The 50397-nt window shown below is 67.9% G+C and carries 47 protein-coding genes and 3 tRNA genes; 33 read left to right on the top strand and 17 right to left on the bottom strand.

Annotated elements, in window-relative coordinates; all coding sequences use genetic code 11:
* From ABIE65_RS25750 to ABIE65_RS25760, 3 genes are all read right to left on the bottom strand, one after another.
* Nucleotides 1–179, bottom strand: a 179-nt coding sequence (locus tag ABIE65_RS25750) for a GTP-binding protein (RefSeq protein ID WP_354081678.1), incomplete at its 3' end; no start/stop codon positions are given.
* Nucleotides 180–284: 105 nt separating this feature from the next.
* Nucleotides 285–358 (bottom strand) — tRNA-Gly (locus ABIE65_RS25755).
* A gap of 17 nt (nucleotides 359–375) precedes the next feature.
* Nucleotides 376–461, bottom strand: a tRNA-Tyr gene (locus ABIE65_RS25760).
* 156 nt (nucleotides 462–617) lie between these two features.
* Here ABIE65_RS25760 and rlmB point away from each other — a divergent pair.
* Nucleotides 618–1400 carry a 23S rRNA (guanosine(2251)-2'-O)-methyltransferase RlmB gene (gene rlmB / locus ABIE65_RS25765; RefSeq protein WP_354081633.1) on the top strand — a complete coding sequence of 261 codons (783 nt, stop codon included), beginning with the start codon at nucleotides 618–620 and terminating at the stop codon, nucleotides 1398–1400.
* Between the two features lie 95 nt (nucleotides 1401–1495).
* Here rlmB and ABIE65_RS25770 read toward each other — a convergent pair whose 3' ends face one another.
* From ABIE65_RS25770 to ABIE65_RS25800, 7 genes are all read right to left on the bottom strand, one after another.
* Nucleotides 1496–1951, bottom strand: a complete 456-nt coding sequence (locus ABIE65_RS25770) for a Dps family protein (RefSeq protein WP_354081634.1) — start codon at nucleotides 1949–1951, stop codon at nucleotides 1496–1498.
* Nucleotides 1952–2069: 118 nt separating this feature from the next.
* On the bottom strand, nucleotides 2070–3266 hold the full coding sequence (locus ABIE65_RS25775; protein ID WP_354081635.1) for an acyl-CoA dehydrogenase family protein: 1197 nt from the start codon (nucleotides 3264–3266) through the stop codon (nucleotides 2070–2072).
* Nucleotides 3267–3371: 105 nt separating this feature from the next.
* Entirely contained in the window at nucleotides 3372–3794 is a 423-nt protein-coding gene (locus ABIE65_RS25780; protein ID WP_354081636.1) for a MaoC family dehydratase, read from the bottom strand.
* 11 nt (nucleotides 3795–3805) lie between these two features.
* Nucleotides 3806–4288 (bottom strand): FAS1-like dehydratase domain-containing protein, encoded by a 483-nt coding sequence (locus tag ABIE65_RS25785; protein WP_354081637.1) that lies wholly within the window; start codon nucleotides 4286–4288, stop codon nucleotides 3806–3808.
* Nucleotides 4289–4407: 119 nt separating this feature from the next.
* Complete coding sequence (gene proC / locus ABIE65_RS25790) at nucleotides 4408–5226, bottom strand: pyrroline-5-carboxylate reductase (protein WP_354081638.1); 819 nt, start codon at nucleotides 5224–5226, stop codon at nucleotides 4408–4410.
* A gap of 2 nt (nucleotides 5227–5228) precedes the next feature.
* Nucleotides 5229–5732, bottom strand: a complete 504-nt coding sequence (locus ABIE65_RS25795) for a type III secretion system chaperone family protein (protein ID WP_354081639.1) — start codon at nucleotides 5730–5732, stop codon at nucleotides 5229–5231.
* Between the two features lie 202 nt (nucleotides 5733–5934).
* Nucleotides 5935–6222 (bottom strand): accessory factor UbiK family protein, encoded by a 288-nt coding sequence (locus ABIE65_RS25800; RefSeq protein WP_354081640.1) that lies wholly within the window; start codon nucleotides 6220–6222, stop codon nucleotides 5935–5937.
* Nucleotides 6223–6355: 133 nt separating this feature from the next.
* Here ABIE65_RS25800 and rfaD point away from each other — a divergent pair, with 133 nt between their 5' ends.
* The 9 genes from rfaD to ychF all read left to right on the top strand — a co-directional run bounded on the left by rfaD (nucleotide 6356) and on the right by ychF (nucleotide 14608).
* On the top strand, nucleotides 6356–7342 hold the full coding sequence (gene rfaD, locus ABIE65_RS25805; protein WP_354081641.1) for an ADP-glyceromanno-heptose 6-epimerase: 987 nt from the start codon (nucleotides 6356–6358) through the stop codon (nucleotides 7340–7342).
* A gap of 15 nt (nucleotides 7343–7357) precedes the next feature.
* The gene (lgt, locus tag ABIE65_RS25810) at nucleotides 7358–8167 is read left to right on the top strand and encodes a prolipoprotein diacylglyceryl transferase (protein ID WP_354081642.1); all 810 of its coding nucleotides are present in this window, start codon (nucleotides 7358–7360) and stop codon (nucleotides 8165–8167) included.
* On the top strand, nucleotides 8164–9294 hold the full coding sequence (locus ABIE65_RS25815) for a class I SAM-dependent methyltransferase (RefSeq protein WP_354081643.1): 1131 nt from the start codon (nucleotides 8164–8166) through the stop codon (nucleotides 9292–9294). The genes lgt and ABIE65_RS25815 overlap by 4 nt, the downstream gene beginning before the upstream one ends.
* Nucleotides 9291–10058: a peptidoglycan editing factor PgeF gene (gene pgeF / locus ABIE65_RS25820; RefSeq protein WP_354081644.1), complete on the top strand. Its 768-nt coding sequence runs from the start codon at nucleotides 9291–9293 to the stop codon at nucleotides 10056–10058. The genes ABIE65_RS25815 and pgeF overlap by 4 nt, the downstream gene beginning before the upstream one ends.
* A gap of 81 nt (nucleotides 10059–10139) precedes the next feature.
* A complete protein-coding gene (locus tag ABIE65_RS25825; RefSeq protein WP_354081645.1) occupies nucleotides 10140–11024 on the top strand; it encodes a hypothetical protein in 885 nt (294 codons plus the stop codon).
* A gap of 158 nt (nucleotides 11025–11182) precedes the next feature.
* The gene (locus ABIE65_RS25830; protein ID WP_354081646.1) at nucleotides 11183–12115 is read left to right on the top strand and encodes a ribose-phosphate pyrophosphokinase; all 933 of its coding nucleotides are present in this window, start codon (nucleotides 11183–11185) and stop codon (nucleotides 12113–12115) included.
* Nucleotides 12116–12231: 116 nt separating this feature from the next.
* Entirely contained in the window at nucleotides 12232–12873 is a 642-nt protein-coding gene (locus ABIE65_RS25835; protein ID WP_354081647.1) for a 50S ribosomal protein L25/general stress protein Ctc, read from the top strand.
* A gap of 12 nt (nucleotides 12874–12885) precedes the next feature.
* Nucleotides 12886–13461, top strand: a complete 576-nt coding sequence (gene pth, locus ABIE65_RS25840) for an aminoacyl-tRNA hydrolase (protein WP_354081648.1) — start codon at nucleotides 12886–12888, stop codon at nucleotides 13459–13461.
* Nucleotides 13462–13492: 31 nt separating this feature from the next.
* On the top strand, nucleotides 13493–14608 hold the full coding sequence (gene ychF / locus ABIE65_RS25845; protein ID WP_354081649.1) for a redox-regulated ATPase YchF: 1116 nt from the start codon (nucleotides 13493–13495) through the stop codon (nucleotides 14606–14608).
* A gap of 87 nt (nucleotides 14609–14695) precedes the next feature.
* Here the strand turns inward: ychF and ABIE65_RS25850 are convergent, their stop codons facing one another.
* Nucleotides 14696–14890 carry a (2Fe-2S)-binding protein gene (locus tag ABIE65_RS25850; protein WP_354081650.1) on the bottom strand — a complete coding sequence of 65 codons (195 nt, stop codon included), beginning with the start codon at nucleotides 14888–14890 and terminating at the stop codon, nucleotides 14696–14698.
* Between the two features lie 298 nt (nucleotides 14891–15188).
* Here ABIE65_RS25850 and ABIE65_RS25855 point away from each other — a divergent pair, with 298 nt between their 5' ends.
* From ABIE65_RS25855 to ABIE65_RS25880, 6 genes are all read left to right on the top strand, one after another.
* Nucleotides 15189–16004, top strand: a complete 816-nt coding sequence (locus ABIE65_RS25855; protein WP_354081651.1) for an ABC transporter ATP-binding protein — start codon at nucleotides 15189–15191, stop codon at nucleotides 16002–16004.
* Entirely contained in the window at nucleotides 16001–16714 is a 714-nt protein-coding gene (locus ABIE65_RS25860; protein WP_354081652.1) for an ABC transporter ATP-binding protein, read from the top strand. Before ABIE65_RS25855 ends, ABIE65_RS25860 begins: the two co-directional genes overlap by 4 nt.
* 4 nt (nucleotides 16715–16718) lie before the next feature.
* The gene (locus tag ABIE65_RS25865) at nucleotides 16719–17594 is read left to right on the top strand and encodes a branched-chain amino acid ABC transporter permease (RefSeq protein WP_354081653.1); all 876 of its coding nucleotides are present in this window, start codon (nucleotides 16719–16721) and stop codon (nucleotides 17592–17594) included.
* On the top strand, nucleotides 17591–18643 hold the full coding sequence (locus ABIE65_RS25870) for a branched-chain amino acid ABC transporter permease (protein WP_354081654.1): 1053 nt from the start codon (nucleotides 17591–17593) through the stop codon (nucleotides 18641–18643). Before ABIE65_RS25865 ends, ABIE65_RS25870 begins: the two co-directional genes overlap by 4 nt.
* Before the next feature lie 60 nt (nucleotides 18644–18703).
* On the top strand, nucleotides 18704–19945 hold the full coding sequence (locus ABIE65_RS25875) for an ABC transporter substrate-binding protein (protein ID WP_354081655.1): 1242 nt from the start codon (nucleotides 18704–18706) through the stop codon (nucleotides 19943–19945).
* 320 nt (nucleotides 19946–20265) lie between these two features.
* Nucleotides 20266–21312, top strand: coding sequence for a DUF2336 domain-containing protein (locus ABIE65_RS25880; protein WP_354081656.1), 1047 nt, complete (start codon nucleotides 20266–20268; stop codon nucleotides 21310–21312).
* 6 nt (nucleotides 21313–21318) lie between these two features.
* Here ABIE65_RS25880 and ABIE65_RS25885 read toward each other — a convergent pair whose 3' ends face one another.
* Entirely contained in the window at nucleotides 21319–22236 is a 918-nt protein-coding gene (locus ABIE65_RS25885) for an LOG family protein (RefSeq protein ID WP_354081657.1), read from the bottom strand.
* A gap of 154 nt (nucleotides 22237–22390) precedes the next feature.
* Between ABIE65_RS25885 and ettA the strand changes: the two genes are divergently transcribed.
* Nucleotides 22391–24070 carry an energy-dependent translational throttle protein EttA gene (gene ettA, locus ABIE65_RS25890; RefSeq protein ID WP_354081658.1) on the top strand — a complete coding sequence of 560 codons (1680 nt, stop codon included), beginning with the start codon at nucleotides 22391–22393 and terminating at the stop codon, nucleotides 24068–24070.
* Between the two features lie 101 nt (nucleotides 24071–24171).
* On the opposite strand, the gene ABIE65_RS25895 is transcribed toward ettA, so the two are convergent.
* A complete protein-coding gene (locus tag ABIE65_RS25895; protein WP_354081659.1) occupies nucleotides 24172–24774 on the bottom strand; it encodes an MlaC/ttg2D family ABC transporter substrate-binding protein in 603 nt (200 codons plus the stop codon).
* Complete coding sequence (locus ABIE65_RS25900) at nucleotides 24771–26306, bottom strand: MlaA family lipoprotein (RefSeq protein WP_354081660.1); 1536 nt, start codon at nucleotides 26304–26306, stop codon at nucleotides 24771–24773. Before ABIE65_RS25900 ends, ABIE65_RS25895 begins: the two co-directional genes overlap by 4 nt.
* A gap of 362 nt (nucleotides 26307–26668) precedes the next feature.
* Between ABIE65_RS25900 and ABIE65_RS25905 the strand changes: the two genes are divergently transcribed.
* Together ABIE65_RS25905 and metF are read left to right on the top strand one after the other, a co-directional pair.
* Complete coding sequence (locus ABIE65_RS25905; protein ID WP_354081661.1) at nucleotides 26669–27658, top strand: ArsR/SmtB family transcription factor; 990 nt, start codon at nucleotides 26669–26671, stop codon at nucleotides 27656–27658.
* A gap of 11 nt (nucleotides 27659–27669) precedes the next feature.
* The gene (gene metF, locus ABIE65_RS25910) at nucleotides 27670–28572 is read left to right on the top strand and encodes a methylenetetrahydrofolate reductase [NAD(P)H] (RefSeq protein ID WP_354081662.1); all 903 of its coding nucleotides are present in this window, start codon (nucleotides 27670–27672) and stop codon (nucleotides 28570–28572) included.
* Here metF and ABIE65_RS25915 read toward each other — a convergent pair.
* On the bottom strand, nucleotides 28531–29184 hold the full coding sequence (locus ABIE65_RS25915; protein WP_354081663.1) for an outer membrane protein: 654 nt from the start codon (nucleotides 29182–29184) through the stop codon (nucleotides 28531–28533). The genes metF and ABIE65_RS25915 overlap by 42 nt on opposite strands.
* A 114-nt stretch (nucleotides 29185–29298) precedes the next feature.
* On the opposite strand from ABIE65_RS25915, the gene ABIE65_RS25920 reads away from it, so the two are divergent.
* Nucleotides 29299–29769 carry a c-type cytochrome gene (locus ABIE65_RS25920; protein ID WP_354081664.1) on the top strand — a complete coding sequence of 157 codons (471 nt, stop codon included), beginning with the start codon at nucleotides 29299–29301 and terminating at the stop codon, nucleotides 29767–29769.
* Nucleotides 29770–29775: 6 nt separating this feature from the next.
* Nucleotides 29776–30675, top strand: a complete 900-nt coding sequence (locus ABIE65_RS25925; protein WP_354081665.1) for a c-type cytochrome — start codon at nucleotides 29776–29778, stop codon at nucleotides 30673–30675.
* A gap of 32 nt (nucleotides 30676–30707) precedes the next feature.
* Here the strand turns inward: ABIE65_RS25925 and ABIE65_RS25930 are convergent, their stop codons facing one another.
* Nucleotides 30708–32351: a thiamine pyrophosphate-dependent enzyme gene (locus tag ABIE65_RS25930; RefSeq protein WP_354081666.1), complete on the bottom strand. Its 1644-nt coding sequence runs from the start codon at nucleotides 32349–32351 to the stop codon at nucleotides 30708–30710.
* A gap of 148 nt (nucleotides 32352–32499) precedes the next feature.
* Here ABIE65_RS25930 and ABIE65_RS25935 point away from each other — a divergent pair.
* Nucleotides 32500–32589, top strand: a tRNA-Ser gene (locus tag ABIE65_RS25935).
* A 352-nt stretch (nucleotides 32590–32941) separates the two neighbouring features.
* On the opposite strand, the gene ABIE65_RS25940 is transcribed toward ABIE65_RS25935, so the two are convergent.
* Entirely contained in the window at nucleotides 32942–33544 is a 603-nt protein-coding gene (locus tag ABIE65_RS25940; protein ID WP_354081667.1) for a hypothetical protein, read from the bottom strand.
* A gap of 206 nt (nucleotides 33545–33750) precedes the next feature.
* Here ABIE65_RS25940 and ABIE65_RS25945 point away from each other — a divergent pair, with 206 nt between their 5' ends.
* The 11 genes from ABIE65_RS25945 to ABIE65_RS25995 all read left to right on the top strand — a co-directional run bounded on the left by ABIE65_RS25945 (nucleotide 33751) and on the right by ABIE65_RS25995 (nucleotide 50113).
* On the top strand, nucleotides 33751–34053 hold the full coding sequence (locus tag ABIE65_RS25945) for a DUF6441 family protein (RefSeq protein WP_354081668.1): 303 nt from the start codon (nucleotides 33751–33753) through the stop codon (nucleotides 34051–34053).
* A 1-nt stretch (nucleotide 34054) separates the two neighbouring features.
* On the top strand, nucleotides 34055–38134 hold the full coding sequence (locus tag ABIE65_RS25950) for a tape measure protein (protein ID WP_354081669.1): 4080 nt from the start codon (nucleotides 34055–34057) through the stop codon (nucleotides 38132–38134).
* Nucleotides 38134–39060 (top strand): gp53-like domain-containing protein, encoded by a 927-nt coding sequence (locus ABIE65_RS25955; protein WP_354081670.1) that lies wholly within the window; start codon nucleotides 38134–38136, stop codon nucleotides 39058–39060. Before ABIE65_RS25950 ends, ABIE65_RS25955 begins: the two co-directional genes overlap by 1 nt.
* A gap of 1 nt (nucleotide 39061) precedes the next feature.
* Entirely contained in the window at nucleotides 39062–40771 is a 1710-nt protein-coding gene (locus ABIE65_RS25960) for a hypothetical protein (protein WP_354081671.1), read from the top strand.
* Nucleotide 40772: 1 nt separating this feature from the next.
* Complete coding sequence (locus ABIE65_RS25965; RefSeq protein ID WP_354081672.1) at nucleotides 40773–41573, top strand: hypothetical protein; 801 nt, start codon at nucleotides 40773–40775, stop codon at nucleotides 41571–41573.
* The gene (locus ABIE65_RS25970; RefSeq protein WP_354081673.1) at nucleotides 41573–44293 is read left to right on the top strand and encodes a hypothetical protein; all 2721 of its coding nucleotides are present in this window, start codon (nucleotides 41573–41575) and stop codon (nucleotides 44291–44293) included. The genes ABIE65_RS25965 and ABIE65_RS25970 overlap by 1 nt, the downstream gene beginning before the upstream one ends.
* Nucleotides 44294–44664: 371 nt before the next feature.
* A complete protein-coding gene (locus ABIE65_RS25975) occupies nucleotides 44665–44949 on the top strand; it encodes a hypothetical protein (RefSeq protein WP_354081674.1) in 285 nt (94 codons plus the stop codon).
* Nucleotides 44950–45154: 205 nt separating this feature from the next.
* Nucleotides 45155–45580: an NADH dehydrogenase ubiquinone Fe-S protein 4 gene (locus ABIE65_RS25980; RefSeq protein WP_354081679.1), complete on the top strand. Its 426-nt coding sequence runs from the start codon at nucleotides 45155–45157 to the stop codon at nucleotides 45578–45580.
* Between the two features lie 616 nt (nucleotides 45581–46196).
* Complete coding sequence (locus ABIE65_RS25985) at nucleotides 46197–47333, top strand: glycosyltransferase family 4 protein (RefSeq protein WP_354081675.1); 1137 nt, start codon at nucleotides 46197–46199, stop codon at nucleotides 47331–47333.
* 98 nt (nucleotides 47334–47431) lie between these two features.
* A complete protein-coding gene (locus ABIE65_RS25990; RefSeq protein ID WP_354081676.1) occupies nucleotides 47432–49624 on the top strand; it encodes an amylo-alpha-1,6-glucosidase in 2193 nt (730 codons plus the stop codon).
* 54 nt (nucleotides 49625–49678) lie between these two features.
* Complete coding sequence (locus ABIE65_RS25995; protein ID WP_354081677.1) at nucleotides 49679–50113, top strand: CBS domain-containing protein; 435 nt, start codon at nucleotides 49679–49681, stop codon at nucleotides 50111–50113.
* Nucleotides 50114–50397: the final 284 nt, after the last annotated feature.

The raw sequence follows: 50397 nt of genomic DNA on the forward strand, positions 1-50397 counted from the left end.
CCGCGCGCCTTCTCTTCAGGCGCCTTGTCGATCTGGTCGTACGCCGTGAACTTCGCACCGCCCGTCTCGGCCAGGATCTTCGTGATCGCGGCCGTTAGCGACGTCTTGCCATGGTCGACATGGCCGATCGTTCCGATGTTGCAGTGCGGCTTGTTCCGCTCGAACTTTGCCTTCGCCATGGCTCGTACTCTTCTCGACGCGTCTACGGACACAGATCCCGCGGCGAACGGCCGCCGCTACCATTCAACTCGACACTCACCCCGCCGACCGCTACGGCCGGCGCCTGGAGCGGGTGACGGGAATCGAACCCGCACAACCAGCTTGGAAGGCTGGGGCTCTACCATTGAGCTACACCCGCACGCCAGGCGCGAGATTTGGTGGAGGGGGTTGGATTCGAACCAACGTAGGCGTACGCCAGCGGATTTACAGTCCGCCCCCTTTAGCCACTCGGGCACCCCTCCGCCGTCCCTGTGCCCTTACGCCACAAGGGCGGAAAGGTCTAAAAGACGATGTCTCAACAGGCAATGCGAAAATGCCGAGAGCGGCCATCTTCCCGTCCCTTTTGAGGATGGGCCGACGGACCGCCCCGGCAAAGCGAGCGGAACATAGAGAAGCGGATGGCGAAGCGCAAGACCGAGGACCACACCCGAAACAAGCCGAGAGCGCAGGAGAGGGGGCTGCTCTGGCTGTACGGTACCCACGCCGTTGCGGCCGCGCTGCGAAACCCGCGACGGCGCGTGCGGCGTATTCTCGCCCTGCCCGAAGCGGCGGCCGAGGCACGCGCCGCCGGTGCGGCCGGCGTCACGATCACGGAGTCGGACAAGGCGGGGATCGAACGGCATCTCCCGCGGGGCGCGGTCCATCAGGGCATAGCGGCGGAGGTCGAGGCGCTGCCGGCACTCGGCATCGAGGATGCGGTCGACATGGCGCAGGACCGGCCGCACACGCTGGTCGTCGTCCTGGACCAGGTCACGGATCCACAGAATGTCGGCGCCGTGCTGCGGAGCGCGACGGCGTTCGGCGCCACGGCGGTCGTCGTGCCGGAGAACGGCTCTCCCGAGGCGGGCGGCGCACTGGCGAAGGCGGCGGCAGGCGCACTGGAGACCATGCCGCTGATCCGTGTGGTCAACCTGAAGCGGGCGCTGGAAACGCTCAAGGCGGGGGGCTTCTGGTGTCTCGGGCTCGCGGGCGAGGCGACCGGCGACATTGCTGCGCACGACATGCGCGGCCGCACCGCGCTGGTCCTGGGCGCGGAAGGCGAAGGCATGCGTCGCCTGACGCGCGAGACCTGCGACCTGCTGGTCCGCATCCCCATCCTGCCGGAGATGGAGAGCCTGAACGTCTCCGCGGCGGCGGCCGTGTCGCTCTACGAGTGGCGCCGGCAGACCGGTGCGGGCTGAGCGGCGCAGGGCCGGCCGCACGGGCCGACGGCCAGTCCCAACGAAAACGCCCTCCCGCGAGGGAGGGCGTCGTCGAGCCAAGAAGGGCCGGAGCCTTACTTCAGCAGGGATTCCATCATCCAGATGGCTTCCTGATGCTTGCCGATGCGCTCGGCCATCAGGTCGGCGGTGGTCTGGTCGTCCACCTCGTCGGCCGCGTCCATGACGCTGCGCTCCTGTTCGATGATCGCCTTCCGGCTGGCGATCAGGTCGGCCACCATCTCCTTCCAATCGGTGCCACCCGGCTTCGGCTCCGACAGGTCGGTGAGCTTCTTGAAGCTGTCGAGCCCGCCGGGCGCGTAGCTGCCGAGGGCCCGCATCCGCTCGGCGATCTCGTCGATGGCCGGGAAGAGTTCCTCGTACTGCTCCTGCAGCATCTTGTGCAGGCCGTAGAAGTTCGGGCCCTGCACGTTCCAGTGATAGGCGTGCGTCTTGATCGTCAGTGCGTACGCGTTGGCCACGGCCCGTTCGAGGCCCTTCACGACATCCGCGGTGTTCTTGCCCTTAGCCATCTGGCTCTCCTAGTTTAGAACGGCTCTAAACATCAAACTCGGACTCAATCAACGTCGCTACGCCATTGTGGTTCACGCGCCGGTTACCGCGACATCCGGTCACAGCCCCGACCGTTCGTCAGAGACCGAGAACCGCCTTCGCCAGAATGCTCTTCTGAACCTCGTTCGACCCGCCGGCGATCGAGCGCGCGCGCGATTCGAAATATTCCGGCGCCATCCTGAAGAGATAGTCCGGCCCCACCGGCTCGCCGTTCCAGCCGCCGCGGATAGCGCTCGGCTCGAACGGCTGCGCGTAGTAGGCCCCGGCCTCCATCATCAGTTCGTTGATCTGCTTCAGCGTGTCGGCCGTCCGGGTCTTCAGTACGGAAGCCTCCGGCCCCACGGGGCGATCGGCGGATGCGCTGGCGAGCGTCCGCCACGACGTGAACTCCAGCACGCCGAGTTCCTGTTCCGACTCGGCGACCTTGCGGCGGAACGCCGGATCGTCGATCAGCCGCGCGCCGTCACGGCGCTCGGCGGCGGCGATCGCCTTCAGCTTTGCCAGCAGTCGCTTGCCGATCGATACGAACGAGCCGTTGGACCGCTCGTGCCCGAGCAGGTACTTGGCGACCCGCCACCCCTGCCCCTCCTCACCGACGCGATCGGCCACGGGCACCCGTACGTCGTCGAAGAATTCCTGGTTGAAGATGTGCCGACCGTCGAGGGTGATGATCGGCCGGACGGTGACGCCTGGCGCCTTCAGGTCGATCAGCAGGCAGGTGATGCCGTCCTGCTTCTTGGGCTCCGTCGAGGTGCGCACCAGAGCGAACATGCGGTCGGCGCAATGGGCCTGGGTGGTCCAGATCTTGGTGCCGCTGACCACATAATGATCGCCGTCCCGCACCGCCTTCATCTGCAGCGAGGCCAGGTCCGAGCCCGAGCCGGGCTCGGAATAGCCCTGGCACCAGATCTCTTCGCTCGACAGGATCTTCGGCAGGTAGCGCCGCTTCTGGTCCTCCGTGCCGAAGGCCAGGAGCACGGGACCGACCATGCGCGTGCCGTAGTGGATGATGCGCGGCGCACCGGCGAGGAAAAGTTCCTCCTCGAAGACGTATTTCTGCTCGGTGGTGAAACCGGGACCGCCGTCGGCCTTGTCCCAGTTCGTCGCGACCCACCCCTTCTCGGAGAGGATGCGCATCCAGCGAACATTGTCGTCGCGCGTGAGTTCGATGCCGCGGTCGACCTTCTCCCAGATGTCGCGCGGCAGGTTGTCGCGCACCCAGGCGCGCACCTCGGCGCGAAACGCTTCGACCTCGGGCGAAAGGCTGATGTCCATATCGTCCCCCTTGCCGCAGAAGGCCCGGCGAGAGCGGGCGGAACGCCCCGGTGCGACGCATCGGCTTCCGGGGCGCGGCCGTCCTACCCGGCTTCGGCGGAGGTGTCAGGCGTCGATGAGCGCCGTCGCCGTGCCGCTGACGACTTCCTTGCCGTCCTGATTGGTGGTCGAGATCGTCAGGTCGGCATAATGCTTGCCGCCCTCCTCACGGATCTCCGCCACGGTCGCCTTCGCGTCGAGGGTGTCGCCCGGCCAGACCTGATTGGTGAAGCGGACGCCGTACTTGATTACCCGGCCGGCGCCGACATAGTTGGTCAGCATCTTGCCGGTCAGGCCCATGGTGAGCATCCCGTGCGCAAAGACGCTGGGATATCCTGCCGCCTGGACCGTATAGATCTCGTCGGTGTGCAGCGGGTTGTAGTCGCCCGACGCACCGGCGTACTGGACGATCTGGGTGCGCGACAGGTTCTCCACGACGCGCTCTTCGTGCGTATCGCCGACCTTAAGCTTGCTCGCCTTGAGTGCCATCGTCCGTCCCCTCAGCCCTGGTCCACCGGACGCTCGGTCGTCACGCCGACGCCCCGCGCGGTGACGACGAGTTCGCCGTTCTGATCGCGATACTCGGTGATCCGCTCGCGGAAGGTGAGCTTGCCGGCGCGCTTGCTCTCCTTCTCCCAGGTCTTGCCGGGCTTCGTCTCGACGGTCAGCACGTCGCCCGGACGGACCTGGCGGTGGAACTCGAAATGCTGCTCGGCATGCAGGCCGCCGCTGGACGCCGGCTTGCCCTCGATGCCGCTCGGCGTCTTGCCGGACCCGAACCAGGGCTGCCCCGGCTTCGGCCGCAGATGATAGTCGGGGTCGAACTGGGCGACAGCCTGGGGAAAAGTCGGCGGTACGACGATGCCGCCGGCATCGGTCTGCTTCGCCTTCTCGGCGTCGTGGTAGGCCGGGTTCTCGTCGCCGATCGCACGCGCGAACATCATGATGTGCGAGGCTTCCACCGGGAAGGTTATCTTGGCCAACGGGGCTCCTCCTCCTTATGAACGGCCGCCGGAAGGCGGCCCGCGGAGGCAGCATACCCTCGCACCCCGAGGACCGAAACAGGGGGACTCGGGACCCACGACGCCGAGACGGCCGTCGCTCAGCCGGCCAGTTCGCGCGAGCGGCGCGTCGCGGCTTCCACGGCCGCATCGAGGAGCGGCTGGAGCCCATCAGGGGCCATCAAGACCTCTAGGGCGGCGGCCGTCGTCCCGCCGGGACTGGTCACGTTCCTGCGCAGCACGTCGGCCGGCTCGGGCGACAGGCGCGCCAGTTCGCCCGAGCCCGATACGGTGGCCCGCGCGAGCTTGGCCGCCAGGTCCGGCGACAGGCCCGCCTTGACGCCGGCGGCGGCGAGCCCCTCGATCAGCAGAAACACGTAAGCGGGGCCGCTACCGGACACGGCCGTGACGGCGTCCATCAGCGCTTCGTCGCCGATCCAGGCGACCTCGCCGACGGCTTCGAGCAACTGCTGGCTGAGCGCCATCTGCTCGGGCGAAACGTTTCGGTTGGCGAAGAGGACCGTGATCCCCCGCCCCACCGCCGCCGGCGTATTGGGCATCGCGCGGATGATGGCGGCGCGGCTGCCGAGATGGGCTGCGAACGACCCGACGGGCTTGCCCGCGGCAATGCTGAGGAAGACGGTCTGCGGCCGGACGAAGCGCCCATAGTCCGGCACCACCTCGTCCATCGACTGCGGCTTCACCGCAAACACCACGATGTCCGGCTGGAAGTGCGGCGCCACCCCCTCGATTCCCTTGGACAGGAAGACACCCGGCTTGTCGCGGAAGCCCGCGACCGAAGCGGCGGCAGGCTCCACGACCACGACCTGCTCGACGATCCGCCGTTCGAGCCAGCCTGTCAGCATGGCCCCGCCCATCTTGCCGCAGCCGACGAGCAGCATCTTCGCACCGACCGCCATGATCACGCTTCTCCCACAGGCTGCAGCATCGCCGCCGTGATCGCATCGCGCGGCGATTTTCCGCCCCAGATGCAGAACTGGAAGGCAGGGTAGAAGCGATCGCTCTCGGCGATGGCGAGGTCGACCAGATCCTCCAGCTGCTCGACGCTGGCGCCGCGCGCGCCGCGGAGCAGGATCGCATGGCGGAAGGTCAGGAGATTGTCCTCGGGCACGACGGCGAAATGGCCGAGCCAAAGCTTGTCGTTGGCGATCGAGAGGAGTTCGTTGACGGGCGCCCGGCGCGGCGCGGCCACCGCCATCTCGCAGGCACAGCAGAACTGCAGGAGACTCATCTCCTCGCGCCACGCGAAGAAGAGGTCGTATTCGGTCCAGCGGCCGCGAATCCCGGCAACCAATTCGTTGTCGCTGGTCCGGTCGAACGCCCAGTCGTTGGACGTCACGATCTCCTCGATCAGGTCCAGCGGATTGGCCGGGACACCTGTCGACTCGGCGAGGAGTTCCCTCATGCCATTGCCCCCCTGGGCACATGTTCGGACGGTTTCGGCGCCGGCGGCGCCCCTGTCACGCTGCGGCTGAGCCCGATTCGGGACCTCATACGCGATCCCGGCCGAAACACCACGGCAGTAGCGTGCCAAAAGCCCGAATCACACGCAAGCGCGATCCGATATATTGTGTTCCTGCGCAGCCGCCACCCCAGGGGCTGCGGTTTCACCTGGTGGGCGCACGATCCTCGGATGCGGCAGCCGCCTTCTGCGCCAGGGCCTCCTCAAGCGCGGCGACACGCGCCGCGAGGTCTTCCTGCTCGCTGCGCGCCTTCGCCGCCATCGCCTTGACGACTTCGAACTCCTCGCGCCGCACCAGGTCCATGTCGGCGAGCAGGCGCTGCATGCGATCGCGCACCAGAGCTTCGACCTCGGTGCGCAGCCCTGCCGCGGCACCCATCGCGCCGTTGGCGACCCGCGCGATGTCGTCGAAGAACCGGTTGTTGGTTTGCATCGTCGAAGCCCTCGCTCTAGCCTTCGGCTGGATTTGGGTATCCGCGGCTACGGGCGCAACGCGGCACAGCCACTCTATCGTCGGTCGGCGGCCGCGGTCCCGGCCCTGTTTCCTTGATCAAGGTGCTCCGCGCATGATCGTCGTCACCGGAGGTGCCGGCTTCATCGGGTCCAACCTGCTGGCGGCGCTGGAAGCGCGCGGCGAACGCGATCTCGTCGTCTGCGACCGGCTGGGGAGCGGCGGCAAGTGGCGGAACATCGCCAAGCGCGAGATCGCCGACATCCTCCCGCCGGAACGGCTCTTCGACTTCCTCGCCGCGCATGCGGAGGAAGTGAGGCTGGTCTTCCATCTGGGTGCGATCAGCGACACGCGCGAGACCGACGCCGACCGCCTCGTCGACTGCAACCTCGCCCCGACCCTCGCCCTCTGGCAGTGGTGTGCCGAGCACGGCGTGCGCTTCGTCTATGCCTCGTCGGCGGCCACCTACGGCGACGGCACCCAGGGCTTCGACGACGATCCGTCGCCGGAAGCGCTGGGCCGGCTGCGTCCGCTGAACGGCTATGCGTGGAGCAAGCTGGCGGCCGATCGCCGCTTCGTTCGGCTGACCGGGCGCGGCGACGCCAAGCCCGCGCAGTGGGCCGGCCTGAAGTTCTTCAACGTCTACGGTCCGAACGAGTACCACAAGGAGGGGATGCGCTCCGTCGTGGTCCAGGCCTATGAACAGATCGCCGCTGGCGAACCGGTCCGGCTGTTCCGTTCGGACAGGCCCGACGTCGCAGACGGCGGGCAGTTACGCGACTTCATCTGGGTCGAGGACTGCGTCGACGTGATGCTCTGGCTGCTCGACGATCCCGCCGTGAGTGGCCTGTTCAACGTGGGCACCGGCACCGCCCGCAGCTTCGCCGACCTCGCGGGTGCCGTCTTCGCCGCGCTCGACCGTCCGCCGAACATAGAGTATGTCGACATGCCGCAGGCGCTGCGCGGCCGGTACCAGTATTTCACGCAGGCACGCACGGAGCGCCTGCGCGCGGCCGGATTCGATCGGCCGTTCACCAGCCTGGAAGACGGCGTGGGGCGGTATGTCCGCGACTTCCTCTCCGCTCCGGACACCTACCGCTGACCAGAACCGGAACTCATGGCCCTCGCCCTCCCCTTTCCGATGATCGATCCGGTCCTGGTCGAGATCGGACCGTTCGCCATCCGCTGGTACGCACTCGCCTATATCTGCGGGCTGATGATCGGCTGGCGTTACGTGCGCCATCTCTCCGCCCTGCCGCCGACGATCATGTCGCGCGAGCAGGTGGACGACCTGCTCGTCTGGGTGACGCTGGGGGTAATCCTGGGCGGCCGCCTCGGCTACGTGCTGTTCTACCAGCCGGGCTATTATCTCGGGCATCCGCTTGAGGCGCTCGCGGTCTGGCACGGCGGCATGTCCTTCCATGGCGGCCTGCTCGGCGTGCTGATCGCAGGCTGGTTGTTCTCGCGCCGCAACGCCCTGCATCCGCTGCGCGTCGGCGATGCGATCGCCTGCGCTGCACCGATCGGCATCTTTCTCGGCCGCGTGGCGAATTTCGTGAACAGCGAACTCTGGGGCCGGCCCGCGGACGTGCCATGGGCGTTCGTCTTCCCGAATGATCCGCAGCAGGTGCCCCGCCATCCGAGCCAGCTCTACGAGGCCGCACTGGAGGGTATCGTGCTCTTCGTGCTGCTCTTCGCCCTGTCGCGCAATCGCGCGATCCGCGAACGGCCCGGCTGCCTCGGCGGTGTCTTTCTCGCCGGCTACGCGCTCGCGCGGATGACGGCTGAGTTCTTCCGCCAGCCGGACGCCTTCATCGGCTTCCTGGCCGGCGGCGTCACGATGGGGCAGATCCTGTCCGTGCCGCTGCTGCTCGCCGGCCTGTTCCTGATCGTGCGCGCGCGGCGGCACAACCCCGTGCCGGGGTGACCACGCCGCTGGCAGACCTGCTGCGCCGGCGGATCGCGCAGCAGGGACCGATCACGGTCGCCGCGTTCATGGCCGAGGCGCTCGGCCATCCGCGCCACGGCTACTACATGCGTCGCGACCCGTTCGGCACCGCCGGTGACTTCGTCACTGCACCCGAGATCAGCCAGATGTTCGGGGAACTGCTCGGCCTGTGGTGCGCCGAGCGGTGGCTCGCGATGGGTCGGCCCGCGAAGGTGGCGTTGGTCGAACTGGGGCCGGGGCGCGGGACGCTGATGAGCGATGCGCTGCGCGCGGCACGCGGCGTGCCCGGCTTCCTGGCCGCGCTTTCGGTACATCTGGTCGAGACGAGCCCGCCCCTCCGCGCGGCGCAGCGCGCCACCCTCGCCACGGTTGAAGTTCCCGTCGCCTGGCATGACGGGGTCGAGAGCGTGCCGCCGGCCCCGATGCTGCTGCTCGCCAACGAGTTCCTCGACGCCTTGCCGATTCGGCAGTTCGTGCGGATGCCGGCGGGCTGGCACGAGCGGATGATCGGCTGGCACGACGGCGCGTTCCATTTCACGGTAGCCCCCGGCCGCTCCCCACTGGCCGACGCGCTGTCGCCGGCGGCCTCGGGAGCCCCCCTGGGCGCAGTCGCGGAACTCTGCCCACCGGCGATCGCACTGGCCGGGACGGTGGCGGCCCGCATTCGAGCAGCCGGCGGTGCTGCGCTGTTCGTCGACTACGGCCATGCCCGCAGCGCCGCGGGCGACACGCTCCAGGCGGTGCGCAATCACCGTCACGTGCCCGTGCTGGAGGCCGCCGGGGAGGCCGACATAACCGCCCATGTCGATTTCGAAGCCGTCGCACGCGCCGCCGGCGAGGCGGGCGCGACCGTCCTGGGTCCCGTCGATCAGGGCACGCTCTTGCGCCGTCTCGGCATAGAGACACGCGCGGCGACGCTGGCACGGGCGGCACCGGCCAAGGCTGCACAGGTCGAAGCCGCGTGCCGCCGCTTGATCGCACCGGGCGAGATGGGCACCTTGTTCAAGGCGCTGGCGGTCATCGCCCCCGGTCAGACGACGCCCGCCGGGTTCGAGCTGACGGCACCGACGGGCGCAGGTCCATCCCAGGGAGGCGAAGCAAGGTGATCGCGGTCGATCTGCTCTCCGAGAGTCCCCGCGTACGCCACGGGTTCTTCACCCGCCAGGGCGGCGTGAGCGAAGGACTCTATGGTTCGTTGAACTGTGGCCTGGGCTCCGCCGACGACCGTGACGCGGTAGTCGAGAACCGGCGGCGCGTCGCCGCCAGCCTGGGAGCACCGCGCGATTCGCTCACGACGGCCTATCAGATACACAGTGACAAGGTCCTGGTCGTCGACCGGCCATGGGAAGCGGATAGCCCGCCGAGCGCCGACGGCCTGGTGACCTCGACCCCCGGGGTCGTCGTGGGTGCACTGGCCGCCGACTGCGCCCCGGTGCTGTTCGCCGAGCCGGATGCCGGCGTCGTCGCAGCCGCCCACGCCGGATGGAAGGGCGCACTGGGCGGCATCGTCGAGGCGACCGTTGCCGCCATGTGCGGCCTGGGCGCCCGGCGCGACCGCATTCGTGCCGTCGTCGGCCCGGCGATCGGGCCGGCGTCCTACGAGGTTGGGCCCGAGTTCCGCGCCCGGTTCGTCGAGGCCGATCCTTCCAATGCGCGGTTCTTCACGACCTCGGCGAAACCGGGGCATCACATGTTCGACCTGCCGCGCTATGTCGGCGAGCGCCTGGATCGCCTCGCTCTGGCGGGCGTCGACGTGGTCACGGCCGACACCTGCGCCGACGAGAACCGCTTCTTCAGCTATCGGCGCTCCTGCCTGCGCGGCGAGCCGGATTACGGCCGAGGCGTGTCGGCGATCGTGCTGGACGGTTAGGCAGGACCCGCATGCCGCATCTCATCCTGTTCTTCGCGATGCTGACGCTGGGTGCGCTCGCCAGCTGTGTCCTGATCTGACATGCGGATCTGCGGTCGCGTCCTCGCCCTCCTCTGCCTGCTCGCGCTCGGGGCCTGCGATCCGACGCCTCGCGTCTTCGCGTCGATGGACGACGAGGCCCTCGCCGCCGTGCCGGCGGCGACCGGGGTTATGGTGGCACCCATCCAGGGACTGCCGCAGGCGATCGACGCGGAACTGCGCAAGGCCATCACGGGCGCACTCCAGGCCCAGGGCATACCCGCGACGACGGCGAGCGCCGGCCGTGCCCAGGCGACGCTGGTCGGCCAAGCGGACCTGGCGACAGGCAATACCGGTACCCCCACCTTCATCGCCTGGACGCTGGCGGATCCGGAAGGGCGGCCGCTCGCGAGCTTCACGGGTACGGCGGCGCTCGCCCCCGGCCGTATCGTCCAGGAGAATCCCGGCGCCCTGTCGAACATCGTGCGGCAGGTGAACGAAGCGCTCGCGGGGGCCGGGCGCCGTCCGCTGACCCGGCCTGCGGCAGCGTCGAGGACGGCGATCCCGGTCGTGTCCGTTCTGCCGGTGGAGGGCGCGCCCAGCGACGGCCGCGAGGTCCTCGCCGACGCGTTGCGCAGCGCCCTGCGCGGCCATGGACTGCGCGTCGCCGACGGCATCGACGCCGAGGGCCTGATCGTCTTCGGCGACGTCCTGGTCGAGCCGGTGGGCGATACACAGGAGAAGGTATCGATCAGTTGGCAGGTGCGGTGGCCGGACGGGCGCGAACTGGGCGTCGTGTCGCAGTCCAACACCGTGCCGCGCGGCGCGACCGCCAGCAGCTGGACGCCCGTGGCACCGGTCGTCGCCAGCAACGCCGCCGATGGCATCGCGCGGCTGGTGCGCCAGGATCTGCCGGCAACGAGGGCCGGCGGAACACCAGCGCGCTAAGCCGGTTTACACGTCAAGGCCGCGTTGCTATTTTGCGCGCGCTCGGTTCGGGGGCCGCCCGCACCGCGACATCCCATGAGCTGCAGGTCGCAGAAGCCCCTAGGTCCGCCTCGCGCGGCGACATCCTTTCGGGCCGGCGGCGTCGATTAGGGACCGCGATGAAGATCCTAGCCGGAAACAGCAATCGCCCGCTCGCCGCGGCGATCAGCGCCTATTTGAACCTCCCGCTCACAGCGGCCACGATCAAGCGGTTCTCCGACCTGGAGGTCTTCGTCGAGATCGAGGAGAACGTGCGCGGCGAGGACGTGTTCATCGTCCAGTCGACGTCCTTCCCGGCCAACGACAATCTGATGGAGCTCCTGGTCACCCTCGACGCGCTGCGTCGCGGGTCGGCACGCCGGGTGACGGCGGTCCTCCCCTATTTCGGTTATGCGCGCCAGGATCGTAAGACGGGGCCGCGCACGCCGATTTCGGCGAAGCTGGTGGCGAACCTGATCACCGTCGCCGGCGCCGACCGCGTGCTGACGATGGACCTGCATGCCGGCCAGATCCAGGGCTTCTTCGACATCCCGACGGACAACCTCTATTCCGCGCCGGTCTTCGTGCGCGACATCCAGGAACGGTACAACGGCGACGATCTCGTCATCGTCTCGCCGGACGTCGGCGGCGTCGTGCGCGCCCGGGCGGTGGCGAAGCGGCTGGAGTGCGACCTGGCCATCATCGACAAGCGCCGCGAGCGCGCCGGCGTCTCCGAAGTCATGCACATCATCGGCGACGTCGAGGGTCGACGCTGCATCCTGATCGACGACATCGTCGATTCCGCCGGCACGCTCTGCAACGCGGCGGTCGCCCTGCGCAAGTCGGGGGCCACCGCGGTTTCCGCCTATGTGACGCATGGGGTGCTCTCGGGCGGTGCGGTCGCGCGGGTCGCCTCCTCGCCGATCGAGTTGCTCGTCACGACCGACAGTATCCAGGCGACGGAAGCCGTGCGGGTCGCCAGCAACCTGCGGCAGCTGACGATCGCACCGCTGCTGGGCGAGGCCATGCGCCGGATCTCCGAGGAGCGGTCGGTTTCCAGCCTGTTCGACTGACGCATGCAGCGGCCGGCGCCGTCCGAACGCCTTCGATGGCTTGGGGCTGGCGAAATCCGACGCTTTGGACCATATGAGCGCCGCGCGAAGGCGCGGTGCCTGAGGAGTAGTGAAGAATGAGCGAAGTCGTCACCATCGAAGCCGCGGTCAAGGGGACCGCCGGCACCAGCACGGCGCGGGTCGCCCGGCGCGAAGGCCGCGTCCCCGGCATCGTCTATGGCGGCGACGGCCAGCCGATGATGATCACGGTCGAGGAGCGCGCGCTGATCCGGCTGATGAACAAGGGCGGCTTCTTCAGCCACCTTTGGGACCTGAAGGTCGACGGCAAGTCGATGCGCGTGGTCGCGCAGGACCTCCAGGTGCACCCGGTTTCCGACAAGCCGCTGCACATCGACTTCAAGCGCGTTCGCGCCGGCGAAAAGATCACCGTCGAGGTGCCGGTCCACTTCCTCAACGAAGAGCAGTCCCCCGGCCTGAAGCGCGGCGGCATGCTGAACATCGTCCGGCATGAGGTCGAACTGGTCTGCGATCCCGACAAGATCCCGGACTCGGTCGACTTCGACCTGTCGGGCCTGCAGATCGGCGACAGCATCCACATCAGCGCGACGACGTTGCCGTCGGGCGTCACCCCGGCGATCACCGACCGCGACTTCACCGTCGCCACGATCGCGGCGCCGACCGTCGTCAACGAGGAAGCGGAAGCGGAGGCCGACGCGGCCGAAGCCAGGGCAGCAGAGGCCGAGAGCGAGCAGGAATAGCAGTCGGCTGCGATGCGGCTTCTCGTCGGACTGGGCAATCCCGGCCCGAAATACGCCCGTCACCGCCACAATGTCGGGTTCCTGGCCATGGATGCGATCGCCTCGCGCCATGGCTTCCCGCCGTTCCGGCAGCGCTTCCAGGGCGAGGTCAGCGAGGGCCGTCTCGGCAACGAGCGGGTCGCGCTGCTGAAGCCGCTGACCTATATGAACGAGTCGGGTCGGTCCGTGGGCGCCGCAGCGCGCTTCTACAAGCTGGCGCCGCCGGACGTGGTGGTCATGCATGACGAGCTTGACCTGGCGCCCGGCAAGGTGCGGGTGAAGCAGGGTGGCGGTGCGGCCGGTCACAACGGCCTGCGCAGCATCGACGCCCATCTCGGCAACGACTACTGGCGGGTCCGCATCGGCATCGGGCATCCGGGCCATCCCGATCGCGTGACGGGCTGGGTGCTCAACGACTTCGCCAAGGCCGACGCGGAGTGGCTGGAAGCGATGCTGGATGCCGTCGCCGACGCCGCACCGCTGATCGCGGCGGGCGACGCGGCCAACTTCATGAATCGCGTGGCGCTGCTCACGCAGCCGCCGCGCTAGTGCGGCGCACCAGCCGGGGACTTCGGACGTCATGGGCTTCAACTGCGGCATCGTCGGGCTGCCGAACGTCGGCAAGTCGACTCTCTTCAACGCGCTGACGGCGACCGCGGCCGCGGAGGCGGCGAACTATCCGTTCTGCACCATCGAGCCGAACGTCGGCCGGGTGTCCGTTCCCGACCCGCGCCTCGACACGCTGGCGGCGATCGCCAAGTCGGCGAAGATCATCCCGACCCAGCTCGAGTTCGTCGACATCGCCGGCCTCGTCCGCGGCGCCAGCCGCGGCGAAGGCCTGGGCAACCAGTTCCTCGCGAACATCCGCGAGGTCGACGCCATCGCGCACGTGCTGCGCTGCTTCGACGGCGGCGAAGTCACCCACGTCGAGGGCTCGATCGACCCGATCCGCGACGCCGAGACGGTCGAGACCGAACTGATGCTCGCCGACCTGGACAGCATCGAGCGGCGCTACGACCAAGCGGTCAAGCGGGCGCGCGGAACCGATCGCGAGGCCAAGGAGCAGGTCGCGGTGATGGAGCCGATCCTGGCCGCGCTGCGCGACGGCCGCCCGGCCCGCACCGTGAAGGTGGACCCGCTGCTGCAGCCCCGCGTCGACCAGCTGCAGCTGATGACGGCGAAGCCGGTGCTCTACGTATGCAATGTCGAGGAAGGATCCGCTGCATCCGGCAACGCCCTGTCGGCGCGGGTCGCCGAGAAGGCCGCCGCCGAGGGCGCGGCGCACGTCGTGATCTCCGCGGCCATCGAGGCCGAAGTCTCGCAACTCGCCGATCCGGCCGACAAGCAGGAGTTCCTGGAAAGCCTGGATCTCACCGAGCCCGGCCTCAACCGCGTCATCCGCGCCGGTCACGATCTGCTGGGCCTGCTGACCTTCTTCACCGTCGGCCCGAAGGAAGCACGGGCCTGGACCCTCACCCGAGGCAGCAAGGCGCCGCAGGCGGCCGGCGTGATCCACACCGATTTCGAGCACGGGTTCATCTGTGCCGAAACCATCGCCTACGCCGACTTCGTCGCGTGCAAGGGCGAGCAGGGTGCGAAGGACGCCGGCAAGATGCGGCAGGAAGGCCGCGACTACGTCGTCCAGGATGGTGACGTGTTCCACTTCCGCTTCAACGTCTCGCGCCGCGCCGGCTGAACCGGACGCGCCGGCGCGATACGCGCCGGAGGAGAGCTTTCAGGGCCGGGCTCTCCGCTCCTGCCCGGCCGCGCGCACCCGACTTGGTTAAGCCGCCGGCAGCGGCTCCGGCGTCAACGTGAAACCGCACTCCCGAACCATGTCGCGCAGCACCGGCACGCACTTGCCGCACTGCGGCACGCAGCCGTGATGCTTGTAGATCCGTGCGACGGAGCCCGGACAGGAGGCCATCGCCTCCCTCACCTTGCGCTCGTTCAGCGCATTGCAGATGCAGACGTACAACGCGGGCTCCGTGGGAAAGGGGAACCGGAGGGTAGTCCGTAACGGCACGACCGATAGGCCATCTGCGAATGAGTGTCAATACGACCGTGCACGCGCTTGCGGAGACGGCCCGCCGCCATGCGAAGCCAGTTGCGGGCGCGGCACCTCCCCGTCACTATGGATGCAACTAAGCCCGGCTCCAGAGACCGGGCATCCCGCGAACAGCGGGGATCCAGGGAGAGAACATGGTCCAGAGAGCGCGTGCGCAGTGCGCCCATCCCCCCGTCCGCCCTCCTTTCTGCGACATGGGGATGGCGCGATGGGTACCGTCCAGCCGCTGAAGCGTCCGGCCGCGGCCGCGCCGGGGCGGACTCTGCTGGAAGTACGCGACGTGGTCGTCCGATTCGGCGGCATCGTGGCGCTCGACAAGGTCTCCTTTGAGATCAGGGAGCATGAGGTTCTCGGGCTGATCGGCCCGAACGGGGCCGGCAAGACGACGATGTTCAACTGCCTCTCTCGGCTCTACACGCCGAACGAGGGCCGTATCGTCTTCGACGGCCAGCCGATCCTGCAGCGCTCGCCGCACCGCATGGCCGAGGCCGGAATCGGCCGCACGTTCCAGAACGTCGCGCTGTTCCGCACGCTCACGGTCCTGCAGAACGTGATGATCGGCGGGCACACGCGCACACGCGGCGATTTCTTCAGCGATGCGCTTGGACTGCCCTGGTCGCGGCGTGCGAACCGGGCCCTCGAGGACGCCGCGTGGGAAGCGATCGACTATCTCGACCTCCAGGCGGTCGCCCACCTGCCGGTCGCAGGGCTTCCGTTCGGCACCCAGAAGCGGGTCGAACTGGCGCGCGCACTGACCAGCCGCCCCCGCCTCCTGCTCCTCGACGAGCCGGCGGGCGGGCTGAACCACGAGGAGGTCGACGAACTCGGCCGCCTGATCCGGCAGATCCGCGCCGACCGCGGCGTGACGGTGCTGCTGGTCGAACATCACATGAGCCTGGTCATGGCCGTCTCCGACCGGGTCGTAGCGCTCGATTTCGGCCGCAAGATCGCCCAGGGCACGCCCGCCGAGATCCAGCGGAACGAGGACGTGATCCGCGCCTATCTCGGGACGGAAGGCCGATGACGGCTCTACTGGAAACACGCGGCCTGGAAGCCTTCTACGGCCAGACCCGCGCATTGCACGGCCTGGACTTCGACCTCCACGAAGGTTCGGTCACCACCATCCTCGGCGCCAACGGCGCCGGCAAGACGACGACGCTGCGCGCCGTCTGCGGCATGATCCGCACGGCGGGCGAGATCCGCTTCGACGGCAAGCCGATCCGCGGCCGCGCCACCGAGGACGTGGTCCGGCTGGGCATCGCGCACGTGCCGGAGGGGCGCGGCACCTTCGTGCGCCTGACGGTCGAGGAGAATCTGCGCCTCGGCGCGATTACGCGCGGCGGCGGGCGCGAGGTTCTTGACGACATCGACCGCGTCTACGGCCATTTCCCGCGCCTGAAGGAGCGCCGCGCCCAACAGGCGGGCACACTGTCTGGCGGCGAGCAGCAGATGCTGGCGGTGGGCCGGGCGCTGATGCTGCGGCCGCGGCTGATGCTGCTCGACGAACCGTCCTTCGGCCTGGCACCGCTGATCGTTCGCGAGCTCTTCGGCATCCTGAAGCAGATCAACCGCGAGAGCCGCGTGTCCATGCTGCTCGTCGAACAGAATGCGTCGCTGGCGTTGGAACTGGCCGACCACGCGTACCTGCTCGAGACCGGACGCGTCGTGATGTCGGGTCCGGCGACGGAGATCCGCGAGGACGAGAGCGTCCGCAGATCGTACCTGGGGTATTAGCGCGATGGATCTTCTCCTACACCAGATCCTCGCCGGCTTGGCCACGGGCGGCATCTATGCCTGCATGGCGCTCGCGGTGGTCATGATCTACCAGGCGATCGACCACTTCAATTTCGCCCAGGGCGAGATGGCGATGTTCTCGACCTTCATTGCCTGGCAGCTCATCACCTGGGGCATGCCCTATTGGGCCGCCTTCTTCCTGACCATCGCGATTTCCTTCGCCGGCGGCGTTCTGGTCGAGCGGATCGTCTTCAAACCGATCCAGAACGCACCCGTACTGAGCCACGTCGTGGTCTTCATCGCGCTCTTCTCGATCTTCAACAGCCTCGCCGGCTTCTTCTGGGAGTTCACCATCAAGGTGTTCCCCAGCCCGTTCCCGGAATGGCTGCACATCGGCACCTTCATCGGCGCGCACCAGACGGGCATGGTGCTGGTTACCCTGGTCCTCCTCGGCCTGCTCTACATGTTCTTCCGCTTCACCTCGGTCGGGCTGGCGATGCGCGCGGCAGCGCAGAACCCGGAATCGGCCCGTCTCGTCGGCGTGCGCGTCGGCTGGATGGTGGCGCTCGGCTGGGGCATGGCGTCGGCGATCGGCGCGGTGGCGGGCATGATGATCGCGCCCGTCGTCTTCCTCGAGCCGAACATGATGCTGGGCATCATCCTGTACGGCTTCGCCGGCGCCGTGGTCGGCGGCCTGAACAGCCCGGGCGGCGCGGTGGTCGGCGGCTTCGCGGTCGGCGTCGTGGAGAATATCGCCGGCACCTTCATCCCCTATTTCGGCAGCGAGCTGCGGCTCACCATCGCCCTCATCCTGATCGTCGGCGTGCTGATGATCCGGCCGAGCGGGCTCTTCGGACGCAGGACGGTGACCCGGGTATGACGATGCAGACGGACATGACGCATCCCGCCGAGACGGTCCAGCACCAGCCGCGGCGCCTTCCGCCGTCCGGGCATCTTGCCGGCATCTCGATCCGCGGCTGGCGCCTGATCTGGCTGCTCGCTGGCATCGCCGTCGCGCTGGCGCTGCCGTTCCTGGTGAAGAACTTCACCGTCTTCCAGCTGACCCAGGCGCTGGTCTACGCCATCGCCATCCTCGGCCTCAACCTGCTGACCGGGTTCAACGGCCAGTTCTCGCTCGGCCACAGCGCCTTCTATGCGATCGGCGCCTACACGGCGGCGATCCTGATGGACCGCTACGACGTGCCCTATTGGGCGACGCTGCCGCCGGCCGGGGTGATCTGCCTCGCTGTCGGATTCCTCTTCGGCCTGCCCGCGCTGCGGCTCGAGGGGCTCTATCTGGCCCTTGCCACCTTCGCTCTCGCCGTGGCCACGCCGCAGCTGCTGAAGTTCACGCCGATCGAGGAGTTCACCGGCGGCGTGCAGGGAATCGTGATCATGAAGCCGGACGCACCGTTCGGCCTGCCGCTGTCGCCGGACCAGTGGCTTTACTTCTTCACGCTCTTCGTCGTCGCGATCCTCTTCGCCTGTGCCGCAGGCCTGATCCGCAGCCGCACCGGCCGCGCCATGATGGCGATCCGCGACAATCCGATCGCGGCGAAGTCGATGGGGATCAACACGTCCCTCTACAAGTCGCTCACCTTCGGCGTCAGCGCGCTCTACACCGGCGTCGCCGGCGCGCTGGGCGCGATTGTCGTGCAATTCGTGGCACCGGACAGCTTCACCTTCCTCCTGGCGATCACCTTCCTCGTCGGCCTCGTCGTGGGCGGCGTCGGGTCGATCCCGGGGGCGATCTTCGGCGGCCTGTTCGTGCTCTTCATGCCGAACATCTCCGAATCGATTGCCGAGGACGTGAAGGGCCTGACCTGGGCGATCTACGGGGCGCTGCTGATCCTCGTGATCTATGTGATGCCGACCGGAGCGGCCGGCCTCGCGCGTCTCGTGGCGCACCGTCTCGTGCGCCGCGGCTGAAGAAGAGCCCGGCGGCCGGGCGGCCGAAGGGCGACAACGGGAGCATCGGAGGAGGAAACGATGGCGAGGATGGCGAGACTGACGACCACGGCGGCGGCGATCGCGCTGGCGCTGTCACTGGGCGGTGTCTTCGCGGGCGACGCGTCTGCCGCGGAGAAGAAGTACGGCCCGGGTGTCACCGACACCGAGATCAAGATCGGCAACACCAGCGCCTACAGCGGGCCCGCGTCGGCGTACGGCACGATCGGCAAGACGATCGACGCCTACTTCAAGAAGATCAACGACGAGGGCGGCATCAACGGCCGCAAGATCAACTTCATCTCCTACGACGACGGTTACAGCCCGCCGAAGACCGTCGAGCAGACGCGCAAGCTGGTCGAGAGCGACGAGGCCCTGCTCGTCTTCCAGGGGCTGGGCACGCCGCCGAACTCGGCCATCCACAAATACATGAACGCGAAGAAGGTGCCGCAGCTGTTCGTGGCGACGGGGGCCACCAAGTGGGGCGACCCGGAGAAGTTCCCGTGGACGATGGGGTGGCAGCCGAACTACCAGAGCGAAGGGCGCATCTACGCGGCATACCTGCTGAAGAACAAGCCCGACGCGAAGATCGGCATCCTCTTCCAGAACGACGACTACGGTAAGGACTATGTGAAGGGACTGAAGGACGGCCTCGGCGACAAGGCGAAATCGATGATCGTCGCCGAATATTCCTACGAGACGAGCGATCCGACGATCGACTCCCAGGTCGTCAACCTGAAATCTTCGGGCGCGGACGTTTTCTACAACATCACGACGCCGAAATTCGCAGCCCAGGCGATCAAGAAGGCGGGAGAGATCGGCTGGAAGCCGCTCCAGATCCTCAACAACGTCTCGAACTCGCCCGGCGCCGTGCTGAAGCCTGCCGGCCTGGAGCATGCGCAGGGCCTGCTGACCGCCTTCTACCACAAAGACCCGACCGACCCGCAGTGGAAGGACGACGCGGCGTGGAAGGAATGGTCCGCCTTCATGGACAAGTACTATCCGGACGGCGACAAGAGCAGCACTTTCACCGTGTTCGGCTACCTCGCTGCACAGACGATGGTGCACGTCCTGCAGCAGGCGGGAGACGACCTGACGCGCGAGAACGTCATGAAGCAGGCGGCGTCCATCAAAGACCTGAAACTCGGCATGATGCTGCCCGGCATCCTGCTCAACACGGGCCCGAAGGATTTCTTCCCGATCGAGCAGATGCAGTTGGCCCGCTTCAAGGACAGCCAGTGGGAGCTCTTCGGCGAGGTGATCAGCGGCGAAGTCGGCAGCTGACGGGCCGCGGCTCCGCATAAACGGCCGAACGGGGCTCGCAGCGACCGCTGCGGGCCCCGTCTGCCTGAGGCCCCGTGGCGAAATGCCGCGGGCATCAGCCATGATATCCGCAATCTCCCGATGTGTTTACGCTCACTGCCGAGCCGGTTGCGGGTCGCCTGTGCGCCGCCGGTGTGCAAATGTGCCTCCGGTTCGTAGACCGGCGGCCACGCGCCGCCTCTTCCGCTCAGGTCCTTCCCCGGCCGTCGCAGCGGGGTGCGAGACGGCGATCGGCGGCACAGCCGCCACGAAAAGCGGTGCGGGAGTCGGGAAGCGCTGTCGTGAACCTACCATCGCTCGATCTGGCCCGTTCGGTCGAACGCGACGCCGCCCGCGTCGACCGGCTGATGGAGGACGTCGCCCGCTCGATGCTGTCGGGCGCCGGACCGCTGACCGACCAGCAACGCGCGCTGATGTGGGGCGTCGTGACCGATATCGTCCGTTCGGTCCATCGCCGCATCGCGGCGGCGCTCGGTGAAGCGGTAGCCGATGGCCGCGCGCCAAGCGCCGTTGCGGCATGTGCGGCGGACGCCGTGACCGGACCGTCGGGACAACGCGTCGAGGACATCGTCGCCCGCAGCGCGTTCACGCGGGACACCCGGTTGGTCCGCCTGGTCTTCGCCCGGATCGAGGCGCACCGCCTGGCGGAGGTCATGCGCCCGCCAGGCAGCGCCGGTCCCGATCCGGAGAGCAGCGGCATTCTGGATCGCGCGGATCTCGACCGCTGCCACGATCAGCAGATGGCGCATCTCGACGAATATGGCGACCCACGCCTGCCCCTCGACGACCTGCCGCCGGACATGGTCGAGGCGATCCATTGGCAGGTGGCGGCAGCGCTGCGCGTCCTGCTGATCGAGACCGAGGCGGTCGACCTGGTGGCGGCGGACGATGCAATCGAAGCCGCCGTCGCGTCCGTCCTGCGCCAGCCCGCGCCACTGCCCGAGGCCGAGCGGCAGGACCGTCAGGCGGCGATCCCCCCCGAGGCCCTGGTCCGGGCGCTAAAGCGCGGCGACGTTTTCCTCTTTCTGATGCTGCTCGGCCAGATCTCGGGCCTTACTCTCGGCCGTCTCCAAGCGATGGCCTTCGGCCGCGGGACCCTGGAGTTCGCGACGCTCTGCCGGGCGATCGACGTGCAGCGGACCGTGTTCGCGGAGCTGCATCTGCTGGTCGGTCAGCACTCTTCCGGCAAGGTCCGCGATCCCCGGGCGCTCGCTGAAGCCATGCACGCCTTCGACGGGATCGACCCGGACGAGGCACGCGACCTGCTGCGCCTCTGGCGGCGCCATCCGCGCTACGCCGGGGCCATCCGGCGCATCACGGATGGCTGATGCCGTTCACGCCCGATGCGTGCGGTGCCGCTCGCGCGGCCGGGCGTAAAATTCTTCGATCGCCGACCAGGCCGCCTCCGCCGTGTCTACATAGGTGAAGATCTCGAGATCGTGCGGCGAGATCACCCCCTCGTCGGCCATCGCCTCGAAATCGACGATGCGGCGCCACCAGGCTTCGCCGAACAGCAGCACCGGGATCGGCTCGATCTTGCCGGTTTGGATCAGCGTCAGGGCCTCGAACAGCTCGTCCATGGTGCCGAAGCCGCCGGGGAAGCAGACCAGGGCCCGCGCCCGCATCAGGAAGTGCATCTTCCGGATGGCGAAATAGTGAAACTGAAAACTGAGCTTCGGCGTGATGTACGGGTTGGGGGCCTGCTCGAACGGGAGAACGATGTTCAGGCCGATGCTTTCGGCACCGACATCGCTCGCGCCGCGGTTCGCCGCCTCCATGATGCCGGGGCCGCCGCCCGTCACGACCACATAGCAGCGCTCCGGCCCGCACTGACCGACGCGCGACGCGATCGCGGCAAAGCGCCGGGCCTCGGCATAGTAGCGGCTCCGCTCGAGCACCCGCCGCGCCCGCCCGACATCCTGTGCGGCATCGGCGCTCTCCCCGGCCTCGCGCAGCTTCTCTTCGGCCGCCGCCAGACCGCGCTCGGCCTCCTCGGGAGCCGGCGTCCGCGCGCTGCCGAACACCACGATGGTCGAGACGATGTTCTCTTCCTGAAGCGCCAGCTCCGGCTTCAGGAGCTCCAGCTGCAGGCGCACCGGCCTCAGCTCGTCGCGCAACAGGAAGTCGTCATCGTGGAAGGCGAGCCGATAGGCCGGAGACCGCGTCTGGGGGGTATCCTCGACCTGCTCCGCCGCCTCGACATCCTCGTCGGCGGTGGGAAAAATCCTGTCCTTGTCGTCGCGCCTGACCATCTGTTCTCCTCGAGCCGACTTGCGCAGCGTGGCTGCCGCCTCGCGACAACGCGGCAGCAGGCCGGGTGGTTCGTGGACGCGCCCGCGGAAGCCCGCGTTGCCCACATCGAGCGATTCCGGTAAAACGCGCCCCTGCGGCGCGAGAGGGACCCCTATGGCAGCCTATCAGTACATCTACGTGATGAAGGACCTGGGCAAGACCTTTCCCGGCGGCAAGAAGGTGCTGGAGAACATCTGGCTCTCCTTCCTCCCCGGCGCGAAGATCGGCGTCCTCGGCCCCAACGGCGCCGGCAAGTCGACCCTGCTGAAGATCATGGCGGGCCGCGACGACAGTTTCACGGGCGAAGCCTGGGCAGCCGAAGGCGTCAAGGTCGGGTTCCTGGAACAGGAGCCGCACCTCGACGCCTCGAAGTCCGTCATGGAGAACGTGATGGAGGGCGTTGCCGAGGCGAAGGCCCTGCTCGACCGGTTCAACGAGCTCAGCGCCCGCTTCGCCGAACCGCTCGACGACGACGAGATGAACGCGTTGCTCGCGGAGCAGGGCGAGCTTCAGGAAAAGCTCGACGCGACCGACGGCTGGGAGGTCGAGCGTCAGGTCGAGATCGCCATGGACGCCCTGCGCTGCCCGCCCGGCGACGCCGCGGTCGACAAGCTGTCGGGCGGCGAGAAGCGCCGCGTCGCGCTCTGCCGCCTGCTGCTGTCGAAGCCGGACATGCTGCTGCTCGACGAGCCGACCAACCATCTCGATGCCGAGTCGGTGGCGTGGTTGGAGCGCTTCCTCCACGACTACCAGGGCACCGTGGTGGCCGTCACCCATGACCGCTACTTCCTCGACAACGTCGCCGGCTGGATTCTCGAGGTCGACCGCGGCAAGGGCCTGCCCTTCGAAGGCAACTACACCGCCTGGCTGGAGCAGAAGGAAAAGCGCCTCGCCCAGGAGGAGAAGCAGGAGAGCGCGCGGCAGAAGTCGATCCACCAGGAACTGGAGTGGGTCCGGCAGAACCCGAAGGCGCGGCAGGCGAAGAGCAAGGCGCGCCTTCAGGCCTATGAGCAGATGGTTTCGGAAGCGGGACGCCAGACCCTGGACACGGCGCAGATCGTCATTCCGCCGGGACCGCGGCTGGGCGATGTCGTCATTGAGGCCGACCATCTCAGCAAGGCGTTCGGCGACCGGCTGCTGATCGACGACCTGAACTTCAGTCTGCCGCCGGGCGGCATCGTCGGGGTGATCGGCCCCAACGGCGCGGGCAAGACGACCCTCTTCCGCATGATCACCGGCAGCGAGACGCCGGGCGGCGGCGCGCTACGCAAGGGCGACACCGTCAAGCTGGGCTATGTCGACCAGAGCCGCGACGCCCTCTCGGCGAAAGCCACCGTCTGGGAAGAGATTTCCGGCGGCAGCGACGTCATCGAACTCGGCAAGCGCCAGGTTCCGAGCCGCGCCTATGTCGCGAGCTTCAACTTCAAGGGCCCGGACCAGCAGAAGAAGGTCGGCCAGCTGTCGGGCGGCGAACGCAATCGCGTTCACCTCGCCAAGATGCTGAAGTCGGGCGCGAACGTCCTGCTGCTCGACGAGCCGTCGAACGACCTGGACGTCGACACCCTGCGTGCGCTCGAAGAGGCGCTGCTCGATTTCGCCGGATGCGCCGTGGTGATCAGCCACGATCGCTGGTTCCTCGACCGGATCGCGACGCACATCCTCGCCTTCGAGGGTGACAGCCACGTCGAATGGTTCGAAGGCAACTATGCCGACTACGAGGCGGACAAGCGCCGGCGCCTCGGGCATGAAGCCGACCAGCCGCACCGGATCAAATACAAGCCGATCGCCCGGTAGGCCACGCTCAGCCGACGGCGCCGGTCGGAAACGATGAGGGGGAGTGCTTCGGCCGAAGCACTCCCCCTTCTTCTTGACCTTCGTCGCTGGGATCGAGCGGATCAGCCGCCGGTGCGCTGCCGCAACAGGTCCAGCAGCCCGCTAACCTGACCGCCCCGCTGGCGGATGACCGAGGCGAATTCCGAACGCTGCGTGATCACCATGCTCACACCCTCGACCACCAGGTCGGTAATGACGAAACGACCACCGACCCTGTCGACACGCCACTCCAGCTGCACAGGCGGCCCGCTGGCCTGGCGCATCGTCGAACTTACGAAGTCCGTGTCCTGATCCCGGCGCGTGCTGCCCACTTCCAGTGCAACATTCTGGAACTCGGAAAATCGGTCGGCATAGATCTGGATGAGATAAGCCTCCAGAAGCCCGACGAACTCCTGCCGCTCTTCCGGGGAGGCCTGCCGCCAGTAGCGACCCAGCACGAGCTGCGAGAGCTCGCGCATGTCGAACCCCTTGTCCAGGAGTTCGCGGAACTTCTGCTCGCGCTGCGTCTCCGGAACCGAGGGATTGGTCAAAACGGGAACGGCATCCGCGGCGAGGCGGCCGATGAATGCCGCGGCATCCGCTTGGGCGTGCGCCCGACCAGCCGCCATGACGGCAACAACCATGAAGGCGGCTATGTAGAAAAAACGGCCGATCGCTGCGATCATTGCTGCACTTGCTCGTTACGGGTAACGGCTTCGGCCGAACGAAGAGCGTCTTCGTAGGCCCGCTGAGCCGCCTGATGCATCAACAGTGCCTCTTCCGCAAGGCCTGTCGGCTCGGACGAAACCTCAGGCTGAACCGAGACTGTCGAAGCCAAGGGTTCAACGCCACCGCCGGAGATCGGTTGCACCGCGAGCGGTTCATTGTCGGCGAACGACGCTCGCGTGAAAGCGGCGGGTTCCACAGCCGCCAGTTGCGTCTCGCCGTCCATGTTCCGCTCGACCACATCCTGGTCCGCCGATCGGCCGGGCATGGTGATCCCGGTCACAGGCCCGGCCGCGTGAGCGATGAGCGCTGCCGATGCGCCACGGGGTTCTATGAACAGCGGATCGACCGTTGGTGGCGCGCCCTTCGCAGCCGGCGTGACCGCCACGGCAACGTCCGACGCAGCCTCGCCTCCCGGCACCGAAGAGGCGGGACGATCGTCGACGGGCACCGCGTCGGTGCGCCGCGGCCATTCTTCCCTGGCATCGCGGGGCTCGATGAACCGCGGGTCGACCGTCGGCTCCGCCAGTCGGGGCGCAGCGGTCACGTCGGCATCCGGCGGACTGCTTTGCGGCCCGGCCGCGAGCAGCACGTCCGCCTGCACTGACGCGCCGGGGTCGGAACCATCGAGACGACCAGGAGCAAGCCGATCCCGTTCAAGTTGATCTGGGGCGAGAAGGGGCTCGGCGCTGCCCGCGATGCCTTCAGCTAGCAGTGTCTCCGGATGTCCGACCTGAGACGGCTGCTGCCCGGCCGCGAAGACGCCCCCGGGTTCCCCGGCGTTTCGGATCTGCTGGACGCGTCGCTGCCGATACGCGCTGCGGGTAAAGGCGTAGAAGTCCAACGAGGTGCGACGGAGTTCGTCATAGCCCGGCATGAGCCGGTAGCGCAGATCGATCCCCTCCGCCACCGCCCGCGCATACAAGGCGTCGTCGGCATTGGCGGCCTCGGCACCTATACGTACCGGGTCGATCAGCCAGCCGAGGGCGGTGCCGACGGCATCGCGGGCGTTCGACGGCCCGAGGATCGGCAGGACAAGATAAGGGCCTTCGTCGACCCCGTAGGTCGCGAGCGTCTGCCCGACATCCTCCGAATGGTAGGCCAGCCCCATGCTGCTCGCCGGATCGAAGAGACCGCCTACGCCAAGGACGGTATTGACCATCAGGCGACTGAGCGTCGTCTGCGCGCGCGCTCCCTCGCCCTGAGCCAGATCGTTGATCAGGATCAGCGGCGCCCGCAGATTGTTCAGGAAGTTGCGGATGATCTCCTTGCCGAAATCGGGAACGATCTCCCGATACCCGACCGCGGCCGGCCGCAGCAGGAAGGTATCGACGGCGAGGTTTGCCGCGAAGATCTGACGGTTCAGGCCTTCGAGCGGGTCGTTTTCGCTGATCTCACCGTTGTCGCGAAAGCTGCTGCTGCCGTCGACCGAAGCGCAGCCGCCCACGGCCGTCGCAAGGATCGCCGCGACGACGACGCCGCGAAACGACATCGTCCAGCCGCGCCGAGCGTCCTTCGGCCCGGCTGAAAAACTGTCTGACCCCACGAGCAATCGAAACGCCCCCTCTGATCGCGCCCGGAAACGGCCTCAAAACCGGCAGCCGAGCCCCTTTCCCCGCCCCGTCGGGCAACGTGCCGCCGGGCAGAGACTACCTGTTATCCGCCCGTTACGCCGCTTTCTCGACGTTGTTGAACTATCACACGGCCCCGGTTAACGCCAGCTTGCGCCATTATCGCAAAGGGCTTCATCCGCCCGCACGTCTTATTCCGCTGACGTGTCGGGTCGTCACATGCTAGAAAGGACATAAGGATATCCTTATGTTTCGATGGCGCATCGAAGGAGGCGCTCGGACGATGGACGATCTGCTGACGGGATTGAGGGCGGCTGCCGAGCCGACGCGGCTCCGCATCCTGGCTTTGTGCGCGCTGGGCGAACTCAGCGTGACGGAGTTGACGCATATCCTGTCGCAGAGCCAGCCACGCGTCTCCCGCCATCTGAAGCTGCTCTGCGATGCGGGACTGCTGGAGCGCTACCGCGAAGGCAACTGGATGTTCCATCGCATCGCCCCGGCGGGAGCCGGCGCCGACCTGGCGCGCGCTCTGGTGGCGTTGCTGCCGGCCGACACGCCCGACCGGGCGCTCGACCTGGAACGGCTGGAGGCGATCCGCCGGTCGCGGTCGGAGGCGGCAGCAGCCTATTTCAGGCGGAATGCCCGCGAATGGGACGTCATCCGCGCGCTGCATATCGACGAGACCGAGGTCGAGCGCCGGCTCGTCGCACTACTGCCGGAAGGGCCGATCCGGTCGCTTCTGGACATCGGGACCGGCACCGGCCGGGTGCTCGAACTGATGGCGCCGCACGTCGATCGCGCGACGGGCATCGACCTGTCGCGTGAGATGCTCACCCTTGCCCGCGACCGCGTCGGCCGCGGCCCCCTCACCAACTGTTCCGTCCGGCAGGCGGACATGTACCGCCTGCCCGTACCGGGCGGCAGTTTCGACGTCGTCACGATCCACCAAGTCCTGCATTTCGCCCAGGATCCGGCACTTGCCATTGCCGAGGCCGGCCGCGTCCTTCGGCCGGGCGGCCGGCTGTTGGTCGTCGACTTCGCCCGGCACGACCTCGAATACCTTCGCAGCGACCATGCGCACCGCCGCCTCGGTTTCGGCGACGAGGAAATCGCCGGCTGGGTCGCCGCCTGCGGCCTGCGGCCCGCCCCGCCGATCCATCTCCCGGGTGAACCGCTCACCGTCACGATCTGGATCGCCGATCGCCCCGCCGCGGCGGAAGCCGCCCGGGGCTCACCGAACCAACGCCGCGACCTTCCGGTCGCCGCCGCGTAAAGGAGACCATCTTGTCCACCTCGTCCGCCACTGCCCCGCGCGTCTCGTTCGAATTCTTTCCGCCCAAGAACGAGGCGATGGAGGCGACGCTCTGGGACACCATCAAGAAGCTGGAGCCGCTGGGGCCGCGCTTCGTCTCCGTCACGTACGGAGCAGGCGGCACCACGCGCGAACGCACTCATGCGACGGTCCGGCGCATTCGCGAGGAGACGGCGCTGGAACCCGCGGCGCACCTCACCTGCGTGGCGGCGACACGAGAGGAAATCGACGCCGTAGCGCGCGACTATTGGAACGCCGGCATCCGCCATATCGTTGCGCTGCGTGGCGATGCACCGCCGGACGCGGCGGGCTACGTACCGCACCCCGGCGGCTATGCCTATGCGACGGATCTCGTCTTGGGGCTGCGCAAGGTGGGAGACTTCGAGATCAGCGTCGCCGCCTATCCGGAGAAGCACCCCGAGGCGCGCGACGCCGGATCGGACCTGGACTATCTGAAGCGCAAGATCGACGCCGGCGCGACGCGCGCGATCACGCAGTTCTTCTTCGATCCCGACGCGTTCTTCCGCTTCATCGACAAAGCGACCGCCGCCGGCATCACGGTGCCGATCGTGCCAGGCATCCTGCCGGTGACAAACTTCGCCACAGTGACACGGTTCGCCGGCATGTGCGGGGCGCGGATCCCTCCCTATCTCGTCGACCTCTTCGACGGCCTCGACGAAGATCCCGACACGCGCCGGATGATCGCGGCGACGATCGCCGCCGAACACTGCCTGCGCATTCGCGACCAGGGATTCGACGAGTTCCACTTCTATACGCTGAACCGCGCCGAACTGACGAAGGCCGTCTGCCACCGTCTCGGCATTCGCGGCGCGTCACCGGAAGCGGTAGCGAAGCCCGAGCACGAGGTCGTGTGAGGAATAGGCGCCGGCCTCGTAGGATTCGCCGGTCTCCAGGGTTCCGGTAGAAACCTCGCCGAGGTTCATGTAGCGCCAGACCGCTTCCGCGGTCCATCGATCGGCGAAGTCCCAGCTGGCGCCGGCCCCGAGGCCCCAGGCGAAGACGTCGGTCGCCTCGTGCTCGTCCGCCCTGTCGCCGGTCGCGAGCACGGTGCGGATCGTCTCGACATGGTGCCGGGCCCAACCGGCGGTGGCGCCGATGAAGGGCGTCACCGGCCCGTCGCCCCGGTGCTCGACCCAGAGGTTCAGCATGGCGCTGGTCGTGCCGATATTGGTCTCGAAATCGAGCAGCCCCTCCGGCGAAGGGCTGCGGACGTCGAGGTCGAACCGGTAGCGATGCACGACCTCGAGTTCGGTCCGGATCGGCAGAGCGCGCCAAGTTCGGCCGATCCGCAACCCGCCGCCGCCGACGGCCTGCCAGCCGCTCTCGACATAGGGTGCGTCCATGCCGTCGATGTCGAGCCGCGTGACCTCGGCCGCGCCGCCGACGATGACGACGGTGGCATACCAGTCTCCGCCCGCGGCGGCTGCCGGCGGAGCCGCTGCGGCGGCCATGAGCGCGCCGGTCAAGCCAAACGCTGCCCGCCTCACAGAAAAATGATCCGCGCGTTCCGCCGCCATACCAGAATACTATCCTTCGCTCGATCACGAGGCCGTACTACCCACCTTATCGGAGGCAGGCAAATGGCAGGCGTCAAAGGGATTTTCGCGGGCGTGGCCGCGGTCGCGCTGATCTCCATCGGATTTGCGGCTTCGGCCCAGGACGGCGCCCAGTCGGTGAAGGATCGCCAGGCCCTGATGAAGGGGATCGCGGCGAACAACAAGGCGATCGCGGCGATCGTCAAGGGCGAGGGCAGCGAGACGCTGGACGACCTCAAGCGCCGGGCGGGCGAGATCAACGCCGCAGCCGCGAAGGTCCCCGCCGCCTTCACCGCCGGGCTACATGTCGAGAACGCGCCCGCCGGCGTCGAGACGACCGCCCTGCCCGCGATCTGGACGGAGCGCGCCAAGTTCGACGAGGCGTCGAAGGCGCTCGAGGAAGCCAGCGCGAAGCTTGCGGCGTCAGCTGACATGGACGCGGCGAAGGCCGGCTTCGGCGCCGTCGGCAAGAGCTGCGGCGGCTGCCACAACACGTTCCGGCAGAAGAAGAGCTGAGGCTGCGTGCGAGCGACCGGTTTCCGTGACCTGATCGCGGCAGCGGCGGTCGCCGCCCTTGCCGCGACGTCGCCGCCCGCGGCTGCCGCCGAATCCGCCGACGGTGCCGCCCTGTTCGATGCCGCCGGCTGCGCCAACTGCCACACCGACACCAAGGGCGGCGGCAAGCCGCTGGCGGGCGGCGTCGCGCTCGACACGCCGTTCGGCACGTTCCGCACGCCGAACATCACGCCGGACCGCGAGCACGGCATCGGCGCATGGAGCGACGCCGACTTCATCCGGGCGATGCGCGAGGGCGTGGCGCCCGACGGCAGCCACTACTATCCGGCCTTTCCCTACACCTCCTACACGCGCATGACCGATGCGGACATGCTGGCGATCAAGCGGCACATCTTCGCGATGGAGCCAGCGGCGACGCCGTCGAAGCCGCACAACCTCGGCTTTCCGTTCAATCAGCGCTGGCTGATGTGGGGCTGGAACCTGCTGCACTTCGAGCCGGGACCATACATTCCCGACCCCGACCGATCCGAAGCCTGGAACCGCGGCGCCTATCTGGTGACCGCCGTCGCCCATTGCGGCGAGTGCCATACGCCGCGCGGCGCGCTCGGCAATCTCGACATGTCGCGGTGGCTCGGCGGCAACGTCGACGGACCCGACGGCGAGCGTGTGCCGAACATCACGCCCGACCGGGAGACCGGCATCGGCACATGGTCGGCGAGCGACATCGCCTTCCTGCTCGACGCCGGAATGATGCCGGACGGCGACGTGGTCGGCGGCAGCATGTACCCGGTGATCGAAGACGGCACAGATTCCCTGACCGGGCCCGACCGCGACGCGATCGCCGAATACCTGCTGTCCCTGCCGCCCGTCTCCAATCCGAATGCCAGGGCCACCAAGGCCGAGTAGAGCGAGGCCGTCTTGCGGCGGCTTGCCGCCGTTCAGACCTTGGCGTCCTCGCCGGAAAAGGGCGACACGTCGCGTGAGTCGAGCAGCAGGTGGATCAGCGTCGGCCCCGGATGCGCCAGCGCCTCGCGGAACGCCGCCTCGAAGTCGGCTGTCTTCTCGACCCGCCAGGCCGGCATGCCGTAGCCGCGTGCGACGGCGGCGAAGTCCGGGCTCTGCAGGCGCGTGCCGAACTCGCCGGGCGTGCCGTAGGCCCGCTGCTGCGACACCAGGATCGAGCCCCAGGCATTGTTGTCGCAGAGCACGACCTTCACCGGCAGGCCGTGCTGCACCGCCGTCGTCAGCTCCTGACCAGTCATGAGAAAGCCTCCGTCGCCGACGAAGGCGATGCTGGGGGCATCGGGCTTGGCGAGGCAGGTGCCGATGGCGCCGGGCACGGCATAGCCCATGGCGCCGGACATCGGCCCGGCCTGGGTATGCGGACGGGTGAAGCGGTAGAAGCGGTGCACCCAGCGGGCGAAGGTGCCGCTGTCGCACAGGATGACCGACTCCTCCGGTGCCAACGCGTCGACCGCCTCGACGACCTTGGCGAGGTTGACCGGCCCGTTCACCGCGACGGCGTCGGCCTTCACGAAGTCCAACTGCGCCGCATGCAGCCCGTCGCGCCACGCCACCCGGTCGGCCGGCGCGGTCCCCGAAACGGCTGCGGTCACCGCCGCCAGCGTCGGCTTCAGGTTCGCGGCGACCGCCACGGTCGAGCGCCAGCGCGACAGCACGTCCCAGTCCGGGAAGATGTGCACCAGCTTCTGGTCCGGCCGGATCAGGCTGAAGTCGCGCGTCGTGATGCCGTCCAGCCGGCAGCCGACAGCGACGATCAGGTCGCAGGCAGCGAAGGCGTCCGTCTGGAACGGCACCCGGTCGATCTCGATGTGGCCGGCATAGGCGGCGTGGTCGTTGGGGTACGTGTCCTCCTGGCGATAGGTGGCGATCACCGGCGCGCCGCAGGCCTCGGCCAGCGCGACGAGCTCCGCCGAGGCCGCTTCAACGCTGACCAGTTCGCCCGCCAGCAGGATCGGCCGCTTCGCCGCGGCCAGCAGGCCGGCGATTTCCGCTGCCGCCGCCGCGTCGCAACCGGCCGAGGGCTTCGGCCCGGGCTGCGGGATCGGCGCGTCGCCCGTGTCGCCGTCGCTGATATCCTTCGGCATGATGACGATCACAGGCCCGGGCCGGCCGGTCGAGGCGAGCGTCAGGGCGCGCGCCGTCACCTCCGGCACCTGGCGTGCGTGCTGCGGCTCCAGCACGCCCTTGGCGATGGCGCCGTACATGCGGTGATAGTCGATTTCCTGGAACGCCTCCTTGCCGAGCGAGCCGGTCGGCACGTTGCCGATGAAGAGGACCAGCGGGATCGAATCCTGCATCGCCGTGTGGACGCCGATCGAGGCGTTGGTGGCGCCCGGCCCGCGGCTGACGAAGCAGACGGCCGGCCGCCGCGCGATGCGTCCATAGGCGGCGGCGGCGAAGGTGACGCCGCCCTCGTGCCGCGGCGTGATCAGGCGGATGCGGTTCTGCGCCTGCTGCAGCGCCGCCAGCACCGGCAGATAGCTCTCCCCCGGCACCGAAAAGGCGATATCCACGCCCCAGGCCAGCAACGTCTCGACCAGCGCCTCGCCACCCTTCATCCGACCCGTGCTCCCTCGCTTGCGATCGCGCGGAGTCTAGTTGCCCGGACGACTGCGCGCCACCGGCAACGGCCGATGCAACGGAGTGTCACGAAGGCGTCCTGATCTGTTGCGGATCGCGCGCTCCCCCCCTATCTTGCCGCGCTCCGGAGGGGTGGCCGAGTGGTTGAAGGCGCACGCCTGGAAAGTGTGTATACGGGGAACCGTATCGAGGGTTCGAATCCCTCTCCCTCCGCCAATGCGCCCGAGCGCGACTCTCTCCGTCGCCGATTGCGAGGCCGAAAAGCCCGCAGAACTGCGCCGTTTCGGCCGAAAGCTCATGACTGCGCGGCCCCGCCGGAGGGGCCCTTTCGTCTCTCTCGGGCCGGTTCTCTCCGAACCTCATGACTTTGGCCATTTAGTACGGAACTCGTAAGCTACTGATGCAGCGTCATTTTGTTGCCGCCGAAGCTCCGTACTTTCCGAAGAACAGATCGGCAACCGGGCGCGACTGGGCACGAACCGCACTGTTGATTTGCCTTCGGTTTTCCGTCGCTCCGGTGCTGAGGTCGGCACCACCTCCGGCACAGTCACAGATCTTCCCGGCCCGATCACTTGATCACCTTGTCGATGAAGCCGAGGGTGGTGGCGTTTTCCATCAGGGTCCGGACCTTTGCGCGGTCCAGGCCCGAGGGCACTTCCGCGTCGATCTCCAGTTTCAGAGACACTTCGCTGCCGGGCAGCGTCGTCAGTTGCTCGACGATCGCTTCGACGATCTGATGGATCTCGCGGGCAGGCCGGTCGGCTGAGATCATCACGGTTCCAATGAAGCGGGTCGGATTCCTCTCGGCCTGGGCGGTGGCCCCCGCCGTCCCGGCACCGGCACGCGTGGTGAGACCTCCGTCGTGGATGGTTTCGGACATCCCGCCGGCCGCGGCCGCAGCCGCCGAGGGCTTCGGACGGTGAGCCGCGGCGAAGAGGATCGCGAGCGGCTGGCCGATCTCGCGACGGCCGTGCAGGACATGGAACAGCAGCTGTCGACGGTCTGGCCGCCGCTGCGCGAGCTGCATGCCCGGCGGTCGGAGGCGATCAGCCGGACGCTGTGGGTCGTCGCCCGGCACTATCTGGCGGGCCGGACCGGTACGGATGCGCTGGACATCGGCCCGGATGGCTTGGTGACCGAAGCCTGCCTCGACAGCCTGCCGCCCGGCCATGTGAGCGCGATCGCCGGCAGGGCGATGGCGATGCGCCACCCCTCGCGGGATCAGGAAAAAAACTCACCTGCGCCGTCGCCGTCTGGCTCGAACCGGAAGCCTTCGACATCGACGACGGCGACGAAGCCGCGGCCGGCGGATGGGACATCTGCGGCGAGCACTTCGACAGCAACCCCGCACGTACACTGACGGCGGCCGACTTCGCGATGCTCGACGTGTGGCAGCTCTTCCGCGGCGGCACCGGTCCCGGCTTCCTGCCCGACGCCGGCGGCGTGATGGACCAGCCGACCGCGATGCTGAGGGCATTCGCGCGTGCCGGCAAGCGCGCGATCGCCGCCGGCCGGACGACGACGGTGATCATGTTCGTCCTGCTGCCGCAGACGCGGCTGAAGAAACGCCTCGACGTGAAGGGTGCCGGCGAGCGGTGGGTCGGCCGGCTGCCGGGACTGATCCTGAAGGAATGGCAGGCGGCGCCGGTCGACGCGGCGCTGTCGCGTAGAGGGCGCTGACGTGGCGGACCGCGAGCTCTCCATACGGCTGTCGCTGAAGGACGCGGAGACCGTCCGGCGCGCCCTCGAAGCGGTGGGCAGGGACGGACAGGCGGCGTTCGACCGCATGACGCGCGCCGCCGAGCCGGCCTCGGTCCGGCTGCGGCTGGTGAACACTGCGGCGGCCGAAGGCCAGGCCGTGATGCGGAACTACGCCGCGCAGCTGGGGCCGGTCGGCAACGCGCTCGGCATGCTGAGCACGCGCGGCCTCGTCGCTGCTGCCGGCATCGGCGCGGTGGCGCTGGCGATCGGCAAGGGGCTCGGCGTCAGCCGCCAGCTGGAGACGCTGAAGGCCTCCCTCGTAACCGTCACCGGCTCCGCGTCCGCCGCCGCCACGGCGTTCGAGCAGATCACCGCCTTCACGACCGAGACGCCCTTCACGCTCGATCAGGTCGCGAGCGCCTTCATCAAGCTCAAGGCGCTGGGCCTCGACCCGTCGGAAGCGGCGCTGCGTTCCTACGGCAACACCGCCTCGGCGATGGGCAAGAGCCTCGACCAGCTGATCGAGGCCGTGGCCGACGCCGCGACCGGCGAGTTCGAGCGGCTGAAGGAGTTCGGCATCCGGGCGTCGAGCGAGGGCAGCCGGGTCACCTTCACCTTCCGCGGCATCTCGACGACGGTGCAGAAGGAAGCGCAGGCGATCGAGGGCTATCTGCGCCGGCTGGGCGATGTCGAGTTCGCGGGCGGCATGGAGCGCCAGGCGCAGACGCTCGAAACCCAGATCAGCAACCTGACCGACGCGTGGCGGCTGTTCCTCGCCGAAGTGGCGAACGTCAGCGGCGCGCGCTCGGCCGCGGGCGGGTTCCTGACCTGGCTGACCGAGGCCGCGACGCAGGCGCGGCGAGGACTGGCTGCGACCACCGACTTCTCGCGCCAGATCGTCGAGAACGCCCGCCAGATCCGCACGATCGAGGACGAACTCGCGCAGCTTCGCGCGATGGGGATGTCCGAGAAAGACCCGGAGGTCAGCAGCCGTCTGCCGATCCTGGCGCGGATGCGCGAGGAAGAGGCGAAGCTCATTGCCGCTGCTCGCGCCGAGGCCGACGCTGCCGGTGCCGACGCGGCCCGGGTGAAGGCCGAGGCGGATGCCCAGGCGGCGGCGAAGGCCGAGGCGCGCGCGGCGGCGATCGCCAGGCTGACCGCCGAGCAGGCCCGCGAGATCGAGCTCGCCCGCATGGCTGCCGACGTTCGCGCCCAGCAGAACGCCGCCGACAGGGCCGAGGCCGATCTGCGGAAGGAGGTCGCCGACGCGACCGATGCGGAGATCGCCGCCGCGCGTGCCCGGGCGATTGAGGCGGTTAAGACGCAGCAGGCCGTCTCGGCTGCAGCGAGTGCGGGCAGCAAGGCAGAGGCGGACGCCGCCCGCGAGGCCAAGAAGAACGCCGAGGACTGGCTGCGGGTCATCGGTACCGTCAACGAAGAACAGCGTCGGTCGACGGAAGCCAAGGCCGAGGCGCATGACGACATCGCCGAGCAGATCGCCGGCATCGAAGCAGAGACGCGCCAGTTCGGCCTGTCGAACGTCGAGCGCGAGATCGCCGTCGAGCTGATCAAGGCCGAAGCCCTCGCGAAGCGCGCCAACACCGCCGTCACCGAGGACGAGCGCAAGGCGATCGAGGCCGCGACCCGCGCCCGCGCCGCCGAGCGCGAGCGGATCGAACAGCAGACGCGCGCCCGCGAGGACGCCGCGCGCGAGGCGGAGCGCACGACGGACCGGGTCGTCGATTATGCCGGCGATACCTTCGCCGACTTCTTCGCCGACACGCCGAAGTCGTGGAAGGACATGTGGAACGACATGTATTCCACGGCGAAGCAGACGCTCGCCAAGCTCGGCGGCGACCTGATCCTGCGCCCGGTGATCGCGCCGGTGGTGAATGCGGTGTACGGCGTCCAGGGCGCGGGCGACGCGCCCGGCCTCGGCGGAATCGGGGGCGGTGCCACCGGTACACGCGGCCCCGGCATCACGGATCTCGGCAACCTGCTGTCGCAGCAGAACGCGATCTTCGGCGGGCTGACGAGCAGCATCAACAGCTTCGGCGCCAGCCTCGGCTTCGCGTCCGGCGCGCAGATCGCCGCCCCGAGCGCCAGCTTCGTCGGACCGATGCCGCTGGCCCAGGGGTCGCTGTTCGGCACGACGACGCTGTCGGGGTTCCTGGGCGGCGTCGGTGCCGGCTTCGGCGCGGGCACGATGCTCGGCAGTCTGCTGGGTGCCACGCAGACGAACAGCATGATCGGATCCGGTGGCGGTGCGCTGCTCGGGGCCGGTATCGGCAGCATCGTCCCCGGCATCGGCACGCTGGTCGGCGGCCTCGTCGGCGGCCTGCTGGGCGGCGGCCTGTCCGCGCTGTTCGGCAAGGGCGGCAAGGACAAGCTGAAGATCCTGTCCGCCGACAACCCGCAGGGCAACGCACTGCTCGGCGACACGTTCGACGACGATCTCGCCCTGCGGAGCCCCTTCGGGTATGTCGGCCTCTCCGACAACAAGACGAGCGGCCATGACGCCGCCTTCGTGTCGAAGCTGGTCCAGACGCTCCGGCGCAGCGACCAGGGCGCCGCGCAGTATCTGTCGGGATCCGAGATCGCGACCGTGTCGACCGCGCTGCAGAACCAGGGCGGCTACAACCGCTCCGACCGGAAGTTCGGCGAGGAGGAGTTCGGCAAGGTCATCCGCGGCCGGCTGAAGCCGATCCTCGAGGCGCTGGACATCAACGGGCAGCTGATCGCCGCAACGCTCGCCGGTACCGACGCCGAGGAACTGCAGGCCGCGGCCCAGGAGCTTCTCGCCCGGCGCCAGGCGGTGCGGGACATCATCGACTACAGCGGTGAAGAAGGGGAGATCCACAAGGCCGAGCGGTCGGCGTTCATGCAGCTGCAGAGCGCGATCGACGAACTCGCCGTCGCAAACGACGACTTCGGCTTCAGCGCCGACAAGGCGGCGGCGGCACAGAAGCGCCTGGTCGAGGAATATCTCGGCCTCGCCGATGCGATCGAGCCGATGACGGCCGCCGAAAAGGCGCTGGCGGCAATGAACGAGCGGATCGCCCAGACGGCCGAGCTGGCGAAGCAGGTCGGGATCGACCTGACGCCGGCGGAGATCGAGACGAAGCTCCGCGAGCAGCTGCGCACCGGCTTCGACGGGGGGATCGCCGAGCAGATCAAGGCGCTCACCGATCCGCTGGGCGCGGCGCTCGATGCCTGGCAGAAGGCGGCCGACGCCCGGCTGGCCGATGCCAAGTTGCTGGGCGGGAACCTCGTCGAGGTCGAGCGGCTAAACGCGATCGAGCGCCAGAGGATCGTCGAGCAGTATACCGGCGCTGCGGCCGATACGATCCGCGGCTTCCTGACGGACCAGTTCCAGGGTGCCGGCTCGGTCCTGGCGCCGCGCACGACACTGGTGAATGCCGAGGCCGAGTTCGATCGCCTGCTCGGCCTCGCACGGGGCGGTGACGCAGCGGCCCTCGCGGACATCACCAGCGCTGCACAGAACTATCTCAACGCGCAGCGCGCGATCAGCGCCAGCGGTCCGGAGTTCTTCCAGGTCTTCGACCGGGTCACCGATAGCCTGAAGGCTTTCGTCGGCGACACGACCGGCATGCTGTCGTCAGGCGCCACGGCGGCCGCATCCCTGGTACCGCTTCTCGGTGACATCGAGAAGGCGACCGCGGACGGGAACGCCGCCATCGTCGCCGAGCTGGTCGGCCTGCGCCGGACCCTGGCCGGAGGACTGACGAGCGGGCCGACCGCCGCCGCGATCGTCAACGTGCAGCCCGCCGCCGTTACGGTGGTGGCGGACCTCGCCGCAGCCGGGACCCCAAGCTACGCGGCGGGCGACGCCGCCGCCGGCGCCATGGCGCGGGTGGCGAGCAACACGGAACAGCTGGGGCCGATCCTGAAGAGCCTCGCTTCGGAATCGGCGCGCGGCTTCGAGCGCCTGGTGCAGGAGAACCGCATGCTGAACCGTAAGGTGGAAGAGCTGACCGAGGCGGTCCGTCGCCAGCAGGATGCGCTCGACCGGCTCACGGCCAGAGTGAGGGCCGCCTGATGGCGATCGTTGGCCTCGCCGCCCACCAGACGAGTGCTACGACCGGAACGGGAGCCTACGATCTCGACGGGGACGTCGCCGGCGCCCTGAGCCTCGTGCAGGGTGCTGCGATCGAGAGCGGCGACAATGTCGGGCCGTGGGCGGTCGAGTATGTCGCGCGCTCCGGCACTAACATCGAGAACGGCATCGGCACCCTGACGGCCGGCGCCCCGGCGACGTTGACGCGCGACACGATCATCCGGTCGACCAACGGCAACGCGGCGATCGCCTGGGGCGGCGGTACGCGCGACGTCTTCCTGGCGCCGGGCGCCACGACGCTGAGCCTCCTGTCCGAGGCGACCGCCGATGCCGATCCCGACACGCTCGCGCGCCGGGATGCCTCGGGGCGGCTGCGCGCCGCCACGCCAACTGCCTCGTCGCATCTGGCGACCAAGGGCTATGTCGACGCGGCAGACATCTTCCTGCAGGACGCGGTCGAAGATGCGCAGACCACGGCCGATGCGGCCCAGGATGCGGCTGATGCCGCGGCGGGTGCGGGCACCGCGCACGCGGCACGGACCGACAACCCGCACGCGGTGACGAAGGCACAGGTCGGCCTCGGCGACGTGCTGAACTTCGCGCAGCTCTACCTGACGGTGGCGACCGTCGGCGCGGCCGGTTCCCTGGCCTTCTCGAACGGCACGACGACATTCGCCCTGAAATGGGGTGCCGTCACCGGGATCGCGGCAGGCGCCAACCAGGGGGTCACCTATCCGGCTGCCTTCCCCACGGCCACGCTCGCAGTGATGACCCAGCACCGGAACGCCAGCTTCTCGGGATCGAACAGCGTGACGACGGGCGTGCACTCGGAGACCGCCGCCAGCTTCACGATCTACAACAACGCCAGCATGGCGGTCGACCTCTTCTGGTTCGCGATCGGGCACTGAGATGATTCCCGGAACGACGACCCTCGCGACCTGGTCGGTCGCGACGCTGCCGCTCGCCCACGCGGTGGCCGACCCGCTGCAGCTCCTGCTGGCCGATCCCGATGCCGAGCTTCTATTCGTGCTCGCCGCATACCCGCAGCCCCTTGCCGGGCTGGACAGCGACTTTCCCTATGCACTCGCGACGGAGCCGCTGGCGGCGCTCGACGAGGCGGAAGAAGGCGAGGATCACACGATCCTGCTGTCCGACCGCGGCTACACGACGGGCGCCGACGAGGATCCGCCGCATCGGCACTTCCCGCCACGGCTGGCGACCGCCTTCAACTTCGAGAGCGCAATTCCGCGGCCCGGCCGGGACGACCCGGCGACGCTGAGCTATGGAGAGATCCGCATCGCCAACGGCGATCGCGCCTACGACCACCTGCTCGACTATTCCTGGACGGGCCGACGCGTCGACCTGCTGGTCGGCGGCACACTGAAGCCGCGGCGGCATGGCGAGCGCCGCCTGAAGTTCCACGAGTTCGGGACGATGTTCCGCGGCACGGTCGAGGCGATCGAAGCGGACGATACCAGCCTGCGGCTGACCATGCGCGACCCTGCGGCGCGCCTGGAACGGGTGCCGCCGCGAACGTTGTTCGCCGGGACGGGAGGCCTGGAAGGCGGTGAAGATCTCGACGGCTTGGCGAAGCCGATAGGCTGGGGCCGCAACCGCAACGTCCCGCCCGTTCAGCTCGATGCCGTCGACCTCGTCTACATGCTGTCGGCCGGGCCGATCCAGGCGGTGCTGGCCGTCCGCGACAAGGGCATATCGCTCGGCTTCGCCGGCGACCATGCCGACCTCGCCGCACTGCTGTCCGCCAGCCTGGCGCCGGGGGACTATGCGACGTGCCTCGCCCTCGGCGTGCTGCGGCTGGGGGCGCCGCCGGGGGGACGGGTCACGGCGGATTTTGAGGGCGACATCTCGTCGGGCTATCCCGACACGGCCGCCGCGATCGTCCGGCGCCTGGCGACGCTCTATGGCGGTTTCGTCGACCCGGACGAGATCGACGCCGCCGCCTTCGCCGGGCTGGCCGCACCGCAGGCAATGCACCTCTGGCTGGGCCCGCAGGACGGCCGCACGATCGACCAACTGATCCGCACGCTGATGGACAGCGTCGAGGGCTGGGTGGGCTTCACCCGCGACGGCCGGCTGACGCTCGGACTGCATCGGCCGCCGGAAGTGGAATCCGCGACCACGGACATCGAGGCGGCCGACGAGATCGGCCGCAGCCTGGCGATCGTCCAGTCCGAGGACCCGGTCTGGCGCGCGCGCATCGGGTACGACGGACTGGAGCTGGTGCAGTCGGCCGACGAACTGGCCGAGGGCGTGGCGGCCGAGGAGCGAGCTTACTACGGCCGGGCGCACCGTTTCGCACCCTATGTCGATTCCGTCGTGGAAGGCCTGCATGCGCGGCCGCGCGACGTGGAGCGCGCGACGCAGATCGACGATCCGGCCGATGCCGCCGACCTCGCCCGAACGATCGTCCTGCGCGACGGGCAGATCCGGCGGGTCTGGAGCCTCGATGTCGCACGCGGGCTGCTGCGATTCCGGCCGGGGGCCGTCGTGCGCCTGACCTCGCCCCGCTACGGCCTGGGCAGCGGCCGGCCGCTGCGGGTGATGCGCGTCGTCGAGCGCGCGAACATGCGGACCGTCCGACTCGATCTCTGGGGGTGACATGGGCAACCTGATCCTGGCGCTGCCGACAATCTCGGACCGCGCGGTGATCGCGGCCGGCAGCGCCGCGGCGACGATGGAAGCGGCGAACCTGCAGAGCGTGCAGCCGGGCGACCGCTGGCGCGCGACCGACCTTAGCAACGCCTGGCTGCAGATCGACCTGGGTGCGGCCGCGGCCGTCCGGATGATCTGGCTGGGCTACACGAACGCGAGCGCCGGTGCTCTATGGCGAGTCAGAGCGGCGAATACGCTCGCGGATCTGACCGGATCCCCCGCCTACGACAGCGGCTGGATCGCGCATCGCGTCGGGAACACCGCAGACTGGAATCGCACCCACGCCTTCCTCTGGCTGACCGCGACGATCGCGCACCCGCACTGGCGCATCGACATCGACGATGGCGACAACCCGGACGGCTGGTACGAGGCCGGACGCCTCTATCTCGCCGACCCGTGGCAGCCCAGCCGCAACCGCCGCTACGGCGCCGCCGACGGCTATGCCGACGACAGCGGCGCCGAACGCGCGCGGGGCGGGCAAACCTATGTCGCCGAAGGCGGACAGTGGCGCGAGGGCAGCTTCACCCTCGGCTTCATGGATCGGGAAGAGATGCAGGCGAACGCCGCCCGCATCGACCGGCTGGTCGGCACGCGGCGCGACCTGCTGATCCTCTACGACCCGGACGACACGGGCCGGCTGATGGACGAGTGCTTCTATGCGCGCCTGACCGAACTGCGCCCGCTGCTGCTGCCGCATCACCGGCTCTACGAGAAGAGCTACGCCTTCGCCGAGTGGGAGCTGCCCTGATGAGCCTGGCGAACCGCGCGCAGCAGACGAGCAGCACGAAGGGCACGGCCACCTATGTCCTCGACGGGACCAAGCCGGGGCGGCAGCGCCTGTCGACAGCGATGGCGAAGGTGGCGGAGCGGCTGGGGCTGGCGGGCGGTACGGCGGGCCCGTGGAGGATCCGCTACACCGCAACGGACGCGACCGGACGGCATGAGGTCGGATACGGGACGCTCACGCGGGGCGCAGGCGGCGCCTTCGACACCCTGACGCGGGACGAGATCCTCGACAGCGCTGCGAACGACGGCGCGGTGAACTGGCCGACCGGGACGCGCACCATCACCGTGACGATCGACGGCGACGCGGTGGGCTCGCTGCTCGACCTGAACGCCCCGCTCGGTCCGGTGCAGCGCACCGGCCGCGACCGCTACGGCTGGGGCCTCGTCGCCGACGGCGAGACGGACAACGCCGCCGCGCTGGAGGCGGCGATCAACGCCAGCAACGGCCTGCCGGTCGACCTGCCGCCGGGGACGCTGAAGGTCGGGCGGGCGCTCGTCATCACGGCTGGGTCGTTCCATCTGCGCGGCGCGCGCGGCGAGCGCGGCCAAGTGAAGGGCGGCCAGGGCACGGTCATCGACGCTGCGGACATCGCCGCCGGCGACTGGCTGGTGGACGCCTACTCGGCGGAGGCGCCGCTGACGAACGGCATCGGCCCGTTCACCGTCGAGAATGTCGAGGTGCGCCTCGGCCTCGCCAACGGCTTCCAGTTCGGCCGGCCGGACCTGTCGAACGCCGGCCAGACCGACCGCAGCCAGTACGACACCGTCGCCGACGGCAGCGGCCAGCGCTATGTGCACGGCGTCCGCTTCTCGCACTGCAAGATCGTCGGCACCCGCGTCACGCCGGCGAGCGACGGCAACGGCATCATCGCCCGATCGGGGCAGCGGCTGATCCGCCTCGCCAAGGCGTTCGAGAGCGTCGTCGAGGACACGATGCTCGACGGCGGCGACGTGCAGATCGAGACCTGGGGCTGCGACACGCCGACCGTGCGGGAGGTCCGCGGCAACTACTGCCACGTGCCGATCCTGTTCCAGAACTCCGGCACCTTCTCGGTCGCCCATCGGGTGCGGGATTTCCAGACCGAGCACTTCACCTTCGGCGCCATCGTCTCGGTCTCGGCGATGATCGACGGCGCCGGCATCCGGGTCGAGGCGAACGTCGGCTCGCCGGCGAAGCACGGCCGCTGGGACATGACGGCCGACCTCGCGATCACGGCAGAGGTCACGGCCGGGTCGGGCACCGTCGTCTTCAGCGAGGACATGACGGGCATCCTGCACCCGTATCTCTCGCTGATCGAACTGAGCGACGGCGCCGGGAACAGCGACGTCTGCCTGGTCCAGGGCGTGAACGGTACCGACGTCACCGTCTGGACGCTGGGCTTCGCCTTCGACTGGAGCAACGCCACGGCCTCGGTCGTGCGCATCCACGGCTATGGCGTCATGCACGGCGGCACCTATGGCGCCAACTATGGCGGCGGCCACGTCGACCCCTACCTGAACTGCCCGGCCTTCGTGAACTGGAGCCAGTCCGGCTCGATGGTCATCGCCAACGTGCTGAAGAATCCCGGCACGAACGGCGATGTCCGCAGCCTCTGCCTCGGCAACAAGGTCGGCAATTCCCCCAACTACAGCCGCGGCATGGTCTTCGTCGGCTGCTCGACCTCACTGCTGCCGGTCGAGCCGGCGCATCCGCATGTGCGGATCGTCGACCAGGCCGGCAGCATGGGCATGGCGCCGCACCAGGCCGGCCTGCGGCTGCCCAAGCTCGACCCGTGGGCGATCGTCGCTCAGCTGCCGGGCCGGCGGGTCGTCGCACTCGATCCCACGAACTACACCTACTCGGCGTTCGACAACATCGTGATCAAGGTGATCGCCGGGGATGCGAACACAAACCAGCGCTTCGCCGCCTGGAAGGTGCCGGCATCGACGGTGCTGAATTTCGGCCTGCCGACCGTGCCCTCGACCGTGCCGACGAAGCCGACGCAGATCCGCTGGGGCATCGTCGCACGGACGGTCGGCGGCGCGGCAGGAAGTCTGGCGGTGCAGACGGTCGGCAACGGCGGCTCGACATCGCTCATCTATCCCGTCGCCGGTGCGCTCGACTGCATCGAGGTGATGGAGGACGGCGTACCGCCGCAGTGGATCGGCAGCCGCACGACCGTGCCGCCGGGCATCCGGATCACCCCCGCCCAGGACACCTACATCCTCGGCGTCTACATGATCGAGGAGCCGCGCAACGTCCTGGAGAGTGCCTATCTCGGCCGGACCTCGGGCAGGAAGGTGCCGGTGGCGAACGGCGTGGCGACCGGGATCTGCAAGGTCGCGTGCGAGCGAAACAACAGCGGCTTCGTCCATGTGAAGTTCCGCAACAGCGCGACGATCCGCGGCGGCAACCAGGGCTACTGCTACGTCAACGGCGAGTGGCCGATTGCCTTCTCCAGCCACGGCGGCGTGCCGAAGCTGGTCGGGACGGTGCAGCAGCTCTGGAAGACACAGGATTCGGTGAACGCCGGCGTGTTCACGATCGACGTCGCCGTGACCGCCGCCGTCTCCGGCCAGGAACTCACGATCTCGGTGGAGTACGCCGTCAGCGGCTCCAGCGCCGGCAGCGTCAGCGAGTGCATCGGCTATTGGGGATGCGAGGTGCTCGGCGACGACGCGCATCTGGTGGCGCCGCTGTGAGGGCAGTCCGTGAGCTCGCCACATCAGAGGGCATCACAAAGATCCAACCCGCTAATTTTATTAACGTTTTCTCTTACAGCCACAGGTCCAAAGACGGATCCCGCAGGTCTTGAAGCGGCATTCTCCCATCCTAAATCATTCTCGCCGAACGGCGGGTTACCGCGTTCGGCGCGAGGCTCGACCTTGAGGGTGAGCCGCCGCGCGCTTGCACATCGCTTCCAGCGAAGGGTGTGTTTGATCGTGCGTCCGATGCCGCTGCCGGGCCCAACCGGTAGTCCGGCGATGGACCAGCCTGCCACCTTCGTGCCCTTTGCCCTTCCGATGCTGTGCAGTCGCGGCCGGCGGCTCTTCCGTCATCGAGGTTCATAGCGATGAATTTCGAGAAGGTGGAGGACTCAGTCATGACACAGCTCGCTGCAGAAAACAGCCCACTGCCGCGCAGGGCGCGGCCAATGAAAAGACCAGTCGGATGCGGTAGCGATATCGACATCATCGGTTCTGACGCCGCGGCCGTGGATGCCTCGCGAGAGACCATTGAGCAACCGGATGCCGTTGACTTGGCCGCCATGGAGTCGTTTCCCGCCAGCGATCCACCGGGATGGCTCGGCATCACCGCCGGCACCCCAATCAGACATGCCGAAGGTATCCTGCAATAGGGAGGCGACCATGAGTGCGCTTGCGAAGATCCAGGGGGGCTCCGATCCTCGCAGCCGGGCAGTTCCGTCCCGATCCGCACCAACCAGCGAGGCGGATCTCATTGACCTCGGCCATGAGCGGTGGAAGCGCCGTCCTTCGCCTCCGTGCCATGTCAGCCCGGCAAAGGGCGCCGCCGTGCGGATATACCGCCCAGCGCGCAGCGTCATGCAGGCGGGACAGGCGCGGACCAAGAAGTGGGTGCTCGAATTCCAGCCGAGATGGGCCCCCCAAACCGAGCCTCTTATGGGCTGGACGAGCTCGCGGGATACGCTACAGCAAGTGAAGCTGACCTTTCCGACCAAGGAGCGGGCGGTTGATTTCGCAAAACGCCAAGGCTGGCCCTGCACCGTCATCGATCCTCATGAGCGGAGGGTACGTTCCCAAGCGCCATCCCGACAGCTTCCGGTTCCAGCTCCGCCGGCCACTCTGACCGTCGTAGTAGGCAGACCGGGGGAAGGTGAGCATGGCGCCGATCATCGCAAACGACTCGCCCGAACGGGCCCTGAACCGCTTCGAACTGGTGCTGCTCGCAGGCGAGCGCTCGCGCCCGCTGGGGCGGGGCGAACCGCAGACGGTCGAAGCCTCGGGTGATCCACGAACGCTCGTATCCCAACGGAGATTGCCGCCGGAAAGCTATTCCCACGGGTTACGCGAACAGCTGGTTCTCAGGCCCCGGCGTCAGAGTTTCGAGGAGCTTAAGCTCGATACGCGTCACGAAGAGGCTAACCTCGGCCCTCGGGCCGAAGGCGGCAACGGCGAGGTGATCCTGCCTAGGACTGATCAGGTAAACGAGAAGCAATGGGGCCATGCAGCGTGAGAATAGTATAGCAGAAGGCCGCGCGACGGACGGCAACCAGACTGCAAGCCATATCGAGCGCTGGTCGACCTGGGACTATGCGATTGCTGCGGCGTACGCCGCGCTGCTGATAGCGCCGGCACCGTTCTTGCGGGCACCGCCGGCTTGGGTGTGGGTACTCATGAGCCCCCCCGGACGCCCCCGTCAAACGCGCTAAGGCCGACAGCCTACGTGGCAAGAATCAGGAGGCGGAGATTCGACCAAGCACCAAGAGGGGACGATGATGCGCCCCGGTCCTTCCCAGGGCCACTCATTCCCGACGGGCGATGCGCCTGAACGCGCTCCAGGGAAATCTAAACTGGACCACTGATGAAAGCGAGCAATACAGAGTAGCGACACGAGGAAACAACGATGAGGATCGCACAAATTGCCCCTCTCTACGAAAGAGTGCCGCCGAAACTCTACGGCGGCACCGAACGCGTTGTGTCCTACCTCACCGAGGAGCTTGTCCGCCAAGGGCACGAGGTCACACTGTTCGCCAGCGGCGACTCCCGCACGGCGGCGCAGCTAGTGCCAGGCAGTGAAACCGCGCTGCGCCTCAATCCAGAAGTCCGTGACCCGTGGCCATACCACGTCGTGATGTTGGACAAGATCAAGCAGCGGGCGTGCGACTTCGACATCCTCCATTTCCACATCGACTACTGCCATTTCCCGCTGTTCCGCGAGATGGCGAGCCGGACCGTGACGACGCTGCATGGACGGCTGGACCTGCCGGATCTGCCGCCGGTCTATAATGCGTTCCCAGAGATGCCGCTCATTTCGATCTCCGATCATCAGCGCACGCCCTTGCCCGCCGCGAACTGGGTCGGCACGATTTATCATGGCCTGCCGCGCGACCTTCTGAAATTTCAGCCGGACGCGTGTCGCAGCTACCTCGCGTTCCTTGGCCGCATTAGCCCGGAGAAACGGCCCGATCGCGCGATCGAGATCGCCCGCCGGACGGGCTTGCCGCTCAAGATTGCCGCGAAGGTGGACAGGGCGGACCGAATGTACTTCGACGAACATATTCGGCCGCTGCTGGACGATCCGCTCATCGAATTCGTCGGCGAGATCGGCGAGGCGGAGAAGGGCGCCTTTCTGAGCGGAGCGATTGCGTTGCTCTTTCCCATCGACTGGCCCGAACCCTTCGGTCTTGTGATGATCGAAGCGATGGCTTGCGGCACGCCCGTCGTCGCCTGGCGCAGCGGCTCAGTCCCGGAAATAGTGGAAGACGGGGTTACAGGGTTCATCGTCGAGAGCCTGGAAGGCGCAGTCGCCGCAGTCCCCAAGGTCATGGTGCTCGACCACGCCGAAATTCGCCGCCGCTTTGAGGAACGATTCACCGCCGAACGCATGGCCCGCGATTACGTAAGTCTTTACCAGTCGCTGGGTTACACCCCGATCAAACCGGCACTCGATGCTCGACCCCGACCGATGACACCAGAAGCGATGTCGGGTCTTGCACAGGCGCGGAGGTCGTTCTCGCTCGAATCTGTTGCGGCGGCCTGAGCGCGGCGCAGTGCACGAAGCGGCGACACCCGCGCGGAATGCAGAATCCCGCCAGGTGTCCCGCCTCGATAGGCAGCTTTGATCCGGAGATACACCCCATGAGTGAGCCAGACTCGCAGGCCACGTTGCTACAAGCGAGCGGGGTCAGCAGCTACGGCATTACCGCCACATTCTCACTACCGGAAAGGCGACTGCGGACCCTCAAACACGGTCATACCTTCGGGCTTTTCGACCCCCACGGCGACATCGTCCCGGGACGTGGAAGTCCCGATGGGCTCTTCCACGACGACACCCGCTTTCTCTCCGGGCTGCAGCTTCTCATTAACGGTCTTCGGCCACTGCTACTCAGCTCCACGGTTCAGGATAACAACGCGCTGCTGACCGTCCACCTCACCAACCCCGACATCCTAGACGACGAGAAGCTGATGCTCCCCAAGGATGTCATCCACATCCTGCGAACAACTTTCATCTGGCAGGGACGAAGCTTTGAGCGGCTGCGGATTCAGAACTTCGGTGACCGCGAGTATCGATTTACTGTAACTTTCTGTTTCACAGCCGACTTCGCCGACCTGTTCGAGGTTCGCGGACATCGGCGGTCCCGTCGCGGCAGCATTGAATGCGCGGTCGAGAATGCGAACACCGCTGCATTTCGCTATACCGCGCTCGACGGCCGGCGCCACTCGACGACCTTGCACTTTGAGCCCGCGCCGGTGGAACTCCAGCCCGGCAGTGCCCGGTACGAGCTGACGCTCGCGCCGGGGGAGCAGGCGGCAATTGTGATCACTTGCACCTGCGCAAACGGCGACGGCCCGACAGCTTTGGATCCTGGATTCCTGCCAAGCTTTCGCGAGGCGCGCCGAGCGCACCGACTGTCAACGGCGCGCGCCGCGGCGATAGAGACTTCGAATGAGATCTTCAACGAAATTCTCTGCCGCTCGATGGCGGACCTGTACATGCTCCTGACCGATACTGAGCATGGCCCGTACCCTTACGCGGGCGTCCCCTGGTACAGCACGATATTCGGTCGCGATGGCATCATCACGGCCATCGAGACGCTCTGGGTCGACCCGGAGATAGCGCGGGGCGTTCTTTGCTTTCTCGCGGCTCATCAGGCCAGGGACTTCGATGCGCGGGCGGATGCCGAGCCAGGCAAAATCCTGCATGAGATGCGCTTAGGCGAGATGGCGCGTCTCGGCGAAGTACCCTTCGGCCTGTACTACGGCAGTGTGGACGCGACGCCGCTGTTCGTACTTCTCGCAGGGCTCTACTACGAAAGGACGCAGGATCTCTCCCTCATCCGCCGACTGTGGCCGCACATCGAGGCGGCACTCGCCTGGATGGACAACCACGGCGACATCGACGGGGACGGGTTTGTCGAATATGCCCGTAAGGATGCCGCAGGGTTGCTGAATCAGGGTTGGAAGGACTCTCATGATGCCGTCTTTCACGAGGACGGCCGGACGGCGCCGTTGCCGATCGCCCTGGTTGAGGTGCAGGGCTACGTCTACGCCGCCAGGCGCCATGCCGCACGGATCGCGCGAGCGCTCGGCAACAAGGCCAGAGCGGACGTGCTCGATCGCCAAGCGGACAACTTGCGCGACGAGGTAGAGCAGCGTTTCTGGATGGAGGACAAGGGGTTCTACGCCTTGGCGCTCGATGGCCACAAGCGTCAGTGCCGCGTCCTCACTTCGAACGCCGGCCACTTGCTCTTTTGCGGCCTTCCGACTGCCGATCGAGCGGCTCGGGTCGCGGCGAGGCTGACAAGCGCCGCCTTCCTCTCAGGCTGGGGGATTCGTACGGTCGCGACCGGCGAGTCCCGCTACAGCCCGATCTCATACCATAACGGGTCTGTCTGGCCCCATGATAACGCTCTCATCGCACTCGGGCTCTGCCGCTACGGCGCAAACACGCACGCCCACCAAATTTTCCAAGGACTGTTTGATGCGGGGGGATACATGGAGTCGCGCCGCCTGCCCGAGCTGTTCTGCGGCTTTCGGCGCCAGCCTGGCATTGGGCCGACCATCTATCCCGTTGCCTGCGCGCCCCAGGCTTGGGCGAGCGCAACACCCTTCGCCTTGCTAAAAGCGTGCCTTGGCATCCAATTCGATCACGCGGGACGGGAAATCAGGTTCCGACGGCCCTGGCTGCCCCGCTTTCTGGACGAGCTGGTCATCCGATCGCTGCGCCTCGGCGAGACGCGCGCGGACATCCTGCTCCGCCGCTATGAAGACGATGTTTCGGTCAACGTACTCGGCCGCAGCGATGACGTGGCCGTGACCGTGACGTATTGAGGCTGGGATCATTCCAGCGTTCGAGGAGGAAAGAGATCTATCGGAGTACAGGCCATGACCGTCCGGAGGTTACTAGAAAAAAAGGGAAGGTTCGTCTCGGTGGCGCCGCCCACGGCCAGGGTCCAGGACATCGTCGACCAGCTCGAGCGCGACGATGTTGCCGCGGTCGTGATCAGTGGTGACGGCAAGCAGATTGAGGGCATCGTATCCGCCCGCGCTATCGCGCATGGCCTGAAGCAGTTCGGCCGCGACGTCGTGGACCGTCCAGTTTGGGACCTGATGACGCGCGAGGTCGCGACCTGCGACATCGGTGAGCCTCTCAGTCGTGTCTATGAGCTCATGGACGAGCATCAGGTCCGCCACATTCCAATCACTGACGGTGGCGCACTGTGCGGTATCATCAACACGCTCGACGTAGTGAAGCATCGACTCGCCGAGATCGATGCTGAAGCCGCCGCGCTGAAGGAATACATTTCCGGTCGCACATAGGAGCCGGACCGTGGAGCGGGCGCGGCGCGTCCCCGACGAAATGGCCAACCTGCTCGCGGTGCTCGCCGTCGGAGCGGCCCCTATGCCGCGTCGACGGCCCCTGCTTCGTCGACAGGTAAGGCCTCCGTGTCCGGCTTGGCCAGTTCACGTGCCAACGTCTTCAATGCGGTGTCGTCGAGCGTTTCCTTCGCTAGAGCGTTTTCCGATCAATCTGCGTCATAGCCTGCTTTGGCGAAGTAATTCGCGCATTCGGCGGGCGAGTAGAGGTCGACGATGCGGCCGAT

This window comes from Constrictibacter sp. MBR-5, from assembly GCF_040549485.1.
In the GTDB taxonomy this organism is placed as follows: domain Bacteria; phylum Pseudomonadota; class Alphaproteobacteria; order JAJUGE01; family JAJUGE01; genus Constrictibacter.

Excerpts from the sequence above, each read along its gene's own strand:
- ABIE65_RS25830 (WP_354081646.1), top strand. The coding sequence starts at position 11,183 with ATGAAGATCCTAGCCGGAAACAGCAATCGCCCGCTCGCCGCGGCGATC.
- ABIE65_RS25780 (WP_354081636.1), bottom strand. The coding sequence starts at position 3,794 with ATGGCACTCAAGGCGAGCAAGCTTAAGGTCGGCGATACGCACGAAGAG.
- ABIE65_RS25770 (WP_354081634.1), bottom strand. The coding sequence starts at position 1,951 with ATGGCTAAGGGCAAGAACACCGCGGATGTCGTGAAGGGCCTCGAACGG.
- ABIE65_RS25835 (WP_354081647.1), top strand. The coding sequence starts at position 12,232 with ATGAGCGAAGTCGTCACCATCGAAGCCGCGGTCAAGGGGACCGCCGGC.
- rfaD (WP_354081641.1), top strand. The coding sequence starts at position 6,356 with ATGATCGTCGTCACCGGAGGTGCCGGCTTCATCGGGTCCAACCTGCTG.
- ychF (WP_354081649.1), top strand. The coding sequence starts at position 13,493 with ATGGGCTTCAACTGCGGCATCGTCGGGCTGCCGAACGTCGGCAAGTCG.
- ABIE65_RS25905 (WP_354081661.1), top strand. The coding sequence starts at position 26,669 with ATGGACGATCTGCTGACGGGATTGAGGGCGGCTGCCGAGCCGACGCGG.
- ABIE65_RS25885 (WP_354081657.1), bottom strand. The coding sequence starts at position 22,236 with ATGGTCAGGCGCGACGACAAGGACAGGATTTTTCCCACCGCCGACGAG.
- ABIE65_RS25945 (WP_354081668.1), top strand. The coding sequence starts at position 33,751 with ATGCTCGACGTGTGGCAGCTCTTCCGCGGCGGCACCGGTCCCGGCTTC.
- ABIE65_RS25865 (WP_354081653.1), top strand. The coding sequence starts at position 16,719 with ATGGATCTTCTCCTACACCAGATCCTCGCCGGCTTGGCCACGGGCGGC.
- ABIE65_RS25975 (WP_354081674.1), top strand. The coding sequence starts at position 44,665 with ATGAATTTCGAGAAGGTGGAGGACTCAGTCATGACACAGCTCGCTGCA.
- ettA (WP_354081658.1), top strand. The coding sequence starts at position 22,391 with ATGGCAGCCTATCAGTACATCTACGTGATGAAGGACCTGGGCAAGACC.
- ABIE65_RS25970 (WP_354081673.1), top strand. The coding sequence starts at position 41,573 with ATGAGCCTGGCGAACCGCGCGCAGCAGACGAGCAGCACGAAGGGCACG.
- ABIE65_RS25920 (WP_354081664.1), top strand. The coding sequence starts at position 29,299 with ATGGCAGGCGTCAAAGGGATTTTCGCGGGCGTGGCCGCGGTCGCGCTG.
- ABIE65_RS25795 (WP_354081639.1), bottom strand. The coding sequence starts at position 5,732 with ATGAGGGAACTCCTCGCCGAGTCGACAGGTGTCCCGGCCAATCCGCTG.
- ABIE65_RS25940 (WP_354081667.1), bottom strand. The coding sequence starts at position 33,544 with ATGGCCGGGCGGCAGGCTGTCGAGGCAGGCTTCGGTCACCAAGCCATC.
- ABIE65_RS25990 (WP_354081676.1), top strand. The coding sequence starts at position 47,432 with ATGAGTGAGCCAGACTCGCAGGCCACGTTGCTACAAGCGAGCGGGGTC.
- ABIE65_RS25855 (WP_354081651.1), top strand. The coding sequence starts at position 15,189 with ATGGGTACCGTCCAGCCGCTGAAGCGTCCGGCCGCGGCCGCGCCGGGG.
- ABIE65_RS25800 (WP_354081640.1), bottom strand. The coding sequence starts at position 6,222 with ATGCAAACCAACAACCGGTTCTTCGACGACATCGCGCGGGTCGCCAAC.
- ABIE65_RS25775 (WP_354081635.1), bottom strand. The coding sequence starts at position 3,266 with ATGGACATCAGCCTTTCGCCCGAGGTCGAAGCGTTTCGCGCCGAGGTG.
- ABIE65_RS25870 (WP_354081654.1), top strand. The coding sequence starts at position 17,591 with ATGACGATGCAGACGGACATGACGCATCCCGCCGAGACGGTCCAGCAC.
- ABIE65_RS25955 (WP_354081670.1), top strand. The coding sequence starts at position 38,134 with ATGGCGATCGTTGGCCTCGCCGCCCACCAGACGAGTGCTACGACCGGA.
- lgt (WP_354081642.1), top strand. The coding sequence starts at position 7,358 with ATGGCCCTCGCCCTCCCCTTTCCGATGATCGATCCGGTCCTGGTCGAG.
- ABIE65_RS25960 (WP_354081671.1), top strand. The coding sequence starts at position 39,062 with ATGATTCCCGGAACGACGACCCTCGCGACCTGGTCGGTCGCGACGCTG.
- ABIE65_RS25825 (WP_354081645.1), top strand. The coding sequence starts at position 10,140 with ATGCGGATCTGCGGTCGCGTCCTCGCCCTCCTCTGCCTGCTCGCGCTC.
- ABIE65_RS25980 (WP_354081679.1), top strand. The coding sequence starts at position 45,155 with ATGCAGGCGGGACAGGCGCGGACCAAGAAGTGGGTGCTCGAATTCCAG.
- ABIE65_RS25895 (WP_354081659.1), bottom strand. The coding sequence starts at position 24,774 with ATGATCGCAGCGATCGGCCGTTTTTTCTACATAGCCGCCTTCATGGTT.
- proC (WP_354081638.1), bottom strand. The coding sequence starts at position 5,226 with ATGGCGGTCGGTGCGAAGATGCTGCTCGTCGGCTGCGGCAAGATGGGC.
- ABIE65_RS25995 (WP_354081677.1), top strand. The coding sequence starts at position 49,679 with ATGACCGTCCGGAGGTTACTAGAAAAAAAGGGAAGGTTCGTCTCGGTG.
- ABIE65_RS25985 (WP_354081675.1), top strand. The coding sequence starts at position 46,197 with ATGAGGATCGCACAAATTGCCCCTCTCTACGAAAGAGTGCCGCCGAAA.
- pth (WP_354081648.1), top strand. The coding sequence starts at position 12,886 with ATGCGGCTTCTCGTCGGACTGGGCAATCCCGGCCCGAAATACGCCCGT.
- rlmB (WP_354081633.1), top strand. The coding sequence starts at position 618 with ATGGCGAAGCGCAAGACCGAGGACCACACCCGAAACAAGCCGAGAGCG.
- ABIE65_RS25875 (WP_354081655.1), top strand. The coding sequence starts at position 18,704 with ATGGCGAGGATGGCGAGACTGACGACCACGGCGGCGGCGATCGCGCTG.
- ABIE65_RS25860 (WP_354081652.1), top strand. The coding sequence starts at position 16,001 with ATGACGGCTCTACTGGAAACACGCGGCCTGGAAGCCTTCTACGGCCAG.
- ABIE65_RS25930 (WP_354081666.1), bottom strand. The coding sequence starts at position 32,351 with ATGAAGGGTGGCGAGGCGCTGGTCGAGACGTTGCTGGCCTGGGGCGTG.
- ABIE65_RS25900 (WP_354081660.1), bottom strand. The coding sequence starts at position 26,306 with ATGTCGTTTCGCGGCGTCGTCGTCGCGGCGATCCTTGCGACGGCCGTG.
- ABIE65_RS25965 (WP_354081672.1), top strand. The coding sequence starts at position 40,773 with ATGGGCAACCTGATCCTGGCGCTGCCGACAATCTCGGACCGCGCGGTG.